Genomic DNA, 56,414 nt, shown 5'->3' with positions numbered 1-56,414 from the left:
TCTGGAAACGCCTGCCGGGCAATCGCGAAATCTCGATCTTCGACCGCAGCTGGTATGGCCGCGTCCTCGTCGAGCGCGTCGAAGGCTTCGCGACCGAAGCCGAATGGCGCAAGGGCTATGACGAGATCAACGAGTTCGAGGCGCAGTTGACCGGCAGCCGCACCAATCTCGTCAAATTGTTCGTCCACGTCACGCAGGAGGAACAGGACAAGCGCTTTGCCGACCGGCTCGACGATCCGTGGAAGCGGTGGAAGACCGGCAGCGAGGATTACCGCAACCGTGCGAAGCGCAAGGAGTATCTGGCGGCGCTCGACGAGATGTTCGCGCAGACCGATACGCGCTGGGCGCCGTGGAAGGTGATCGACGGCAACAACAAAAAGGCGGCGCGCATCGCGGCGCTGACGCATATCGCCGATGCGCTGGAAGCGATGGTGCCGATGACGCCCCCCGATCTCGATCCGGCAGTCGCCAAACTGGCGGGCAAGGCGTTCGGCTACAAGCCCAAGGGCTAGGTTTTTCGGCCCGCTCGGGTAGCAATCACCGCCCCTTGCCGCTACATGGGGTTGATGAGCCGCGCCAAACGATCCGACGACTGGGGTTTCCCGCGCTGGCGCCCCTATGGTGCGTCGCGCGAGGCGCAGAAGGTGCGGCTCTGCGACCGCCATGGCTGCACCGAACCGGGCAACTGCCCGGCGCCAAAATCGCCGAACAGCCCCGAACGCTGGTATTTTTGCGAAACGCACGCTGCCGAATATAACCGCGGCTGGGATTATTTCGCCGGACTTACCGCCGAGGATGCGGCCGAACGCGCCGCCGAAGAAGCGCGCGGCGCCCGCAGCTACGCGCGCGCGCAGCATTATGCGTGGGGCGGATCGGGCGACGGCAGCCGCAGCGCCGACGAAATGCGCGCGCTGGAACTGCTCGGGCTGGAACCCGATGCCGATTTCGAGGCGACAAAGAAAGCGTGGCGCAGCTACGCCAAGGAATGCCACCCCGACGTAAAACCCGGCGACGCCGACGCCGCCAAACGCTTCGCCGCGGGTCAGGCGGCGTTCGAGGTGCTGAAACAGGCGGAAGACCGGAGAAGCTGGAAACCGGCTTGAGGGGAATGGCAGGTAACGACCGGTTACGGACATGGGTCGGTCGAACAGCGATTAGTTTCCGGTCTGATAAAGGGCGGTCGCCAGCACTTGGACCCTGTCTAGCCGCTGCCCTTCTCCGGTCGCACGGCTGATCGTGATGGACAAAGCAGAGTCTTCTTGGCTGCGGAAAACAGTCGTCTCCATGTCGCCATTTGTAAAAGACTTATCGGACTGCCAACGTCGGTTGAATTCAGGCGATGAAAGAACGCGCTCGACGCTCGGCTGGAGATCTGCGTTCCCTCCGCCCGTGATGTGGCACATCGGAAGCTGCTCAGACACGACAAGCACGTAGCCAGCGGTCGGAGTGGAATTGATACGCCAGTAGCGGTTCGCCCGTCGCAGTTGCTTCGACGGAAGATTTACCTCCTCCACCCTTTCAACGAGACCCATCTGCTCGCCGAGGCCCACCGCTTTGATAAATGGGCCAGTGCCCTCCGCCCAACTCCCCGGATCTAGCAACCATAGCTCGCAACCACGCAGGGCACCGTCGAAGCCCTTGTCGAGGTTCGGTTCCGCAGAAACGGGAGAGGGGAACAAGACCGAGGCCAGAAAGGCAGGAAGTAAGTATCGCATCGGGCTGAGGCTACATGCTCAGTTGGCAGCTTGCCACCCCAAACCGGCCTTAGCGTCTACCGATACACACACCCGTCCAGTCCGTCGCGCCGGACCTGTCCGATCCGCGCGGTGATCATATTGCCATAGCGGCGGGTGAAGCCCGACGGGCTCACCGCCTCGCGCTTCTTGGGGAGCGGCAGGATCGCGGCGATGCGCGCGGCTTCCGCCGGCGTCAGCTTGTTCGCGCCATGCTTGAAATAACGCTGGGCACCCGCCTCGACGCCATAGGTGCCGATGCCGGTCTCCGCGACGTTCAGATACACTTCCATGATCCGCCGCTTGCCCCAGATCGTCTCGATCAGGAAAGTGAACCACACCTCGGGCACCTTGCGGACGTAGCGTGTCCAGCCGCTGCCTTGCCAAAGAAAGACATTCTTGGCGGTCTGCTGGCTGATCGTCGATCCGCCGCGCATCCGTCTGCCCTGCGCATTGCGCTCGATCGCCTGTTCGATTGCCTCGCGGTCGAACCCGTTGTGGGTACAGAATTTGCCGTCCTCGGCCGCGATCACGGCGCGAACCATGTTGCGGTCGATGTTCGCCAGTCCCGTCCAGTCCTTGGTGATGCCGTTACGGTCGGCGAGCATGGTGAATGTCACCGGCGGCGGCACGACGGCGTAAACGAGCACCCAGACCACCGACAAAACGGCGAACCACAACAGCCATTTGAACGGCCGCAGATACCAGGGAAGCTTGCGCCGTTTCGCGCGGCTTTTCGACGGCATATAATTTCCATCCGCTTGCCCCGACGGACGGCCAGCGGCATTTCATTGAGTCAGAAGGGTCAGAACAAAGGCAACTCTACCGCTGCCTTGCTCCCGTTGTCGAGCCGTGCCGTGCCGGTCAGGCGAAGTTGAGCATCGGGTTTCAGGTCGACCGTCATCAGCTGACGGTTTTGTTCGGGCAGATCAATGTAAAGTTGCAGGACGGTGCCTTGGCGGCTCACCGTGCCATCGGATTCGAAGCCGTCACCTACCAAGCGCAAAGCACCACTGTCGACATCGACCCGCCTGACGACGAAGTTGAACGACAATAGCCGCCGCGACAGTGCATCGGTCGCGTCACGGCTCACCGGCGCCAGCACCAGTCGGTCCCGTTCGCGTTCCGACAGCCGGATCAGCGTCGCGGTTTGTTGAAGCGCTGCGTTGCCGCTGGCCATCATCGCCTCGATCATCCCGCGCCGAAGCGCTTTGTCTTCGGTGGCCAAATAAAGCTCGCGGGCATCGGCGACGCGTTCGTTGTCGGTGCCCGACGCGATCGCATCCTGGAAACGCATCAACGTCTTGCGGTCGGATGGGAGCGGCAGAATTTTTGTCTGCACCGGTGCAAGCACCGGAGCGAACGTGACCAGCGCGCCGCGCTCGCTCGCTTCGCCGTTCAGCGTGGCGCCAAAGGTTTGCGTGGCCCAGATCACCGCCATCAGTGCCGTCGCAAACCCGCTGTGGAACATGGCGACGCGGGCCTTGGGAAAACGTCGTAGGGTGAACAGCACACCGGTCAGCACGGCTGCCGCGAGCAACAGCCACAGCGAATAATTTCCGATGGGTTTCGCTATATCGCCGGCAAGCCCGAGAAGCAGCGCCAGCCCTTCCCACATACCGAAGCTGTAACCCCGTTTCTCGGTTACGACTTTTGTTTCCGCTGTTCCCGGACCCGGTTGCACCGTTTTGGTATTGCTCATGCCTGCCCCCATCGCATGTCGGACATGCAATGTGGCGCCAAGGCGTCAATTCGTCAATCGGTTCAGGCGCTGACCAGTCGCCGGTCGCTCGCGAGCTTGAGCATCGCCTTTTGCAGTTTTTCGAACGCGCGGACCTCGATCTGGCGGACGCGTTCGCGGCTGACGTCGTAAATCTGGCTCAGATCCTCGAGCGTCTTGGGATCGTCGGTCAGGCGGCGTTCGGTCAGGATGTGACGCTCGCGCTCGTTCAGCGTGGCGAGCGCTTCGGTCAAAAGCTCGTGACGCACATCGCGTTCTTGCGCCTCGGCGACGCGCTCGTCCTGTAACGGACCTTCGTCGCCGAGCAGATCCTGCCACTGGCTGTCGCCGTCCTCGCCCATGGGGACGTTCAGCGAGGTGTCGCCGCCCATCGCCATGCGGCGGTTCATGCTGACGACCTCGTCCTCGGTGACGCCAAGGTCGGTCGCGATCTTCGCGACATGTTCGGGGCTGAGGTCGCCATCCTCGAACGCTTCCAGATTATTCTTCATCCGGCGCAGGTTGAAGAACAGCTTTTTCTGCGCCGCGGTGGTGCCCATCTTCACAAGGCTCCACGAGCGCAGGATGAATTCCTGAATCGACGCGCGGATCCACCACATTGCATAGGTGGCGAGGCGGAAGCCGCGTTCGGGGTCGAATTTCTTCACCCCCTGCATCAATCCGATATTGCCTTCGCTGATCAGCTCGCTGACCGGCAGGCCATAGCCGCGATAGCCCATCGCGATCTTGGCGACGAGCCGCAGGTGCGAGGTGACGAGCTGCGCCGCCGCCTCATTGTCACCATGCTCCTGAAAACGCTTGGCGAGCATATATTCCTGCTCGGGCGTGAGCAGCGGGAATTTGCGGATTTCCGACAGATAACGGTTCAGGCTGGCTTCGCCGCCAAGCGCAGGCACCGTCGCCGGAACATTGCTATTGTTAGCCATAGGAGAGCGTCTTCCCTTTGAAATCTGAAGTCGGAATATGCCGCGGTTGGTTCGTGCGGTCGAGATAGATTTTCATTCGAAACTTAAACGCGCAATTGGTCGATCAGTTCCCGCATATCGGGCGGTATTTCGCTGTCGAGCGCGACTTTGTTACCGGTCACCGGATGAATAAAGCCCAAATGGGCGGCGTGCAATGCCTGCCGCGCGAAACCCAGCGTTTTCAGAACATCCGACAGCGGCTTGCGGGCGCGGCCATAGACCGGGTCGCCGACCAGTGGATGCCCGATATGCGCCATATGGACGCGCACCTGATGCGTGCGGCCGGTTTCCAGCCGACATTCGACCAAAGTTGCGCCTTGGAGGGGTTCGATCGTGCGATAATGGGTGATCGCGTGTTTGCCGCGGCCTTCGGCGACGATGGCCATCTTCTTGCGATTGCTGCTCGACCGGCCGAGCGCGGCATCGACGGTGCCAGCGGCAGGCATCGGGCGCCCGGTCGCGACCGCCAGATAGCGGCGATCGATGCTGTGCGCGGCGAACTGTTTGGCCAGCCCCTCATGCGCCTTGTCATGCTTCGCGGCGACGATCAGCCCGCTGGTATCCTTGTCGATGCGGTGGACGATGCCCGGCCGCGCGACGCCGCCGATCCCCGACAGCTGCCCCGCGCAATGATGCAGCAGCGCGTTGACCATCGTGCCGTCAAGATTGCCCGCCGCGGGATGGACGACCATGCCCGCAGGCTTGTCGACCACGATCAGATGTTCGTCCTCATAGGCGATGACGAGCGCCAGATCCTGCGCGACATTATGCGCCGGGGCGGCGGCCGGAACGCGCACTTCGAGCGTCGCGGGCGGCGTCGTCTTGGCGGCGGGATCCCACAGGACGGCGCCGTCGGCACGGGCAACGCGTCCGCCTTTGATCAGGCTCTTGACCCGCTCGCGCGACAGGCTGGGCAGCGCCTCGGCCAGCGCGCGGTCGAGGCGCAGTCCGGCCGCGCTGCTGTCGAGCGCCACGGTCAAAATATCGTCATCCCCCTGCATTGACGATGATGTGGAAACCCACCGCAAATTTTCAAGGGGACCGACGGTCTTGCCGGGACGACGGGCCGGGGATCGCCCTTGCCCTGGACGGGCTCGCTGTCCTAGGAGGCATCCGCGCCGGTCACGTCCGGCTTGCGGGGAGTTAACCAATCCATGTCCGACGACCGCGTCGATTTCGCCTCCATGCTGGCCTCGCGCCTGTGTCACGACCTGCTGAGCCCGGTGGGGGCGTTCGCCAACGGGCTGGAACTGCTCGCCGATGAAAAAGACCCCGAAATGCGCGCGCGCTGCGTCGAATTGCTCGAACAGAGCGCGCGGACGTCGGCGAACAAGCTGAAATTCTTTCGCCTCGCCTTCGGGTCGGCGGGCGGATTTGGCGAGATGGTGCCGGCCGACGAAGCGAAATCGGCGATCCAGGGGATCATCGGCGACCGCGCGATCGAATTGAACTGGATGATCGGCGCCGAACCGCTGCCCAAACCGGCGGTCAAGATCATCCTGAACCTCGCGCTGCTGCTGGTCGATGCGCTGGTGCGCGGCGGGCGGCTCGACATCGGCTGCGAGAATCAGAGCGCCGATCAGGGCGGCGGGATCGAAATCGCGCTGCATGTCGAGGCCGAGCGCATCTTCCTTGACGCCGATGTCGAGACAATCCTGCGCGATGGCGAAGGTGCGACCGCGATGACCTCGCGCACCGCGCCCGCGGTGCTGGTGCAGGCGGTCGCGGCGCAGAATGGCGGGACCGTGATGCTGGCGCGCGAGACGCCGACATCGCTGCTGGTCGGGGCGGTGCTGCGCGGGCGCTGATCCACCCCACGGGGTGGTTGCCTGTTTTACGAAACAAACCGTCCGTTAACCATTGTCCGCCATGGTGCAGCCTCGATTTTCTGGGGCGCACCGGTACCGCGATGGACGATCTGCTGAACGACTTTCTGGCCGAAACGGCAGAGATCCTGGCCGAAGCGGGCGGGGCGCTGGTTGCGTGGGAGGCGGATCCCGCCGACCGGGCGCAGCTCGACGCGATTTTCCGCCTGGTTCATACCATAAAAGGCAGCTCGGGATTCCTGGCGCTGCCGCGCGTTACCGCGCTGGCCCATGCCGCCGAAGACGCACTCGATCAGGTGCGGCGCGGGCAGCGCGCTGCCGATGCGGCGCTGGTCACCGGGGTGCTGGGTATCGTCGACCGGCTCAATATGCTCTGCACGGCGCTGGGTCAGGACGGCACCGAGCCGGCGGGCGACGACCGGGCGGTCATCGCCGCACTTGCCGATCGGGAGACAGGTCAAGCGGCGGAACGCCCGCCCGAGGCGGCCGGGGTCCAGCTTCGCCGCGAAGATGATTTACAGGGCGACCTGCAAAGCTGGCGGTCGATCCGGGTGCCGTTGCCGCTGCTCGACAGCGTGATGACCGCGGTCACCGACATTGTGCTGGTCCGCAACGAGTTCGCGCGGATGCTGCGCGAGTCGGGGGCGAGCCCGGCGGTCATCGCCTCGTTCGACCGGCTGTCGGACTCGATCGCGGGGATGCGCCAGTCGGTGAGCCAGATGCGGATGCAGCGAATCGACAAATTGTTCGCGCCTTTGCCGCGCATCGTGCGCGACCTGGCGCAGGATATGGGCAAAAAAATCGCGTTCCAGACCAGCGGCGGCGAGGTCGAGCTGGACCGCGAGATGATGGAGAATATCCGCGATCCGTTGATCCACATCGTGCGCAACGCGATCGACCATGGCATCGAGACGCTGGAAGACCGCGTCGCGGCGGGCAAGGATATCACCGCGACGATTTCGGTCGCCGCGCGGCAATCGGGCAACCAGATCGAGATCGAGGTGCGCGACGACGGCCGCGGCCTGTCGCCCGAAGCGATCACGGCGAAAGCGGTCGCATCGCGCGCGATCACCGCCGCCGAAGCGCGGACGATGTCGCCGAAGGAAAAGCTCGAGCTGATTTTCCGGCCCGGCTTTTCGACCGCCGCCAAGATTACCGCGGTGTCGGGCCGCGGCGTCGGCATGGACATCGTCAAAGCCAATATCGAAAAGATCGGCGGCATCGTCGAACTGCGCAACGACGAGGGCAGGGGACTGACGATCCTGCTGCGCGTACCGATGACGCTGACGATCATTTCGGGGCTGATGGTGCGCGCTGCCGGGCAGTATTTTGCCATCCCGCGCGGCGCGGTGCGCGAGATTCTGCTCGAAAATGGCGACACGGTGCGGATCGACCGCGTCGGCGGCGGTGAACTGGCGACGGTGCGCGGCGAACAATATCCGCTGCTGCGGCTGGAAGATGTCATCGGCCGCGAACATGACGCGGCGGACGATGCCGACGACCGCGCGCTGGTTATCATCCGGCCGGGGCAGGGGCAAAGCTATGCGCTGAGCGTCGCGGCGATCCACGATCATGAGGAACTAGTCATCAAGCCCGCGGCGCCGATGATCATGGCAACGGGGCTCTATGCCGGGACGACCTTGCCCGACAATGGTCGGCCGGTGTTGTTGCTCGACGTGCAGGGCTTGCTGGCGGTCGCGCGCATCGACGCCGCCGAAGCCGGACGCCGGCGCGATGGCGCGGCCGAAGCCGAAGCACAGGCATCGGCCGCGCGCGGTGCGGCGCAGCTGCTCCTTTTCCGCGAGGCGGCCGGCCGCATGCGCGGTATCCGCCTGTCGGTGATCGAGCGGGTCGAGGAAGTCCCGGCGGCGGCGCTGTTCGAAAGCGCGGGCCGCATCCAGGTCCGCATCGGCGACGACATCTATCCGGTCCATGCGGCCAAACTGCCCGCGGCGCCCGACGGGCAATCGACCCAAAAGCTCATGCGACTCCACGATGGCCAGGCGATGCTCTGTTATCCGATCGCGGAGGTGGTCGATATCGTCCGCCTGCCTGACGCGGTGCAGCCGGCGGCGGCGCCCGGGCTGATTGCCGGGGTCGTGCTGGTCGGCGGCGAGCCGGTCGAACTGATCGATCCGTTCTGGCTGATGGAACAATATGCGCGGCGCGATACGGCGCCGGTCGCGGGTCATGCGCCGCTTTGCCGCCTGGCCGCCGACGACGACGGCTGGGGCGAAAATTTCCTCGCGCCGCTGCTGCGCAGCGCCGGTTACCGGGTCGCCGCGACCGCTGCCGAAGACGACGAAACGCCCGACGTGCTGCTGTGTCTGGCCGACGACGGCGGCGATATCGCCCCGGTCGTCGATGCGGTGCCGGTCATTCGCCTGCGCACCGCCGTGGCCGCGACGGGGCCGGACGACGACACCGTCTATCGCTACGACCGGCAGGCGTTGCTCGACGCGCTGGCGCAGCGCGTGGGAGGACGCGGGGTATGATGGACAAGCTGTATCTGGTCGCGCGGATCGCCGACACGCGCGTTGCGTTGCGCAGCCGCGCGATTCATTCGGTGGTCACCGTGGGGACGCCGGTTGAAGTGCCCGGCGCCCCGCCGCATGTCGCGGGGCTGTTCGCGCTGCGCAGCCGCGTCTTCACCCTGATCGACCCGCATGTCGTCATCGGCCTGCCGCCGGTGCCCGTCGCGGAAGGCCAGCGGGTGATCGTCGTCGATGTAGCCGATCACGGCTATGCGCTGCTCGCCGATGCGATCGAGGATGTGTGTTTCATCGACGCCCCCGAAACGCGGGTGGCGGGCAAGCTGCTTCCAGGCTGGGCGCGGGTCGCCGATGCGATGATCGAACATGAAGGCGCGTCGCTGCTGGTCGTCGATCCGTCGCATTTCATCACCTTGCCGGTCCTAAATGCAGAGTGATTCCTGCCGTCTATTAACGTGCTGAATACCCCTTCAGCTTAACATGCGCCTATTACCGGGGCTGGAGTAAATTAGATGTCGAAATCCTGTCTGGTCGTTGACGACAGCAAAGTCATTCGCAAGGTCGCGCGCCACATCCTTGAAAGCATGTCGTTTGCGGTCGAGGAAGCCGCCGACGGGCAGGAGGCGCTGACCTTTTGCCGCGCCAACCGGCCCGACGTCATCCTGCTCGACTGGAACATGCCGGTGATGAGCGGGATGGAGTTTCTGGGCGCGTTCAACGATCTCGATTACGGGCATGAAGAACGCCCGCGGGTCGTGTTCTGCACGACCGAGAACAGCATCGACCATATTCGCGCCGCGATCGAGGCGGGGGCCGACGAATATGTCATGAAGCCGTTCGACCGCGAAACGCTGGAAGGAAAATTGCAACTCGTCGGCGTTGCCTGAGCCGCTGGCGATGGCGCGGCCACAACCCCTCGATCCCGACCCCGAACCAACGGCGCGCACCGTCCGGGTGATGCTGGTCGACGACAGTCTGGTCGTCCGCAGCATATTGGAGCGCATCGTCGACCAGCAGCCCGGCCTGCAAGTCTGCGCCTCGGTCGCTTCCGCGCACGACGCGCTCGCCTTTCTGGCACGCGAACCCGTCGATGTGGTGGTGCTCGACATCGAAATGCCGGGGATGAACGGCATCGACGCGCTGCCGCACATTTTGGAACGCGCCGCGCGCGCGCGGGTGCTGATCCTGTCATCGAACTGCGTCGAGGGCGGCCCGGCCGCGATCGAGGCGCTGGCGCTGGGCGCGAGCGACACGCTCGCCAAACCGGGTCGCGGCAGCTTTTCGGGGCGCTTTGCCGAAGTGCTGACCGAGCGGATATTGTCGCTTGGCCAGCAGCAGGATTATCCGGCGCCGGTTCCCGTTGCCGAACGCCGCGCGGCGCCGCCGGTCGCGCTGGCGGTCGAAGGCGACCAGCCGCTCGAATGTATCGCGGTCGCCGCATCGACCGGCGGCATTCCGGCCTTTGCCAATTTTCTGGCGCATCTCGACCCGCGGATCACCGCGCCGATCCTGCTGACCCAGCATCTGCCCGACGCCTTTATGGAATTTTACGCCAAACAGATCGCGACGATGACCGACCGGCGGGCGCTCGTCGCGGCGGACGGCATGGTGATCGAGCCCGGCCATATCTATCTGGCGCCAGGCGACGCGCATATTGTGGTGGTCGCGCACGGCCGCCGCAAGACCATCGCGCTTGACCACCGCCCGGTCGACAATGGCTGCTGCCCCTCGGCCGACCCGATGTTCGGTTCGGTGGCGGAGGTTTATGGCAACAGCGGGGTCGGCGTCGTGCTGAGCGGCATGGGCCGCGACGGCGCCGCGGGCGCGGCGCGGCTGAAACAGGCGGGCGGCACGGTGTTCGCGCAGGCGCCCGAAAGCTGCGTGATCTGGGGCATGCCCGGCGCCGTCGCCAAGGCAGGCATTGCCGCCGCGACGCTCAACCCCGATGCAATCGCGCTGATGCTGGGCAGCTTCCTGCCCGGGCGACGGCCCGCATGATGGGCAGCAGCGCCAGCGAGTCGGCCTATCGCGTGCTGATGGGGGTGCTCGAATCGCGGACCGGCCAGACGCTGTCGCCGAATCGCATCTGGCGCATCGAAATGTCGCTGAAACCGGTGATGCAGCGCCATGGTATCGACGACCTCGACGCGCTGGTCGCGGCGCTGGTCACGTCGAACAGCCGCCAGCTGCTCGACGACACGGTCGATGCGATGTTGAACAACGAAACCTATTTCTACCGTGAACACAGCGTGTTCGACGACATTGCAAGCACCGCACTTGAACATTTGCGACAGGTCAATTTGCGCCAGCGGCGGCTGACGATCTGGCATTGCGGGGTGTCGACGGGGCAGGAGGCCTATTCGCTGGCGATGCTGATCGCCGAACAGGGCGAGGCGTGGGCGGGGTGGCAGATCGACATCGTCGGGACCGACGTCAGTTATCACGCGATCAGCCGCGCCCGCATCGGTCTGTACAGCCAGTTCGAGATCCAGCGCGGGCTGCCGGTGCAGCGTATGGTGCGCTGGTTTGACCAGACCGAAGCCGGCTGGCTCGCCAAGGCCGACCTCAGGCGGCGGATCGATTTTTCGGTGCAGAATATGCTCATCGACCGGCCGCCGCTCGCCAGCGCGGCCGACCTGATCTTTTGCCGCAACCTGCTGCTCTATTTTTCCGGACCGATGCGGCAAAAGGCGTTCGCCCGGCTGCGCGCGATGGCGGCGCCGCAAAGCTTTCTGGTGCTGGGCGCCGGGGAAACCGTGCTCGGCCAGACCGACCAGTTCGTCGCCAGTCCGAGGCTGCGCGGGCTCTACGAACCCGCCGACCAGCAGGTGCGCCGCGCCGCCGCCGCCTGACCTTGCAATTTGCGCCGCGCTGGCGCAGGTGGATCGGCATCCCGTCCCGGGACTAACAATGGGCCGCGAACCGCATGAGCGACTTTATCGAACGCTGGTCACCCAATTTCGACGAGCGCGCGCTGCCCATCTCGATGATCGTGCTGCACTACACCGGGATGCCGAGCGGCGCGGCGGCGATCGACTGGCTCGCCAACCCCGAATCAAAGGTTTCGGCGCATTATGTCGTCAGCGAGGACGGCCAGATCACCCGGATGGTGCCCGAGGACAAGCGCGCCTGGCACGCGGGCCGGTCGCACTGGCGCGGGGTCAGCGACATCAATTCGGCGAGCGTCGGGATCGAGATCGTCAACCCGGGCCACGAATTCGGCTATGTCCCCTTTCCCGACCCGCAGGTCGCGTCGGTGGTGCGGCTCGTCCATATGATCAAGGATCGCTATGCGATCACCCGCGGCAATGTCGTGGGGCATTCGGACATTGCGCCGACACGCAAGCAGGATCCGGGCGAACTGTTCCCATGGGAGGAACTGGCGCGCCGCCGCCTCGCGCTGCCGCGGCCGCGCAAGAAACTGACCGATCCCTTGTGGACCGACGCCGGCTTTCTGCTGGCGCTCGAACGCTTTGGCTATGATGTGACCGACGGTTTTGCGGCGACGGTCGCGTTCCAGCGCCGCTTTCGCCCCGAGCTGATCGACGGCACGATCGACGGCGAATGCCGCGCGATATTGCTCGCGCTGCTGCTGCCGCAGCCCGAGGGCAATTGAGCGACCGGCGAGGGTCGGTCGCCGCGCCGGCTATCGCATCAGGACGAGATATACAGCGGCGAGCAGCGCGACGAGAATCGCGCGCAGGATCAGCCCGTTGCGCAGCGAATGACCGGCCAGATAGGGTTGGAGGTCGGCGGGGATCGGCATCGGCCGCGTCGCCGAAACGTCGGCGCCGCCGGTGTTGCCGATCGGAACCCAGCCTGCCAGATGAAAGGGTCCGGCGCCGAACAGGCGGACGAGCTGGCCGCGCGCTTCCTTGCGGTCGGCCTGTTTGCGCGCGAGCCGCCACATGTGGAAATGTGTCTGGACGTGCGTCCAATAGCGGCGCTGGCCCAGAATATGCGCGCGTTCCAGATGATGTTTGGCGCGCGCCATGTCACCCGCCGCCTCGGCGGCGCGCGATGCCGCCATTTCGTTCGCAAAGGCTGTTTTCAGGGCGGGTTTCATCAAGGGCGTCTCCAGAATGTCGGGGCGACGCTATCATGGGAATCGGGATTGGGACGAGCGCCGAAAAGAACCGGTATATTGTTGGTGAGGGGCGGATGGGGCCGGATGTGGCCAGCGAAATCCTCCCCACTTGCGGGTAGGGGGACCGCCGCCGCGCAGGCGGTGGTGGAGGGGGCTATCGGCCTGACGCGCCGCTGAAGGACGCCACCCCCCTCCGTCAGCGCTTCGCGCTGCCACCTCCCCGCAAGCGGGGAGGATCGTCTTGTTTCCGCTCCAAACCAACTTCCAACACCCCCTCGTCTTCCGCATCGCTTCGCGCTATACTCGTGCGGCCAGAGGGTCGGGCGATCGCCGCTTTCGCAAGGAAGGGGAGGAAAGTCCGGGCTCCACGGAAACCACGGTGCCGGATAACGTCCGGCGGCCCCCCGAAAGGGGGTCAGGGAAAGTGCCACAGAGAGCAGACCGCCAACGGCTTCGGCCCGGCGAAAGGTGAAAGGGTGCGGTAAGAGCGCACCGCGCGGCTGGTAACAGGCGCGGCACGGCAAACCCCACCGGGAGCAAGGTCGAATAGGGATGGCGCGGGAAACCAGGGCTGGTTCCGGCCCCGCCGTCCGGGTTGACTGCTTGAGCATATGGGTAACCATGTGCCTAGAGGAATGATCGCCCATCCCCGGCAACGGGGTGGACAGAACCCGGCTTACAGACCCTCTGGCATTCTCTCCCCGAAACATGGCGCGGGAACCGCGTCGCGCGGGGCCGCGTTTGAAGCGGACCAGTTGGAAGGGAAACACAGCATGAAAATCGTCGACGACCATGTCGAAGTGGACGAAACCGAAGCGAGCGGCGGGGTCAAAGGACATAACGTCCGCTATGTGCTTGCCTTTTCGCTGATCGCGGTGGTGATCGTGATGTCGGCGATCTGGATCATCCCGGCGCTGCTCCAGCCCTGATCGCGCTCATTTCGCTTGGGTTAGGCGGACGAGTTCCTCTTCGGCGCCGGGGGTGTCCTCCATATAGATGGTCCGCACCGGTTGCCGGAATTTGCGCGTATGGAGCTTGTCATAGCCGTGGTTGCCCGTGGTCGCGACCTTGAGCTGCGTGGTGATCGTATCACCCGTCGCGACATTCCAGCTCATTTCATTGCCGTCATGGGCATAGGTCCGGCTGTACACTGTTGCATCGAGGCCGATCAGCCGCATCCGGGGACGCTCCGCCGTGCGGACCGCGCGATATCGATAGGTCGCGGACAAGGCCGTGGTGCCGCCGGTCAGGTCGCGCATCGTCAGCACGCCCTTGTCGATCGTTAGCCCCGCGGCGCCGAGCGGATCGGGTCCGAGCTTGAGTTCGCCCGCAGGCTCGTGCCCGATATCGACTTCGCTGCGATAGCTGAGCATGACGCGAAGCGTTCGCGCGTCGGGACTCGCGACGACATAAACGGTGTCGGTATCGCCATCGCCGTTGAGGTCGCCGTCGGCGCGCGTCTCGATCTCTTCGCCGAGTTCGAGCCAGTCGTTCAACATCGCATCGGTGATGGGCGGCATTACCGGCCGGTCGGCCGCATGCACCATCCCGCCCAGCGAAATCGCGGCGATGAACCCCAGACTGCGCATAAAATCATCTCCCCCGGTCATCGGCAGATTATCAGCTGCTAGCAAATCGTCCAGCCGCCGCCAGTGATCGGGCGCACAGGCCAATTTCCGCTTTCCTACATTTTCTTGCTGACCTACCGTCTGTTTCGGGGCCGTCGGAAGTCGCCGATATGTGATTTCCGAGTGAAGTTGCGCAGACTTCCGCCATTATTTGCATGGAGCTGAAAATGCGTCGAGGGGGCTGGCAGTTGAGAAAATCATGGCGGATCGGCGCGCTTGGCGCTGCCTTTCTGGGGCTAGTGCAGCTGACGCCGCTCGCCGCTGCGCAACCGGCGGCAAGTTGCGGCACCGCCCCGCTTGAGGGCGAGCGCGTGGCGCTGCTGATCGGGAACAGCGCCTATAATGACTGGGAATGGCCGTCGCTGAAGAATGCGGTCAACGACATCGACTATGTCTGCGTCGCCTTTGCCAAGGCCGGAATTTCGCCGCGGATCGTCCGCAACGCCGACATGCCGACGCTCGACGCGGCGCTGACGCGCTTTGCCGCGGAGGCGGCGGGGGCGAAATCGGTGATCATCTATTACGCCGGGCATGGCTTTGAATATGGCGGGCGCAACTGGCTGGTGCCGATGGAGGCGCCGCCGGCGACGCGGCGAGCCGATGTCGAGAAACGCTATTTATCGATCGAGGCCGCGGTGAAGCGGGTGGTGCCGGCGGGTGCCTTTACGCTGCTGTTCGTCGATGCCTGCCGCACCGCCGAGCCGGTGGTACGGATCGAGGATGTCAATGTCGCTGCGGGCGACGCGGCATCGGCGCCGCTGGGGCTGCTCGACATCGGGCAGGGGGCGGTGTTCTATTCGACCGCAAAGGGGCGGCCCGCGCTCGACTTCGCGCCGGTGGGGTCGCCAGTCAGCCCGTTTGCCGCCGCCGTGGTCAAGGAGCTGGCGATCCCCGGCCTCGAGATATCGGACTATTTCAAGGTCGTATCGCGCGAGGTTTACAAGCGGACGCACGGCATGGAATTGGGGCCGCAGCAACCCTTCCACTATGGCAGCTGGTTCGACGATTATTATCTGGTGGCGCCGCCCGACATTCCGGCCGCGGTCCCTGCGCTAGCCTCCGCGGCGGAACCCGCGACGACGCCCGCGCCGACGCGTGGCGCCGCGCGCCCGGCCGCCGACCCGCTCGCCGACATCTCGCTCGACCGGCTGGCGATCGAGGACGAGCCGGTGCTGATCGCCGATGTGCTGTCGCGCCATCCGGCGGCGACGCTGGTGGGGCTCGCCGACGGCGGTCATCCGCTCGCGCAGCAGTTGGTCGGCTATATGTTTTCGTTCGGGGTCGGGTTGAAAAAGGACATGGACCGCGCCCGCGCCTATCTGGAGGCTTCGGCGGCGCAGGGTTTTCCGGCGGGGCAGCAGGAACTGGCCTATCATCTGCTCGACAACGATCCGTCACCCGCCGATGTCCGGCGCGCCTATGACCTCTATGTCGCGGCGTCCGACGCGGGCTTTTCCAAGGCCAAGACACATCTCGCCTATCGGCTTGCGGCCGGAACCTTCGGCGCGCCGGACTTTGCCCGGTCGCAGGCGCTGTATCGCGAAGCTGCGGCGAAAGGGCATCCGGCGGCCATCTTTGCCTTGACCTATTTTGCCGATACGCGCGCCGCGAACCTGGCGCGGCTGCGCGCCATCGCCGAAGCGGGCAACCCCGAAGGCAATCACTGGCTGTGCGAGGCGCATTTCGCCGACAAGACGCTGGCCCGCGCCATCGACGATTGCGGCACCGCGGCGCGTGCCGGATTTGCCGGTTCGCGCGCGATCCTGGCCGATGCCTATGCCAAGGGCATCGGGGTTGCCGTCGATGCGAACGAGGCGGCGCATTGGGCGAAACTGGCGCGCGACCTGCCGGAGCTGCGCAAGGATCAGCGCGAGTGGATTGCGGGGATCGGGGAGTGACAACAAACCCTCTCTCCTTGCGGCGGTGCGGGGTATGCGGTCCAACGGACCGCGCGAGCCTTTGGCTCGCAGCCCCCTCATCCAAGTTCGCCTAGGCGCTTCGCGCCAAGGCTCCCTATCCTTCTCCCGCAAGGGGAGAAGGTTCTTCGGTGGGATAGCTGACCGCTATCACCTCCCACTCCTTTGGCCCCGACGGCAGCTGAACCACGCGCAAATCGCCGACTGCGGCGCCGCGCAGCGCGCGGGCGAGCGGGCTGTTCCAGCCGATCCGGCCGTCGCCCGCTTCGGCTTCGTCGTCGCCGACCAGCGTGACGCTGCGGCGATTGTCATCGTCGTCGGCGAGTTCGACGGTCGCCCCGAACCAGATGCGATCCTTGTCGGGCTGCGCGGCGGGATCGACGACGCGCGCCGCCTTCATCCGCCGCGCAAGGAATCCCAGCCGCTGGTCGATTTCGCGCAGCCGCTTGCGGCCATAGATATAGTCGCCATTCTCGCTGCGGTCGCCATTGCCCGCCGCCCAGCTGATCACCTCGACGAGCTTTGGCCGTTCGTTGCCCAGCAGCGCGTCATATTCGGCGCGCAGCGCGGCGAAGCCCGCCGGACTGATGATGTTCGACCTCTCCCCCGCCACGCGGCCTTATCCCGGCGTGCGCTTGCCGAGATAGAAGCTGAGCGGCGCCTGCGGCAACGTCCGGCCTTCGCGCAGCGTGTCGTACACGACCGCGTTTTCGAGCACGCGCTGCACGTAATTCTTGGTCTCGAAAATCGGGATGGCTTCGATCCAGTCGAGGATGTCGATCGACCCGGTGCGCGGGTCGCCGTTGGTGCGCAGCCATCGGTTCACATTGCCCGGACCGGCGTTATAGGCCGCGACCGCGAGCGGATAGCTGCCGCCATAATAGCGCAGCATCTGCTGGAAATAGGTCGACCCCAGCGTCATGTTGTAATTGGTGTCGGTGGTCAGCAGGTCGCGGTTGTACGACAGGCCGAGTTTTCCGGCGACCTCGTTCGCGGTGGCGGGCATCAGCTGCATCATGCCGCGCGCGCCGGCGTGGCTGACGGCCTCGCGGTCGAACTGGCTTTCCTGCCGCGTGATCGCGTGGATGAAGGTCCAATTGTCCTCATGCCCCGCGGGGACGCGCACCGTCGGGAACCCGGCGACTTCGACCGCGTCGAGGCTGTTCGCCTGCGCGCTGCGGCCGATCATGACGCCCAGGTCGGGGCGGCCGATCTGCGACGCCAGCTGGCCGGCGAGCACATGGTCGGCGGGCGAAGTGGCCTTTTGCGACAGTGCGCGCAGGAACAAGGTCTGTTCGCGCCACGCGCCGATTTCGCCCAGCGCGCGCGCGGCGCGGACCAGCCGGTCGTCGTTGAAGGCGCGCTTTTCGTCGTTGCTGACCTGGATCGTCGGATTGGGGGTTGGCTTGGGCTGCGGACGGCCGAGCCGTTCCAGCGACAATTGCCCGTAAAACTGGTCATAATGCTGCGCCGCGTCGGCAAAATGGGCGTTGGCGCTGCCGGCGTCGCCGGCGGCCAGTGCCGCCCGCCCGGCCCAATAGAAGCCCTTGGTGCGCGTCTGTGCCGATCGCGCCGCTTCGCCATAGGCGCGATACAGTCGCGCCGCTTCGGCGGGGCGGCGCAGATCCTTGTGCGCGATCTGTGCCGCCAGCCACGCCAGCGAGGTATAATCGTCGCGGACGTTCAGCGGGGTTTCGCGGATCACCGTACCGGGCGGAAAGGCGTCGTCGAGCTGCCGCGCGATATGATAGGCGGTGGTCTTGTCGCCGCCGCTATCGGCTTGCCGCGCGTTGGTCAGCAACGTCGCGAGCCATTCCTTGGCATCGGTTGGCGCGGCGGCAAGCGAACGCGGCGCGGCGAGCAGTGCGCGCGCTTCGCCGACGCGTCCGGCCTTGCGCAGCCAGGTGGCCTTGTCGGTAATATAGCCGGGGTCGGTGCGGACGATCGACGGATTGGCGCCCTCGACCGCGGCAGCCTGCATCGCGGCGTCGACCGCCGAACTGCGCATGGCAAGGCGCGCCGCAAAAATGCTCCGCCGTTCGGGGGAGGTAAAGGCGAGCTGGCGGCCGGCAGCGGCGGTGGCGTTCGACCACAGCAGCCGGTCCATCCGCGCGTCATGGTCGGCGAGCGAAATCGCGCCCGGGAACAGGCTGAGTACGCGGCTCGTTTCCGCCTCGTCCAGCGTTCCGCCGGTCCAGGCGCGGCGCACCGCGGCATGGGCTTCGTCGCGTCTGCCCGCTGCGTTGAGCGCGAGCGCGTGGCGCAAATGGCCGCTCGCGGTCTGCGGCGGATAGGCCTGAAAATAGGCGAGGGTGCGCGGCGGATCATAGCTGTCGAGCGCGATCGCCTTTTCGGCGCGGACGCGCATCTTGTCGGCGTCGGGCCAGCCCGGATTGGCGACGAGGAAACGCGACAATTGATCGAAGGAGGCGCCGCTGTTCGCGGTCAGCCGCCGCCATTCCATCACCGCGTCGCCGACCGGACTGGTCGATGGGGGCGGACCAGACGCCGATGCCAACCCCATCTGGGCGCGGTACCAGGCCATTTGTTCGGGAGTCAGCTCGCGGGCCTGCGCTGCAGCGGGGAAAAGCAGCGCTGCCGCGAGCGCCAGACGGGAAATTCGGGTCAGCGTCATCATGCCGGACATATTAGTGGCAAACTCCTTGCGGGGCGCTGAATAGACGTTCATTACGCGGCGCGCCGCCAGGACTCTACCGACGGCGAGCGGTTATTGTAAAGGATCGGGCATGTTTTCGGGATCGATTCCCGCCTTGGTGACACCGTTTCGCGACGGGGCTTTCGACGCCGACGGCTTTGCGCGGCTGGTCGACTGGCAGGTGCGCGAAGGGTCGAGCGCGCTGGTGCCGTGCGGCACGACGGGGGAAAGCCCGACCCTGGGTTTCGACGAACATTATCAGGTGATCGACACCTGTCTGGAGGCGGCTGCGGGCCGCGTGCCGGTGATCGCCGGATGCGGATCGAACGACACCGCGACCGCGGTGCGTCACATGCGCCACGCGCAGGCGGCCGGCGCGGCGGCGGCGCTGATCGTCGCGCCCTATTACAACCGGCCCAGCCAGGCGGGCATGATCGCCCATTTCAAGGCGCTGGCCGACGCCAGCGACCTGCCCATCGTCGTCTATAATGTCCCCGGCCGCACCGTCGCCGACATCAGCGCCGAAACGCTGTGCGAGCTGGCCAAAATACCTTCGGTGGTCGCGATCAAGGACGCCAGCGGCGATCTGGCGCGCGTCACGACGCACCGCGCCGGAGCGGGTAGGGATTTCTGCCAGCTGAGCGGCAACGACGATTTGTGGCTCGCGCACGCCGTCATGGGCGGCACCGGCTGCATTTCGGTCACCGCCAATGTCGCCCCGCGACAGTGCGCGGATTTTGCCGCGGCCTGCGCGGCGGGCGACTGGACGCGCGCGCTGGCGCTGCACGACCGCCTGTTCGATCTGCACAAGGCGATGTTCGCCGACACGTCGCCGGGGCCGGTGAAATATGCGCTGTCGCGCGTGCATGACTGGTTTTCGCCCGAAGTGCGCCTACCTATCATTCCGGCGGACGCAGATGCGCGTGCCGCCGTCGACGCCGCATTGTCCGCGGCAGGAGTGATTTAGGTTTCGTCATGGCCCGTCCGCAGTCCGCCGCCGAGTTCGACAAGAAAAAGGTCGTCGCCGAAAACCGGCGCGCGCGGTTCGACTTTGCCATCGAACAGGTGTTCGAGGCGGGGATCGCGCTGCAGGGCACCGAGGTCAAATCGCTGCGGTTCGGTGAAGGCACGATTGCGGAAAGCTATGCCGAGGTGAAGGGCAACGAGGTGTGGCTGATCAACAGCAACATCCCCGAATTCAGCCACGGCAACCGCCACAATCACGAACCCAAGCGCCCGCGCAAGCTGCTGCTGAACGGGCGCGAGATCAACAAGGTCCACGCCGGGGTCGCGCGACAGGGGATGACGCTGGTACCGCTGAGCGTCTATTTCAACAGCCGCGGCCGGGCCAAGGTCGAACTGGCGCTGGCCAAGGGCAAGAAGGCGCACGACAAGCGCGAGTCGATCAAGGAACGCGACTGGAAGCGCGACAAGCAGCGCCTGATGAAAGAGCGCGGATGAGCGGCTCGCGCGACAAGGCGACGGTGATGAACTGGATCCGCCGCAACTCGCCGACGCGCGAGGAGCTGCTGGAAAGCCGCTTCATCAAACCGTTCGCGCACCGGGTGGCACATAGCCATTTGTGGCGTTTTACCCGCACCTCGGTCCGCCGCGGCACCGCGCTGGGGCTGTTCATCGGCATTTTCTTTCTGATCCCCGGGGTGCAGATTCTGGGCGTGGCGTTGCTGGCGCTGCCGTTCCGCGCCAATATCCCGATTGGCGCGGCGATGACTTTCTTGTCCAATCCCGTGACCACGCCGCTCATCATCGCTGCGTCGGTATGGCTTGGCAGCACCTTGTTCGGCTTGCACACCAATATCTCCAATCTTTATATTCTGTACGACGAGGGCGCTTCGATCGTCGAATGGTGGCACTGGTTTACCGCCAATGCCGGAACCGCGCTGCTCGGCGGCCTTGCCGGCCTGTTCGTGATTTCGGTGGTGAGCGCGCTGGTCGGTTATGTCCTCGCCTCGGTCATCTGGGACAACTGGATTCGCCTGCGCTGGCGGCGCAAATTGCGGCGTGTTCGCGACCAACGACATGAGGCATCGACCAGCGACACGGCGGCTGGTTGAACCCGATTTTTGCAGGCGTATAGCTGGCCGATCACCGGTCCTCTTCGCACGACCCGCGGGCGGAACGGCGCAATCTGGACGAACTGGGGACTATCATGAACCGCACACTCACTTCTTCGCGCCTGATGGCGACCGCTGCGCTGGGCGCACTGATGCTGGTGGCGATACCGGCAACCGCGCGGGAAAAGGCCGCGACCGCCCCCGCCGCGCATGCGGCCGAAAAGCCCGAACTCGGCACCTTCGGTTTCGATACCGCGGGCATGGACAAGAGCGTCGCGCCGGGCGACGATTTCTATGCCTATGCCAACGGCACCTGGGCCAAGAACACGCCGATCCCCGCCGACAAGTCGAATTACGGCATGTTCACGGTGCTGGGCGACCTGTCGCAGCAGCGGACACGCGAGATACTGGAAGCGGCGAAGGCCGATCCGAACAGCATGATCGGGCGCAACTATGCCGCCTATCTGGACAGTGCAGCGGTCGAGGCCAAGGGACTGGCACCGATCGAGCCGTGGCTGAACAAGATTCGCGCCACCGACAAGGTGGGCCTCGCCGCGCTGCTGGCAGAGGCTGACCGCAACGGCGTCCAGCATTTCTTTGGCGGCTATGTCGGGCAGGACGACAAAAATCCCGAAACCTATATCTACACGATGTTCCAGGGCGGCATCGGGATGCCCGACCGCGATTTCTATCTGAAGGACAGCGAGCGCAACACCAAGTTGCAGGCGGCGTATCTGAAGCATCTGGAAAATGTGCTGACGCTGGCCGGCGAGGCCAACGCCGCGGCGCGGGCCAAGGCAATCTTTGATTTCGAAAAACAGATTGCGACGGTCCACTGGGACAAGAACGACAGCAGCGATGCGGTCAAAGTCTATAACAAGATGACAATTGCCGAGCTGGCCGCCGCGGCGCCCGGTTTTGACTGGGCCACGTTTATCCGCGGCATCGGCGTGAACGAGGATGTGCTGCTCGTGTCGCAGCCGAGCGCGTTCACCGGTCAGGCCAAACTGCTCGCCGATGCGCCGATCGCGGTGCTGCGCGACATGCTGATGATCCGCAGCCTCGACGGTTTTTCGGGCGTGCTGCCCGACCGGTTCGCGCAGGAAGCCTTTTCCTTCTATGGCACCGCGCTGTCGGGAACGCCGCAGATGCAGGAGCGCTGGAAACGCGCCGTCGACTTCACCACCGGCAACCTCGGCGAAGCGGTCGGCCAGGATTATGTCGCGAAATATTTCCCGCCCGAAACCAAGGCGGAAATGGACAAGCTGGTCAAGAATGTGCTCGCCGCGATGGGCCGCCGGATCGACGGGCTGGCGTGGATGCAGCCGCAGACCAAGGTGAAGGCCAAGCAGAAGCTCGCGAATTTCACCACCAAGATCGGTTATCCCGACCGCTGGAAGGACTATAGCAAGCTCGAGATCAAAGCCGACGACCTGTTCGGCAACGCGCTGCGTTCGAACCAGTTCGCGCACGACGACAATGTCAGCCGCCTAGGCGGGCCGATCCGCCGCTGGGAATGGGGGATGACCCCGATGACGGTCAATGCCTATGCCAATTTCAGCATGAACGAGATCGTCTTTCCGGCCGCGATCCTGCAACCGCCCTTCTTTGATCCGCACGCCGACCCGGCGATCAACTATGGCGGCATCGGCGCGGTGATCGGTCATGAAGTGAGCCATCATTTCGACGACCAGGGCGCGAAATATGACGAGACCGGCAAGCTCGCCGACTGGTGGACTCCCGAAGACGTCGCGGCGTTCGAGGCCGCAGGCGAAGCGCTGATCGCCCAATATAACGCCTATGAGGTGTTGCCGGGCGAACATCTCGACGGCAAGTTCACGCTGGGCGAAAATATCGGCGATCTGGCCGGCCTGACCGTCGCCTATGACGCGTACAAGGCGTCGCTGGGCGGCAAGGAAGCCCCGGTGATCGACGGGCTGACCGGCGACCAGCGCTTCTTCCTCGGCTGGGCACAGGTGTGGCGGCGGAACTATCGCGAGCAGAATCTATCGCAGCGCATCACGACCGATCCGCATTCGCCCTCGATCCAGCGGACTTGGGTCTCGCGCAACCTTGACCCTTGGTATAAAGCCTATCACATCAAGGAAGGCCAGAAGCTGTATCTGGCGCCCAAGGATCGCGTCCGCATCTGGTGACGCCGTAAACTAAAGGACTGTCTTTGACCGCGACGAGCCTGCCCTCGACTGATGGTGATGGCATCAGGAGGGCGGGCGACCCCGGCCCGCTTGCGGTGCCGGCCGGGCTGTCGCGCGTTGACATGGGACTGCTTGGCGGACTTGCGCTGCTGTCGGTCGGGCTGCTGTTCTGGGCGACGCGCGACATGGTGATCGCGGCAGGCTTCCTTGCCGGACTGGCCGTCGCGGTCGGCGGGGTGCTGCTGGCGCGGCGCCTGTTCTCGGCCAGCGTCGCGGGCGAGGCGGCGCTGCCCGACTGGACGATGCTGCGCCAGGCGGTGAATCATGACGATGTCGCGATCGCGGTCACCGACCGCGCGGGACGGATGGTCTGTGCGAACGACCTGTTTGCGACGTGGATGGGCGGCTTTGTCACGCCGCCCGGCCTGCCGCTGGAAGGCCGCGGCGCCGAAACGCTGAAAAACGCCGGCCGCGCGGCGTGGCGTGACGGCGAAGGGCGCGCCGACGGCTTGGTGGTCGGGCCCCTGCACCTGAACGCGCAGGTAACGCGCACCGGCCAGGCCGAAGATTATCTGGTCTGGCGATTCGCGGCGGTCGAACGGCTCGACCTGGTATCCGAAATCCTGCGGCATCTGGGCGGTCCCGCCGGACGAACGCTGGGGCAGGCGGGCGTGATGGTGGCGCTGGTCAGTGCCGAGGGGCGGCTGCGCGCCGCCAATCAGGCGTTTTTGCTCCGCGCGCTCGGCGAAGACGATGCGCGCCACTATAATGGGCGCGATGTCGCGCCGATGCTGCGCATCGACGATGGCGGCGCGCTCTATTTCGCCCGCGAGGGCGAGCGCGCGACTCCGCTGCGCATGTTGCAGATCCCGCTCGCCCCCGCCGACAGCAACACGCCGGTGCTGCTGGCGATGCTCGACGAGGAAATCGGCCCCGCCGATCGCGGCACCGCGCAGGCCTATGTCGAAACGCTGCTGTCGTTGCTGCCGTTCGGGCTAGCGCTGGTCGATCGCGACGGGCGCTTTCTTTACATGAACCGCGCGTTCGTGCGCGCCGCGAGCCTCGGCGACGGCAAGATGCCGCGCTATCCGGGCGACATCGTCGTCGGCGAGGACAAGGGGCCGCTGGCGGACATGATCCGCCGCCACAGCAGCGGGCAACAGGTCGGCGGCGACCTGTCGATCCGGCTGGCGGGGCAAAGCGGCGAACCGGTGTCGATGCGCGTCGTCGGGGTGCGCGGGCTGGGCGAGGCGGCGGTGCTGCTCAGCCTCAAGGATTCGAGCGAGGAATCGCGGCTCAAGCGCCAGGTCGCGCAGGCGTCGAAGATGCAGGCGGTCGGCCAGCTGGCGGGCGGCGTCGCGCATGATTTCAACAATATCCTGACCGCCATTCTGGGCGCGTGCGACCTGATGCTGATGCGCCACACGCCGGGCGACAGCGATTATGACGACATCCAGCAGATCCGCAGCAACGCCAATCGCGCCGCCAGCCTGACGCGGCAATTGCTCGCCTTTTCGCGGCAGCAGACGCTGCGTCCACAGATCCTGCAATTGCCCGACGTGATTTCGGAGGTCTCGCATCTGCTCAAGCGGCTGATCGGCGAAACCGTCACGCTGTCGGTGCATCACGGCCGCGGCCTCGGCGCGGTGCGCGCCGACCCCGGCCAGCTCGAGCAGGTCATCATGAACCTGGCGGTCAATGCGCGCGACGCGATGCCGGGCGGCGGGACGCTGACGATCGAAACCTATCCGGTGTCGGCCGCCGACGTGCGCCAGATGGGCAATGAGTTCATGCCGGCCGCCGATTATTGCGCGCTGAAGGTCAGCGACACCGGCACCGGCATCGCCCCCGACGTCCTGCCCAAGATTTTCGAGCCCTTCTTTACGACCAAGGACGTCGGCAAGGGGACGGGGTTGGGCCTGTCGACGGTTTACGGCATCATCAAGCAATCGGCGGGCTTCATCTTTGCCGACAGCCAGCCGGGGCAGGGGACCAGCTTTACCATCTATCTGCCGGTGCATCGCAGCGGCAGCGACACACCCGTCGTCGCGGCGCCGCCGCCGAAGCCGAAGAAAAGCCAGTGGGGCAGCGGCACGATCCTGCTGGTCGAGGACGAGGACATGGTGCGCGCGGTCGCCGAGCGCGCGCTGACCCGCGCCGGCTATACCGTCGTTACCGCGTCGCAGGGCGAGGAAGGACTCGAACGCTTTGCCCAGATGGACAAGGTCGACCTGATCATCAGCGACGTCGTGATGCCGACGATGGACGGCCCCGCGATGGTGCGCGCGTTGCGCGCGAAGCGGCCGGACCTGCCGGTCCTCTTCATGTCGGGTTATGCCGAGGAGCAATTGCGCCAGTCGATCAATATCGACGACGTCGCCTTTCTGCCCAAACCCTTTTCTGTCGCGCAGCTGGCCGAGGCGACGTCGGCGGCGCTCGACGATGCCGTACACAGGGCGAAAAATGGCTGACCCGCCGCGAATCCTGCTCGTCGAGGACGATGTGCTGATCGGCATGATGCTTGCCGACATGTTCGACGCGCTCGGCCTGCCCGAGCCCGCGCAGGCGGCGAGCCTGAACGAGGCGCTGGCGATCATCGCCGCCGAACCGCTGGGCGGCGCGCTTGTCGACATCAATCTGGGCGAGGACAAAGGCTGGCCGGTCGCCGACGCCCTGGCGGAACGCGGCGTTCCTTTTGCCTTTACCTCGGGTGGCGGTGACATCTTGCCGCCCGCCCACGCGCACCGCCGGCTGGTGGGCAAACCGTTCCGGATCAGCGATATCGAGGCGGCGCTGGCCGAGTTTGGGGCCTAGGGTCGGGACCCCCGCGACGACCGTGCAAATAAAGTTTGTTCCCCTCTTGTTCCAGTAGAACAAATGTCGTACATAGTTCCGGCGTTGCGGTGGTTCAGCCTTCGCTTTAGAGCAGGAAAGGACGGCACATGGCCGGTCAATTGTCACTCGTCGAATCGGGGAAATCAGTGAACAACACGGACAGGCAAAAGGCGCTGGACGCCGCGCTCGCGCAGATCGACCGCGCCTTTGGTAAAGGCTCGGTGATGAAACTGGGCTCGAAAGAGGCGATGCAGGTCGAGGCGATCTCGACCGGTTCGCTTGGCCTCGACATCGCGCTCGGCGTCGGCGGCCTGCCGCGCGGTCGCGTCATCGAAATCTATGGTCCCGAAAGCTCGGGCAAGACCACGCTGGCGCTGCACACGCTCGCCGAGGCGCAAAAGACCGGCGGCACCGTCGCCTTCGTCGATGCCGAACATGCGCTCGACCCCGTCTATGCGCGCAAGCTGGGGGTCAATATCGACGAGCTGATCGTGTCGCAGCCCGACACCGGCGAACAGGCGCTCGAAATCGTCGATACGCTGGTGCGCTCGAACGCGATCGACGTGCTGGTGGTCGATTCGGTCGCGGCGCTCGTCCCGCGCGCCGAAATCGAGGGCGAGATGGGCGACAGCCATGTCGGCCTGCAAGCGCGTTTGATGTCGCAGTCGCTGCGCAAGCTCACCGGCTCGATCAGCCGCTCGCGCTGCATGGTGATCTTCATCAACCAGCTGCGGATGAAAATCGGCGTGATGTACGGCAACCCCGAAACCACGACGGGCGGCAACGCGCTGAAATTCTATGCCTCGGTCCGCCTCGACATCCGCCGCACCGGCCAGATCAAGAATGGCGACGAAATCGTCGGCAATACGACGCGAGTGAAGGTGGTAAAGAACAAGGTCGCGCCGCCGTTCAAGCAAGTCGAATTCGACATCATGTACGGGCAGGGCATTTCCAAGATCGGCGAGATTCTCGACATCGGCGTCAAGGCCGGACTGGTCGAAAAATCGGGCGCCTGGTTCAGCTATGATTCGATCCGCATCGGGCAGGGCCGCGAAAATGCGAAGAATTTCCTGACCGAGAATCCCGAACTGCGCGAACGGCTCGAAGCCGCAATCCGCGGCCGCACCGACGCGGTGGCCGAGGAAATGATGGCCGGCCCCGACGACGAGGGCGACGATATCAACTGATCCCGATCCGGTCGGTTCGCATGGGCGGACCGACCGGGAAACGGCGGCGGGTCTCCAGCCCCTTGCACCTGCACTCCCCTCTCCCCGCAGGTGGACCCGCCGGCCGTTGACCTTTTGGGCGGCCGCGACTTTTCGGTGTTGCCAGAGATGTCGGCTTTCGGGTGGAAAGCGGACGTTTCGGAGCAACTTCGTTCTGACTGGCTTGAACTACCAAATCCTCTTGGCGACCATGCCGCCAAAGATTGATACGGACAGGCCCAGCGCACCGAGCACAAGCCAAAGCATGTTGAAATTCGAATAGGAATCTTGGCGAGCCTCTTGCGGGTTTGATCGCAAGTAATAGACCTTTTCATGATCGCCCACTTCGAACAGACCGATTCCATAAATGGAATTCACGCGATAAACGACGCCATCAACCTCATATTGAAGGACACCCATTTCAGTCTGGTGATCGAGAGCTTGATTCGGATTTACGTAGGTCGCCATGGTCGCAATTCCATCTCGCCGGAATCGCTGATCATCCTGAAAGCCGGAAACTGCCGCAAACAAAGCACCAGCTCCCCAAATTGCGAAGAAAGTACGAGCGAGCAAGAAGGTGCGGTTTTTTCGTCGGCCCGGATCTTCTTTGAGCTCGCGATCGCCTGGCACCGTAACGCGAGGGCTGATCGCTCGCTCGAACCCTCTCTCGTCATTCAGCACGACCTCCACCGGCGCGGGGCCGCCGCGAGTGAATTCGATTCGTAGCGCCTTCTGGAATAGCGACGACACTGGTTTTACAGAGGCAATGGTGTGAACCGGCACTTTGATATCTAGCCCGTAAATCTCAGGCAGAAACATGAGGTTGAATGGAAACTGAGGCGTTATGGTCAACTTTCCTTCTCGCACCGTCACGAGAAGACATCGGTTAGCACCGCCAATCTTGGACAACGGGCTCTTGAGCGATCGTCCAGAGCATCCCTTCTCACCAAAATCGGCGTCGTCGGGCAATCGTGGGAAAATGGGTTCGTCCTTCGAGCGGCGATACCATATGGAAGCTGCCACAAAACCGAAAATCCACAGAAAGGGGATGAAGAAAATCCATTTTGGCATAGTCACATCATACCTATCCTCGTCGCGACGCTCCCTTCGTTAGCTTAGCGTCTGTTGTGGCTACTTCCCCAGATTGCACGAGGTCCGCAACTGGTCGTTAACGAATGCCGTTACATTTCCGTTCGTGTCGAGCGAAGTCGAGACACCCATCGACCATGCTCGAAGTCGAGTGAAATCTCGACTTCGCCCGGTGCGAACGGGGGGTAGCAAGGGTGCTGTCGAGCGGGCCTCCTTCTCGTCGTCGCCGTTCCCCTGTCTCAACATCGCGATCCCTTTCGCCGCGCCTTGCGCGCGGCTTGCCAACAGCTACAAGCAAGCCATGCCCGCAATCCGCCTGTTCGGCCTGCCGACCGACATCAACAGCAGCTTCGAGCGCGGCGCTGCCGCCGGTCCCGCGGCGATCCGGGCGGCGCTGTTCAGCGACCGCGGCAATATGGCGAGCGAACTCGGCCCCGAGATCGGCGCCGACATCGCGTTCACCGATGATGGCGATCTGCCGCTGACCGAAAACACCGCGCAGGATGATGCCGCGATCCGGCGGCATATCGTGATGCTGCAAGAGGATGGCGAGGTGCCGCTGGCGCTCGGGGGCGATCATGCGGTGACCTTTCCGCTCGTCGAGGCGGCGGCGACCTGCTTCGGGCCGTTGAACATCCTTCATTTTGACGCGCACCCCGATCTTTACGACGATTTTGCCGGCAACCCGCGCAGCCATGCCTCGCCCTTTGCCCGCATCTGCGAGGCCGGTCACGCGGCACGGCTGGTGCAGGTCGGCATCCGCACCCTTAACGGCCATTGCCGCGAGCAGGCGGCGCGCTTTGGGGTCGAGGTCATTTCGATGGCCGATTTCAGCCCCGATCGCGTCCCCGTCCTTGACGGCCCGCTCTATATCTCGATCGACCTCGACGGGATCGATCCGTCGGCGGCGCCCGGCGTTGCGCATCCCGAACCCGGCGGGCTGACGGTGCGCGAAGTGCTGGCGGTGTTGCACAAACAGACCGCGCCGATCGTCGGCGCCGACATCGTGGAGCATCATCCCGGCCGCGACATTGGCGATGTCACCGCGATCCTCGGCGCCAAGCTGGTTCGCGAGCTCGCGGCGCTGATCGATCGCAACGGCACATACAAGGCCTGACCCTTTGAGGAGAGTGAAATGACCCTGATCGTCCACCATCTGAACAACAGCCGCTCGCAGCGCATATTGTGGCTGCTCGAGGAAATCGGTGCGCCGTACGAGATCAAATATTACGACCGCGACACGACCACCAACCTCGCGCCGCCCGAGCTGATCGCGGTGCACCCGCTCGGCAAATCGCCGGTGATCGAGGACGATGGCCGCGTCATCATCGAGTCGGGGGCGATCACCGAATATCTGTGCGACCGCCACGGCGGCGGGCACCTAGTCCCCGAGCGCGGCACCGACGACCATGTCAGCCATCTCGAATGGCTGCATTTTGCCGAAGGATCGGCGATGACCCCGATCCTGTTGCGCATCTATACCGCGCGGCTCGGCGAAGCCGCGGCGCCGCTCGAACCGCGGATCAATCAACAGCTCGACGCGCATTTTGCCTATATGGAAAGCCGCGTCGGCGACAGCGGGCACTTCATCGGCGACAGCCTGTCGGCGGCGGACATCATGCTGAGCTTTCCGGCCGAAATCGCGATCATGCAGGGCATGGCGCCGCGCTATCCCAAGCTCGCGGCGTTCGTGAACGCCTGTCACGCACGCCCCGCCTGGCAGCGCGCGCGCGAAAAGGGCGGCGCTTATTATGGCTATTGACCGGCGCCGCTGGCTGCCGCTCGCCGCGCTGGGGTTGCTGAGCGGCGCGGCGGCGGCGCAGGTGCCGCTGCTCGGTCCCGAGGTGGAGCGCGTCGCGGCCGGCCCCGACGGCGCGGCGTTCAACGTCGCGGCGGCGGATGAAAGTGCCGCGATGAACCGCTTCGCCGCTTACACGATGGCACTGGCGAAACGCGATTATGCCAGCGCCTATGCGATGCTGCGCCTGTCGTTCCAGGCGGCGAACCCGCGGCTCGAATGGGAAATGAACCTGCGCAAACGCGCGGTGCTGTGGGCCGACGGCACGCTCCGCGTGTTGCGCGTCAGCTGGTACGCCGATCCCGCGGGCCAGCCGCCGGGGCTTTACGCCGCGTTCGACTTCCGCGGCGACCGTCCCGACCGGACGATGGACTGCGGCTATGTCGTCGTCCACCGCACTGCGCCTGGCGCCGAATGGACCGTCGTGCGCACCGACACGTCGGAGGTGCCGCCCGAACTGATCGAGGAGGGCGTTCCCAAGGCCGACGTGATGCGCCAGTTGCCCTGTTATCTCGGCAAGGGAATCGCGACGGCCTTTTGACAAGCCACGAAATCTTTCTTGAACGCCGGGTGCTTGCTGCGCACCGTCGTTGCGGGTCGCATCGTGCCGAATCGCGGCAGGGACCGGTTTGCCGGTGCCGCGTCGGGGGTGTTGGGGGATAAAATGGGAATGATGATCATCGCGGCGATGCTGGCGGCAGCGCAGGCCGCGCCGGAGATCAAGATCGTCGAAGTCCCCGGTCGCGGGTATCAGGCGCAGGTCAAATCCTTCGACGCGACCGAGTATGACGCGATCGTCGCGCGCATTTCGACGCTGGCGAAACGGCGCTGCGGCGCGCTTAGCGTCCGTTTCGGGCGGTTCCGCTTCGACAACCGCGTCGACACCGCGCGCAGCATCACGGTCATCGAAAATTACACCCAAAGCATTTCTTGTTACGATCCCGCGACCGATCCCTATCAGCCGGTTCCAGCCGACTGGAAGGCCAGTGCCGCTGATACGCAGGGGGCGAACAGCTTCATCAACCGCTTCCTGGCGCATATGGATGGCGGCAACAGCGCCGCGGCGGCCGAAATGATGGACCCGGCGACCGAGGCGACCAAGGAGGATATGGAACGCCTGATCCGTGACATGAAAATGCATTGGACGGGGAAGGGCAAGCTGCTGCCCCGCCTCGAAACCTGGTTGAACAATCCGAAAAATGCCGCATATCCGGGCGCCTACGCTTTCTTCACGGTGGTCATGGATCACCCGGGCGTCGCCGGGACCTGCGGCGGGATCACCGTCCACCGGGTGCGCGCCGGCGAATTTCGTATCGCGCAATATGACCTGCGGTCGATATCGCAGGCGCTGGTCGACCGCGGCAATCTGTCCAATGACGACCTCAATGCGATCTGTGGCCGGTGATCGAGTGTCCGGCGCGCGCGTTCCGCTTGAGAAACGCGCCGCGCCGCACTAGATCGCGCGCATGACATCGACCAACGACATTCGCCGCTCGTTCCTCGACTATTTCGGGGGCACCGGGCATCATATCGAGCCGTCGGCGCCGCTGGTGCCGTACAACGACCCGACCTTGATGTTCGTCAACGCGGGCATGGTGCCGTTCAAGAATGTCTTCACGGGGCTTGAGAAGCGCCCCTACAGCACCGCGGCCTCGTCGCAGAAATGCGTGCGCGCGGGCGGCAAGCACAACGACCTCGACAATGTCGGCTATACCGCGCGGCACCATACATTCTTTGAAATGCTGGGCAATTTTTCGTTCGGTGACTATTTCAAGGAACAGGCGATCCATCATGCCTGGACGCTGATTACCAAGACCTGGGGGCTGGCGCCGGAGAAGCTGACCGCGACCGTCTATCACACCGACGACGAGGCGTTCGATCTGTGGAAAAAGATCGCGGGCCTGCCCGAAGAACGCATCATCCGCATTCCGACGAGCGACAATTTCTGGTCGATGGGCGACACCGGGCCGTGCGGGCCGTGCAGCGAAATCTTCTATGACCATGGCGACCATATCTGGGGCGGCCCGCCGGGATCGCCCGAGGAGGACGGCGACCGCTTCGTCGAAATCTGGAACCTGGTGTTCATGCAATATGAGCAGCTGCCGGGCGGCGAGCGCGTCGATCTGCCGCGGCCGAGCATCGACACCGGCATGGGGCTGGAGCGCGTCGCCGCGGTGTTGCAGGGCGTCCACGACAATTATGACACCGACACGTTCAAGGCGCTGATCGCGGCGTCGGTCGAGCTGACGCATGTGCCCGCCGACGAAGCGCATAAGGCCAGCCACCGCGTCATCGCCGATCACCTCCGCGCATCGAGCTTCCTCGTCGCCGACGGCGTGCTGCCCTCGAACGAAGGCCGCGGCTATGTGCTGCGCCGGATCATGCGCCGCGCGATGCGCCACGCGCATCTGCTCGGCGCGAAAGACCCGCTGATGCACCGGCTGCTGCCGTCGCTGACGGCCGAGATGGGCGCCGCTTACCCCGAGTTGATCCGCGCGCAACCGCTGATCGCCGAGACGCTGGAGCGCGAGGAGGTCAAGTTCCGCCAGACGCTCGACAAGGGGCTGAAGCTGCTCGACGAGGCGACCGTCGGCATGGGCAAGGGCGACACGCTGGCGGGCGACGTCGCGTTCAAACTCTACGACACTTACGGCTTCCCCTATGACCTGACCGAAGACGCGCTGCGCGCGCAGGATATCGCGGTCGATCGCGCGGGTTTCGACGCCGCCATGGCGCAGCAGAAGGCGGCGGCGCGCGCGGCGTGGAAGGGCAGCGGCGAAAAGGCGTCGGACGACATCTGGTTCGACCTGGCCGAAGCCAATGGCAGCACCGAATTCACCGGCTATACCTCGACCGCGGGCGAGGCGACGGTCATCGGGCTGGTCAAGGACGGCCAGCCGGTCGAGGAAGCCAAGGCGGGCGACGCGGTCGTCGTGCTGACCAACCAGACGCCTTTCTACGGCGAAAGCGGCGGCCAGATGGGCGACGCGGGGACGATCGCGACGCTGGAGGGCGCGAAGGCGGTGGTGAGCGACACCGGCAAGCCGCTCGGCCGTTTGCACACGCATCAGGCCAAGCTCGAAGCCGGGACGCTGAAGGTCGGCGACACGGTGCAACTGACCGTCGACGCCGAGCGCCGCGACCGCATTCGCGCCAATCACAGCGCGACGCACCTGCTGCACGCGGCGCTGCGGGGCCGGCTCGGGGGGCATGTGACGCAGAAGGGCAGTCTGGTCGCCGCCGAGCGCTTCCGGTTCGACTTTTCGCACCCCAAGGCGCTGACGGCAGAGGAAATCGCCGACATCGAAGCGGACGTGAATGCACAGATCCGCGGCAACGAGCCGGTGACGACGCGGCTGATGACCCCCGACGATGCCGTCGCAGCGGGCGCGCTCGCGCTGTTCGGCGAGAAATATGGCGACGAGGTGCGCGTGCTCAGCATGGGCAAGGCAACCGACAATCATTATTCGGTCGAGCTGTGCGGCGGGACGCACGTCCGCGCGCTGGGCGACATCGCCTTGTTCAAGATCGTCGGCGAAAGCGCGGTTTCGTCGGGGGTGCGCCGCATCGAGGCGCTGACCGGCGAAGCGGCGCGGCAATGGCTGAACAGCCGCGACGAGGCGCTGAAGGCCGCGGCGGCGGCGCTCAAGTCGTCGCCCGACGAGGTGCCGGCGCGTGTCGCGCAGCTCACCGAGCAGCTCAAGAAGGCCGAGCGCGACCTCGCCGATGCGAAGAAGGCGCTGGCGATGGGCGGCGGCGTTGGCGCTGCGAGCGGCCCGGCGGTTGAACAGGTCGGCGATGTCGCGTTCCTCGCGCAAGTCGTCGACGGGCTCGACCCCAAGGAATTGCGCGGCACGGTCGACGGGCTCAAGAAGCAGGTCGGCAGCGGCGTCGCGATGCTCGTCGCGGTCAACGATGGCCGCGCCTCGGTCGCGGTCGGCGTGACCGACGACCGGACGGGCAATCATAGCGCGGTCGACCTCGTCAAGGCCGCGGTTGCGGCGCTGGGCGGGCAGGGCGGCGGCGGGCGGCCCGACATGGCGCAGGGCGGCGGCCCGAACGGCGGCGCCGCGAACGATGCGGTGGCGGCGGTGAAGGCCGCGCTCGCTTGAAGCCGACGAAAAAGACGCGGCGCACCGATCATGCCGAACGCCTGATCGCCGCACCGCTGGTTGATGTGTTCGCCGCCTTCACCAGCGAGGCGAAGCTCGCGAGGTGGCTGCCGCCCGCGGGAGCAACGGGCACATTCGAGCAGGTCGATCTGCGTGCGGGCGGCGGCTTTCTGATGCGGCTGACCTTCGACGATGCCGACGCCGAGACCAAGAGTGACGACGACAGCGATGTCGTCGAGGTCTATATCCCGACCCTCGACGACGGACGCCTGATCATATGGGAGGTCGAATTTGCCTCTGACGACCCGCGCTTTTCCGGCACGATGGCGATGCACTGGTATCTGTCGCGGCAGGGCGGCGGCACGCTGGTGACGGTTGACGCGCACCATGTGCCGCCGGGGATTGCGGCGAAGGATCATATCGAGGGGTTGAACAGCTCGCTGGCGAATTTGGCGGCGGTGGTGGAAGGCTAGCTCCGTCTTTCGAGGCGTGTGTCCCCGCGAAGGCGGGGACCCATCTTCTGCCGGTTCAAAATCGCGCCGATCGGTGATGGGCCCCTGCCTTCGCAGGGGCACAAGTTGCGCGCTAACTTTCCACCCCCTTCGCCTTCCCCCACGCCCGCGCCGCCGTATATCCCAGATACCCCGTCGCAAACAGCGCGTAGAGCGGCTCGGGAATGCCCGCCAGGTAGGCGTTCATGCCCCGCGCGATACCCTCCGCCATCTCGGGCCGCACCGCGGCGATCAGGCCCATCGGGATGGCCCAGAGCAGCAGCGCGTACATGACGTAGAGGAAGCTGGGCCGTGCGCGGCTGGTCCACGGGTCGGCGCTGTTCGCTTCGGCGACGATCGCGGTCATCCGCGTGCGGATCGCCTCCATTTCCTGTGTCCCTTCGAGCTTGAGCAGTTCCAGCTTGGCGCGGTCGCGCGCTTCGGGGTCGGGGATGATCTTGTCGATCAGCTTGGCGATGGGGCCAATCAGCCCTTCGATGATGCTCATATCCATGTCCTTCCGCCGGAAGTTGCCAAAGTTTACGGTCTTTCGAGGCTCGAAAAATCTATCCGTGTTGACCGATACGGTTCGCCAGCCAGCCATAGAGGAATGCCTCCTGGCTCGGGCGGCGCTCGGCGAGCGCGATATAGCGTTCGCCCTGCAACGCCTCCATCGCGCGCAGCAGCACCGTTTCCCCCGCCTTGCCGCGGGCGCGCAGAAATCCGTCGAGCGCCGCCAGGGTGCGCGGCCCGATCGCCCGGTCGACCGCAATGTCGGGATAGTCGCGCGCCGCGCGGTTCAGTGCATTGAGCGCGCGCTGTAAAAAGCCGACCGCGGTGCCGGTGCCCATGTTCACGCCGGTGTCGAACAGCTCGGCGGCGATCTGCGGGGCGCGCTGCGCGATGCGGTCAAAGCCGGGGCGCAGCCAATAGATACGGCGATAGATGGCGGCGGCCACGCTGCGCGACAGGCTGCGCATCGGTCCGGTATAGCCCTGCGCGCGCGCCACAGCCTCGGTAATTCCCCAACAGGTCGGCCCGCCGCGGTCGGCGGGGTGGTTTACATATCGTCCTTCGCGGTCGATGACGGCATCGATCAGCGCATCGGCATCCAGGCGAGGGGTCGGGGTGTTGGACATGATTCGCTCCATTGGTTCGTACAGTTCTGTTAATGAACCATATTGGAAAAATGTAGGAAAGGGGTTTTTATGCGGGCCTTGCAAATCAGCGACTTGCAGCCCGATTATCGCGGCGCGGCACTCGTCGATCTGCCGGTTCCCGAACCGGCGGCAGGCGAAGTGCGCGTCCGCGTCCGCGCCGCGGCGGTGAATTTTCCCGACCTGCTGATGACCCGCGGCGAATATCAGCTGAAACCCGATCTGCCTTTCGTCGCCGGGCTCGAATTCGCGGGCGAGGTCGATGCGCTCGGCCCCGGCGTCGACGACTGGCAGGTCGGCGACGCGGTCGTCGGCGGCAACCGCTTCGGCGCGATGGCCGAATTTTGTACCGTCCCCGCCGCGGCATTGCGGCGCAAGCCCGAACGCCTGGACTGGGACGAGGCCGCCGCCTATCCGGTCGCCTATCTTACCGCCTATGTCGCGCTGGTCCGCTGCGCGCAGGTCGCGCCCGGCGAAACCTTGCTCGTCCACGGCGCGGCGGGCGGGGTGGGGCTGGCGACGGTCGATCTGGCGATGGCGCTCGGCGTCCGGGTGATCGCCGCGGCGGGCAGCGCCGCAAAGCGCGACGCCGTCGCCCGCCTCTATCGCCCCGACGCCGTCATCGACGGCGGGCCGGGCTTTCGCGATCGGGTGAAGGAATTGACCGATGGTCGCGGCGCCGATGTGATCTTCGACCCGGTCGGCGGCGATGTGTTCGACGAATCGACCCGCTGCATCGCCTTTGGCGGCCGCCTGCTCGTCGTCGGCTTTGCCTCGGGCCGCATCCCGCAGCTGTCGGTCAACATGCCGCTGATCAAGGGTTTTTCGGTCGTCGGCGTCCGCGCCGGCGAATATGGCCGCCGCTTCCCCGATCGCGGCGCCGAAAATCTGGCGGCGATCGACTCGCTGGCGGCGGCGGGCCGGATCAACCCGCAGGTCCATGCCGCGCTCGACCTTGCCGACTGGCGCAAGGGTTTCACCCTGCTCGAACGGCGCGCGGTGGTGGGGAAGGTGGTGCTGCGCCCCTGACCGCCGATATGATCCCGCACGTCATTGCCATGTCGCGCCGCGCTGTGCCAGAAGCGCCGCCGGTCATCTTGCCGGGAGTTGTCATGCGTTTCCTGTCGTTTGCACTTGCCCTGTCGGCGTTGGGGCTCGCGCCCGCCGCCCCGGCCGCCGAGCCGGTGGTCGATATCCACGTCCATCTGTGGAAGGGCGAGGAATCGCTCGCCGCCTATCGCGAAGCGGCAAAGGCCTCCGGCCAGCTGGTGTCGGGCATCGGTGCGATGTGGTTCGGCGGTCCCAATCAGGCGCGCGCCGGCGACCCCGACCGCATCCGCGCGGGCAACGACGGCATCATCGCGCTGGCGGCGGCGCACAAGGACGTCATCCCGATCGCCACCGTCCACCCCTATGACGGGGACGCCGCGCTGGCCGAGGTCGAACGCGTCGCGGCACGCGGCGTCCGGCTGCTCAAGATCCACCCGCATACCCAGCAATTCGACGCCGCCGACCCGCGCGTGCTCGCGCTCGTCCGCCGCGCCGGCGAGGTCGGGCTGATCGTGCTGATGGACAATGCCAGCATCGTCCCCGGCGATAATGAAAAGCTGTTCAACCTGGCGCTCGCGGCGCCGAAGACGCGGTTCATCTTTGCCCATATGGGGGCGTTGCAGTTCCGCTTCTGGAACACGCTCGCGCTGGCGCGCACCGCCGAAAGCCTGTTTGGCGACAATGTCTATTTCGACATCAGCGCCAGCGTCGTCATCGCCGCCGATTCGCCGATCGAGGAAGAATTCATCTGGACGATGCGCAACGTCGGCACCGACAAGCTGCTGCTCGGTTCGGACTATCCGCAATTCTCGCTCGCCAAAACGCTCGACGCGTTCGCAAAGCTCGACCTCACCGATGCCGAACGCGCACAGATCCGCGACGGTAATGCCAAGAAATTGCTGGGGCTGGACTGATCGCGTCGCCGGTCAGTCGCCGATAAAGCCGTTCAACCGTTCGCAGGCGGCGATCCAGTCGGCCTTGAACTCCTGCACGACCTGCCCGGCACCCATCGCCTCGTTCATCAGCCCGACGCCCTGACCGACCCAATAGGTCGCGAGCGCCTTGGCGCCTTCGTGACCGCCCTCGGACAATTTATCGACCTTGCGCAGCGCGGGTTCGCTGACCAGCGATTGCAGCGGCATCGGCAGTGGTTTCGGCGCACCCTCGGCCTCCCACGCGTCGGTCCATGGCGAGCGCAGCTGGCGCGACGGTTTGCCGGTACGGCTTTTCGACCGCACCGTGTCGCGCGAACTGGCGAGCAGCATCTTTTCCTTCACCACCGGATTGGTTTCGGCTTCGGCGGTGGTCAGCCACACCGATCCGGTCCAGGCGCCGTGCGCGCCCATCGCCATTGCCGCCGCCATCTGCCGCCCGGTGACGATGCCGCCCGCGGCCAGGATCGGGGTGGTCGCGCCGATCGCCTCGACCGCTGCCGCCACTTCGGGGACGAGCACCATCGTCGCCACCTCGCCGCAGTGGCCGCCCGCTTCGCCGCCCGCGACCACCAGGATATCGACCCCGGCGCGGACCTGCGCCAGCGCATGGTCGCGGGTGCCGACCAGCGCCGCGACCGGCACCTTGTGTCGCTTGCCCAGTTCGAGCATCAGCGGCGGCGGTACGCCCAGCGCATTGGCGATCAGCCCGATCGGGTGGCGGAAGGCGACCTCGAGCAGCGCCGCAGCGCCCGCGTCGGTCATGTTGTCGCCCAGTCCGCCGCCAACGGCGGGGAGCGCGAGGTTACCGTCATCGACCCCGTGTTTTTCCAGCAGCCCCGCGACGAACGCCTTGTGCTCCGCGGGGATCGGCGGCAGTTCGCGGCGATCCTCGCCCTTGCCGGCAAAGCTGTTCGGCACGATCAGGTCGACGCCATAGGGCTTGCCGCCGATATGCGCGTCGATCCACGCAAGTTCCTCCTCCAGCCGTTCGGGCGGGAGCGAGGCGGCGCCGAACACCCCCATGCCGCCTGCCTTCGACACAGCCACGACGACATCGCGGCAGTGCGAGAAGGCGAGGAGGGGGAATTCGATGTCGAGCATCGCGCAGATGGGTGATTGCATGGTGTCTCTCCTGTCTGTTCTGGTTTTTCGTCATTGCGAGCGAAGCGAAGCAATCCAGAGCGGGTTCGTGCCGTCCCTGGATTGCCGCGTCGCCTTCGGCGCCTCGCAATGACGGACGCCCATAGGCCTCATGTCAGCGTTAGTTGACGTAAACGTCAAGTTGATTTGCTGCCGCTGCCCATTATCGCGGACGCCATGACCGATTTTTCCCTGCCCGATTTCGACCTCGACGCCTTCGTTCGCGCCACTCTGGCCGAAGATCTGGGGGAGCGCGGCGACATCACGTCGCTCGCCACGATCCCCGCCGACGCCCGCTTCGGCGGGGTTATGGACAGCCGTGATGCGATCACCGTCGCCGGGCTGCCAATCGCCGAAGCATTCTTCCGCGCCCTCGACCCCGCGATGGACATCGAGATTCTGGTCGGCGAGGGCGAACAGGTTGCGGCGGGCAGTGACCTGATGCGCCTGTCGGGCAATGCGCGCGCAATGCTGACCGCCGAGCGCTCGGCGCTGAACACCGTTCAGCATCTGTCGGGCATCGCGACGATGACGCGCCAATATGTCGATGCGCTGGCCGGAACCGACGCTACGCTGCTCGACACACGCAAGACGATCCCTGGCCTGCGCGTGCTGGAGAAATATGCGACGCGGACGGGCGGCGCGCAGAATCACCGCATGGGGCTGTGGGACGCGGCGATGATCAAGGACAATCATGTCGCGGTTGCCGGATCGGTCGAAGAAGCGGTGCGCCGCGCCGTCGCCGCCGGAATCACCAGCATCATCGTCGAGGTCGACCGTGTCGAACAGGTCGAACCGGCCCTGAACGCTGGCGCGACGCACCTGCTGCTCGACAATATGACGCTCGACCAGTTGCGTGAATCGGTGCGATTGGTGAGGGGGCGCGTGCCGACCGAGGCGTCGGGCGGGGTACGACTCGACACGATTGGCGAAATCGGCGCGACCGGAGTGACCTATGTGTCGGTCGGGCGCCTGACCCAATCGGCCCCCGCGGCGGACATCGGGCTTGATTTTGCGCTGGTCTAGTTTTCCGGGATTTGCGGCGACGTTGACGCTGCTCCTCACCCCCGCCGCCGCGCACGCCCAGGCGCTCGCGTGCAAACTCCCCGACCGCATCCCCGTGCCGCGGCTCGACCAGCCAAAGCGCGGCGAGCCGGTGCGCAATCCGCCGGTCACCGGCTATCTGCTCAGCCTCAGCTGGTCGCCGCAGCATTGCGCCGGGGTGCGCAATCCAAAGGATGCGCGCGACGGCTTTCAATGTTCGGGCAACAACGGCCGCTTCGGCTGGGTGCTCCACGGGCTGTGGCCCGAAACCGACAGCCGCGACTATCCGCAATGGTGCCGACCGGCGAAGATTGTGCCGCAGCCGGTGCTGCGCGAGCATCTGTGCATGACGCCGTCGGTGCAGCTGCTCCAGCACGAATGGGCCAAGCATGGCACCTGCATGAGCCCGCATCCCGCCGCCTATTTCTTCTCCGCCGCGATCCTGTTCCGCGCCGTGCGTTTTCCCGACATGGCGGCGCTGGCGGCGCGGCCGCAGACCGCGGGTAGCGTCCGCCGGGCCTTTGCCGCGGTCAATCCGGGGGTGAGCGCCCCGATGATCGCGGTGACCACCGACCGGCAGGGGTGGCTCAAAGAGGTGCGGCTGTGCCTTGGCCCCCGGATGCGGCCGCAACGGTGCAAGCCGTTTCAGGTCGGCGCGCGCGACACCGCGAGCGTTCGTATCCGACCCCTCCCAAAAGCATAGCGACGACTGTCGGGGCTGTACCGCTTTGACACGCGGGGCGCGTTAACGATCTTTTAACCTTACCGATTCGTTAACGCCGTCCTAGCGTGGCGGCATGGAATCGGATCATATCGATATTCGCGGTCGCATCCGGGCGCATACGGCGCGGCAACTGACCATCGCGCGGCTCGGCGCGCCCGACGACTGGCAGGCCGAACTCCGCCACGCGCTCGCCGCGCACCGCGAACCTGCGACAATCTTCGCCGGCAGCGACCTGCGGCTGTTCCTGCAAAGCTTTGCAGTGTTCTTCACCGCGACGATGATGTTCCTGATTTAGGGCGAGCTGACGAGTAGTTACGGCCTCAAACGATCCTTCCCGTTCCGAGGAGGACCGGCAACGTCCGCTCTTCACCGTATATCGGACGTACCCGCTTAGCTTGGCGGAAAAGCTATCACATACATTGCGTTGACTTGGATCAAGCTGGCAATGACCGACTGATCGGCCGGAACCAAACGCCCACGGAACTGCGCTCGCGCCGGGACGTTGCTTGACGACATCCCGACAGGAGCGAACCCGATGAACCGACTGCGCCGCCTTGAAACCTTTGCCCGCGCGGGCTGGTGCGCACGGGGCTTTGTTTATTGCTTGCTGGCCGTTTTTGCGCTGACCAGCGCCAATGCGTCCGACGCCAGCCCGCAAGGCGTGTTCCGGGCGGTAAAGGAGATGTCGGGTGGCCCCTATCTTCTCGTTCTGCTGGCGATCGGGCTTGTGCTTTACGGTGCCTATCGCCTGTATGGCGCTGCGCTCGATAGCGAGGGCAAGGGCGACGATGCCAAGGGTATTGCGATCCGCATCGGCTATGCCGCCAGCGGCATCGCGCATTTCATTCTAGCATGGGCGGCGGTGCGGCTCGCATCGGGCGACACGGCGGGCGGGAATGGCGAGCAGGAGCAGGCGGCGGCGGGCATGCTGCTGGACATGCCGATGGGCGGCACCTTGCTCGGCGCGATCGGACTATGTTTCCTCGCCGCCGCCGCGCATCAGGCGACGAAAGCGTGGACGACCGAATTTATGGATGGCGTCGCCGCCGATGCCCCCGCTTGGGTCGTGCCGGTCGGCCGCGCCGGGCTGTCGGCGCGCGCGGTCGTGTTCGCCGTGATCGGTGTCTCGCTGGTCCGCGCGGGCTGGTTCGGATCGGCGGGCGAGGTCAAGGGGCTGGGCGATGCGCTGTCGGCGCTCACCGAACATGCCGGACTCTACCTGCTCGTCGCCGCCGGACTGTTCCTGTTCGGCATCCACAGCTTTGTAGAGGCGAAATGGCGCCGCATCAGAGACGAGGATGTTATCGCGCGGCTCAAGGCCGCTGCCCGCTAAGCCATCTTGATCCCAGCGACGCCATTCTCGACCACCGCGGTCGCGCGTTTCGACAGCGTGTTCACTGGCGTCGTCACCTTGTCGACGACCATGAAATGCGTCTGCCATTCTTCGCGGCCCACTTCGCACACCAGATAGCCGCGCTGGTCATTGGCAAATTTCAGTTCGGGGTTGCGCGCCAGCCACTCGTCGGTGCCACTCCGCTTGTCGCTGCCGTCGCCGCCGCTGCTGATCGAGGTGGCGACAAATTCGGCGCCGACCACCTTGTCGCGCTGGACCAGGTCGCCGCAGAAATTCTGATGCTCGTCGCCGGTCAGCACGATGCAGTTTTTCAACCCGGCAAAGCGCGACAATATGCGCTGGCGCGGTTCTTCATAGCCTGCCCAGCTGTCGATATTGACGATCTTCTGCGGCTCGTCGGCCCGCCGCCGCCGGTCGAGCGACATCATCGTCACCTGCTGCGCCAGCGTATTCCACGTCGCCCCGCCGCGCGACAGGTTGCGCGCGAGCCACTCCTCCTGCGCCTTGCCCAGCACCTGCCGATCTTTGGCGAACACATCGGGACAGGCAGGCTTGAAGCCGTCGCCGCATGGCTGGTCGTCGCGATATTGCCGCGTGTCGAGCAACTGCATCGCCATCAGGTCGCCATAGCGAAACTCGCGGTGGGCATTCACTACGCCGCCGCGCGGCAGCAGCGCCTTGCGCACCGGCATATGTTCGTACCACGCCTGCAACGCCGCCTGCTTTTTCAGCAGGAAGACCTCGGGCGGCGCGGCATCGGGATCATTCTCGTCGAGGTTCAGTTTCCAGTTGTCATATTGCGACACCCAATTGTTGTTGATCTCGTGATCGTCGAAACTGGACAGAAAGGCGTGGGTGGCGCGTACCGCCTGCTGGTCGATGTCAGTCAGCGTCTGGGCATAGGCATTGCGGAAATCATTGACGTCGAACAACGCGCGATGCGCATATTGGCGCACCGGGCGGATCGGCAGCCCGTCGTCGAACAGATAATCCTGCCGATATTCATAGATGAAATCGCCATAATGATAGACGAAGGCCAGGTCTTCGCGCGCCATGTGGCGATAGGCGCCGTAGAAGCCGGACTCGAAATGCTGGCACCCGGCAACCCCGAATTTCAGCGCCTCGACCCTGGCACCGGGCGCGGGCAGGGTGCGCGCGCGGCCGCGCAGGCTGCGTTCGCCGCCTGCGGTAAAACGGTAATAATAGGGTCGGTCGGGCGCCAGTCCCGCGACCTCGACATGGACGCTGTGCGCCAGATGCGGGCGCGCCAGTTCGGTGCCCTTGGCGACGATCTGGCGAAAGCCGCTGTCGCTTGCGACCTCCCATTCGACCGGCACATTGACCTGCGGCATGCCGCCGTGCCGTTCCATCGGCTGCGGCGCCAGCCGCGTCCAGATGACAAAGCCGTCGCTCGCCGGATCGCCTGCGGCGACCCCAAGGCTGAACGGAAAATCGCCGAACATACCCTGCGCGCGGACGATGGCGGGGGCGGCGAGGCCGGCGAGGGTCGCCCCGGCAAGGAAGTGGCGGCGGTTGTACATGGCTGGGCTCCGTTGGGGCGCGAATCGCTGCCCCTCGATAGCCCAGCCATAGGTTACATCAATGACCGATGCTCAATCGGGCAAAGAGTGTCGCACCGATCGGGTTCCTGCCATAGGCGGCATCGAGCGCGCGTGGCTTGTCGAACGCGGCGATGCTGCCACCGACTGCCAGATTGAGCGGGCCACTGATCGGCAGCCGATAGGCATAGCCCGCCTGGAATTTCGACACGCGGAACGGCACGTCGTGCAGCGGGTCGTCATGATCGGGGAACAGTTCGTCATTCTTCACATTTTCGATTCGCCCGAACAGCGTGTGATGATCGTCAATGTTCCAGTTCACCTCGGCCAGCCAGGCGGTCAGCGTCGCGCCGGGGTCGCGGTTCTTGGCACTGAACGCGCCCGTCGCCGACAGGCCGCGCCCGTTGTTCCAGTGGACGCTGGCGGTGGTGCGATGCTCGTTCTCGCCGGGATGGAACGCCTCGGGCTCTTTCAGGAAACCGTGGCTGACCTGCATTGCCAGCGATGGAGAAGGGTTCCAGGTCCCGCGCAACGACCAGCTGTCGAAGCGCGGGGTTTCGATCCCCCACCGCTCTTCATTGGGCTCACGCCCGGTGAAGATCGATCCCTCGACCTGGATGGCGCGCGTTGCATAGCCCAGCGTCGCGACGCCATAGGTGATGTGCGTCGAATCGAACCAGTGATGGGTGATCGGCGCCTCGGGATTATAGCGCGCGCTGCTGCGGTGCATGAAAGCGCTCGGCCCGATCGCGGGCTCGCCGACCGGACCGCCATAGACGAACAGGCGGGCGTTATCGCCGACATTGACGTCGATCCGCGCCGCCAGTTCCATGAACAGGTCGTGCGGATGCTGGCGATCGACCAAGGGTTCGCCGCCTGCCGTTTCGCCGGTCGCGAACAGATTGGGATAGCCACGGTTCGACATCAGCGGCTCGAGGCTCAGCATCGATTTCAGCTGGATACGGCCCCAGTCGGTCTGCTTTTCGCCCGACAGCATCAGCATCGACTGGACATAGGCCTTGTCATCGCCGCGCGGTCCCGACTGGTCGGTATAGACGCCCCAGGCAAAGCCGTGCGCCATGACCATCCAGTCATCGCCGGCATCGATGTGCAGGCCGGTGTGGCCGCCTTCGTTGGCGGGCGGGCGCGCGGTGCCCGATCCTTCGGCGGGGGAGGCTGCGGGCCCGTGGTCCATCGCCTCATGGTCCATGGTGCCATGGTCGACCGGTTCGGCTGGTTCGGGTTTGGAGGCGGGCATCACATGCCCCGCGTGGGGATCGTGCCCGCTATGATCTTGCGCTGCAGCGGACAGCGGGAGGAGAGCGAGCGCGGCAGCGCCCGCCAACAAAGGCGTTTTCAACATATTATCGTCCTGACAGGATCGGAAAATCGAGGTTCGGTTTTACGATCGGTCAGAGCCGGGGAGGGGGAATGCTGGGCGGTACGTCGGCGCCCGCGAGCGCCGCCATTGGCTGCACCGGCGGTACCAGCGGCGGCAGCGCGACCGGCGCGGTTACGGTCGCGGCCGGCGCGTTGGCGACGCACCCGATGCACATATGGCCGGCAGTCTTGCCGCCGTCCCGTTCGTCTTGATGATGCGGCGGCAACGCGGGCGCCGCACCATGACAATCGGCGGCCACCGTTTCAGCCTGCACCGGCACGGCCACCGACGGCAGCGACAGGCCGATCAGGAACAAAAACAGAAGCAGATGTCGCAGCATCCCCAAGTCTTTAGCATGCGCCCATGCTGTGCAGAAAGAGCATTCGGCTTCTACCTTCGACGTTGCTGCGCTGAAAAACATTCTCTGTGCGCCTGATACTGCCGAATTGTGGAAAAGCCGCCGCGGCACAATCCGCGCATCCGATTCTCTACTCCAAGACACTCAACATGACGTCGACCTTCCGGAATAGGGGATCTTTGACACCATCGCCTTTGTGATTCGTCACCGCGATCTCGTACGAGCCACCGGCAATCGACCGGATGCGACTGGCGGGAATGCCACGGACGACGAGTGCATTCCGGACTGCCTCAATCCGCTGTACGCTGATCGCAAGGCTTTCGGCATCTCCGGTACTCGAGTCGTTGTACCCGGTGAGAAGCAGTTCAAACGGCCATGACCTTTTGCGCAGTTGACCAGCCAAGGCATCCAATGTTTGTAGACCGCTGGTCGAGATCGTGTGGGAACCAAGTTCAAAATAGATGCTGGCCTGCGTTTCCGGCTCGGAAAGGAACAGTTCAGGCTGGGCGGCGCTTGCAGTGGTGCTCGGGGCAGCGATCGCGAGCGTCGCAAGCGCGATTACCAAGTAATTGAAGCCGAAATGAACATGCATCCAAGGCTCTCCCGAATTATATCGTTTAATCGAAGCGTATTAATGGATTTTCCTAAGGTCAATCAATAAACTTGGGCGCTGTATGTGCCTGTCTCATATCACGTTATCATAGCTTTTGCGGCGCCACTCGCCGACATGGCATGCACTCTTCCGTGCTTCTAGGCGCGCCTGGGGTGGCATGAACAAGCCGAGATCAACTATGCAGAAAATGCATCACGTCGCCATCATGCACAACATAGGCCTTGCCCTCGGCGCGCAGTTTGCCCGCTTCGCGCGCCTTGGCTTCGCCGCCCAGCGCGACATAATCGTCATAGGCGATCGTTTCGGCGCGGATGAACCCTTTCTGGAAATCGCTGTGAATCTCGCCCGCGGCTTCGGGCGCGGTCGCGCCCTGATGCACGGTCCACGCGCGCGCTTCCTGCGGGCCGACGGTGAAGAAGGTGATCAGGTGGAGCAGTTCATATCCGGCGCGGATGACGCGCGCCAGGCCGGTTTCGGTCAGCCCCATTTCGGCCAGGAATTCCATCCGGTCGGCCATCTCCATCGTGACGAGTTCGCTTTCGATCGCCGCTGACACGACTACCGCCTGCGCGCTTTCGGCGGCCGCCTTGGCGAACACTTTTTCGGAGAAGGCATTGCCGTTCGCGGCGCTGCCTTCATCGACGTTGCAGACATAGAGGACGGGTTTCGACGTCAGCAGCTGCGCGGTGCGCAGTACCCGGGCTTCCTCGTCATCCCTGGGATCGGTCAGCCGCGCGGGCTTGCCCTCGCGCAGCAGGTCGAGCGCCTGGCCCAGCACCGATGCCGCGATCTTGGCTTCCTTGTCGCCCTGCGCCGCCTTTTTGGCAAAGGCGGGGACGCGCTTTTCCAGGCTTTCGAGGTCGGCGAGCAGCAATTCGGTTTCGACCGTCTCGGCATCGGCGACCGGATCGACCTTGTTTTCGACATGCTGGATGTCGTCATCCTCGAAACAGCGCAGGACGTGGACGATCGCGTCGACTTCGCGAATGTTGCCAAGGAACTGGTTGCCCAGACCTTCGCCCTTCGACGCGCCGCGGACCAGCCCCGCGATGTCGACGAAGGCGAGCTGCGTCGCGATAATCTTTTTGCTGTTCGCGATCTCCGCCAGCTTTTCCAGCCGGTCATCGGGCACCGCGACATTGCCGATATTCGGCTCGATCGTGCAGAACGGATAATTCGCCGCCTGCGCCGCCGCGGTTTCGGTCAGCGCGTTGAACAGGGTGGACTTGCCGACGTTGGGCAGTCCGACGATCCCGCATTTGAAACCCATAAGAACTCCGTGTGACCGGCAGGACGCCGGCGTTGCAGCGCCCCTAGCGCCAAGTCGCCCCCGACGCCAGCATTGCTAAGCGGGGGCGCTGCATCGGTGTCCGTCAGTCGTGGACTGCCTTGACGAGCGGCCCCAGCGGACCGCCGCCCAGCCATGCCAGCTGCACCTCCGCCGACACGCGGTTGATCGCCTCTTGCGGTTTGTTGCCGGGATGCACCGCGCGGCGGAGCGGCCGCTTGCCCGCGGGCATCGCCATGATCTCGGCGATCGCGCGCGGCACGTCGAGCGGATCGGCGCTGCGCCCGCTGCCATCCTCGGTCCCCATGCCGCGCGTGAACGGCTCGTAGGCGGCGAGCAGTGCGGGATTGCTGCGCTCTTTCAGAGCGCCGGTATAGGCATTGCGGTTGACCCAGACGTTGGTCGGATAGCCGCCCGGCTGGATCACCGTCACCTCGATACCGTGCGGTACCAGTTCATAAGCGAGCTGTTCGGACATCGCCTCGACTGCAAATTTCGTCGCCGAATAATGGCCGCCGCCGGGGACGATGACGCGCCCGAGCTGCGACGAAATATTGAAGATCTGCCCGCTTTTCGCGGCGCGCATCTGCGGCAGCAACGCCAGCTGCATCCGCTGGATGCCCAGGACATTGGTGTCGAAGATAAGCTGCGTCGCTGCCATATCCTGCACCTCGACGGGCCCGGTGATGCCGATCCCGGCGTTGTTGACCAGCGTGTCGATGCGTCCGCCCGCGATCTCCAGCGCTTTAGCGGTACCCGCGGCGACCGAGGCATCACTGGTCACGTCGATCTCGACGATATGCAGGTCGAGTTTGTCCTTCGCCGCCTCGGCGGCGAGTGTGTCGGCCTCGGGTCGCGGGATATTGCGCATCGTCGCAATGACCTTGGCGCCCAGCCCGGCATAATAAAGCGCACCAACCCGGCCAAAGCCGCTCGACGCGCCGGTGATGAGGATGGTGCGGCCTTTGAGTGATGGCGCTGCGGCCGGGGTCGCGGCGTGCAGCAGGGCAGGGGCGGTGGCGGTCAGCGCGGCGGCTCCGGCAATGAGCTCGCGGCGGCTGGGGCTATGGCGGTTGGTCATGGTTGGCTCCTCTCGGAACCATAATGCCCTAGTTGGCGTCGGACGCCAAATCAGCGGCTTTTGGGTGGAGAGCGGACGGTAGCGTAGAACTACGCCCTCCCCTTCAGGGGAGGGCAGCGAGACTTACGAACTTGTTCGTTAGTCGCAGCGGGTGGGGTCCATCGGCCTTGCGCAAGGCCGATGGACCCCACCCCAACCCCTCCCCTGAAGGGGAGGGGCTAGATGCCCGCAACCGGTCGTTTCCAGCTTCTGCCTATCCCTGCAAACGCAGCGCGAGATCGCTCTGGAAGCGCACATCGTCTCCGTCGGCCAGCCACCTTGCTTCGGCGGCAATCGCGCCGAGCAGATCGACCAGCGGCTCCAACTCGCTCTTGTGATAATTGCCCAGCACATGGCCGGTGACGCGGTCCTTGTGACCCGGGTGGCCGATGCCGATGCGGACGCGGCGGAAATCTTCGCCGATATGCTGGATCATGCTGCGGATGCCGTTGTGGCCCGCGGCGCCGCCGCCGCGTTTCACCTTGACCTGCATCGGCACCAGATCGAGCTCGTCGTAAAAAACGGTGACGTCCTGCGCCGTCAATTTGTAGAAATCGAGCGCCGCGCGCGCGCTGCGGCCGCTTTCGTTCATGAAGGTGCCGGGTTTGAGCAGCAGGATGCGCTGCGATCCGATGCGTCCGTCTTGGATCCAGCCTTGGAATTTCTTCGCGGGCGCCGGGAAATCATGGACGTTGGCGATGACATCGGCGGCCATGAAGCCGACATTATGGCGGTGCATCGCATATTGCGGACCGGGATTGCCGAGGCCGACCCAGAGCTGCATCGAAAAATCCCCTCCACTTTAGGGGAGGGGCAGCGAGACTTGGCAGCTGGCTGCCTAGTCGCAGCGGGGTGGGCCATCGGCCTCGCGCTGCCCCGCAAAACCCCACCCCAACCCCTCCCCTGAAGGGGAGGGGTTAAGATGGTTAGTGTTTAGGCTTCGCCGCCTTCGGCAGCATCTTCGCCGCTGTCGACGGTCGTATCGCCTTCGCTCGACTTCATCGCCGAGGGGGCGACGATCGTCGCGATGGTGAAGTCGCGGTCGGTGATCGCGCTTTCGACGCCCTTGGGCAGCGTCACATTGCTGATGTGGATCGAATCGCCGACGTCATAACCGGTGACATCGATCTGGATGTCGTCGGGCATCTTGTCCGCGTCGCAAACCAGTTCGAGCTCGTGGCGAACGACGTTCAGCACGCCGCCGCGCTTCAGGCCCGGCGAGGCTTCTTCGTTGATGAACACCACGGGCACCGCGACCTGAACCTTCGAATCCTTCGAAATGCGCAGGAAGTCGGCGTGGATCGGACGATCTTTGACCGGGTGGAACGCGACGTCCTTGGGCAGCGTGCGGATCTGCTTGCCGCCGACGTCGATCATGACGACCGAGTTCATGAAGTGACCCGTCATCAGCTGCTTCATCAGCAGCTTTTCTTCGACGTGGATCATCAGGGGTTCTTCTTTACCGCCATAGACAACGGCGGGGACGCGGCCTTCGCGACGCAGTTCACGCGAGGCTCCCTTGCCTCCCCGTTCACGCGTCTCGGCCGACAGCACCAGCTGGTCGCTCATCATTTTTCTCCGAAACAGATTACACAGTCCGCCACGCCTCCAGGGATGACCATGGACGGAAGCGGCGGCGCTTAGCGGGGAAGCGCGCGAAATGCAAGTGCGGGCAGGGAAGTCGCGTCCGCGATGGCGGCTAACGCCCCATTTCGGCCATTCGGCCCCGATCTGGGCGGAAGGACCGTTGACGACCAATTGCGGACGTTTCTTCTCCCCTCCCGCAAGCGGGAGGGGTCGGGGGTGGGCGACGACGGTGAGAAGGCCCACCCCGCTGCGACTATCGAACAAGTTCGTAAGTCTCGCTGCCCCTCCCGCTTGCGGGAGGGGAAATCAGTTAGCGACGGGAAAGCCCGTTCACCACCCCTAAGCCGCCACCGGCCCTATTGCACCCGCCGCACCTCGAACCCTTTCGCCGCCAGCAGAGCGGGGACGCCGTCGTCGCCGACCATATGCCCCGCGCCCACCGCCATCAGCACCGTTCCGGGCCGGTCCATCCGCCGCGCCGCCCATGCGCTCCAGCGGCGGTTGCGATCGGTGATCAGCGCCGCGCGCGCGGCGGGCACGGTATCGACATCTTCGTTGACCATCTGTTCCAGCGCAGCGATGTCGCCGCGACGCCATGCCGCGGTCATGGTGGCGACCTCCGTCGGCGCCTTGGCGGCCCCGGTTGCCGCGCGGACCAGCAGCGCGCGCTGGGTCGCGGCGTCGAGCGTTTCGAACAGCATCAGTTGCCCGTGGGCGGTTTCCAATCCGGTGACGGGCTTGCCCGCGGCCTTGAACTTGCGGGTCAGCCCGGTCTCGACGCCGTCGGCGGTCGACAATTCGGCCTTTCGCGCGGCATGTTGTCCGATCAGGATGACCAGCGCCCAATCATCGAGCTTGTCGCCGTTCAGCCGCGCGCCAGCATTCTCCAGTTCGCGGTACCCGGCCAGCGCGCGGCCCGACAGTCGGTCGGTGATCGCCAGCGGCGTGCTGCGCTGTGCCAGCCGCTGAAATTCGCCTCCGGCCTTTTCGACCTCGGCGGGCGACAATTCCATCACCAGTTCGTCGGCGGCGGCGATGGCGTGCGCAACCGGTCCCGTCGCCCATTCGGTGCGCGGCGGCAGCGCGTGCATCGTCCCCAATATATAGATGCGTGTATCGGCATCCTGCACCAGCCACATCGCGGGCCGCGCCTGCGGCGGCGGCTCGGCGGGTTTGCAGGCGACCAGCCACAACGGCAACAGGGCCGCCGCAAGGCGGCGACCCCATCGACCGGCGGGATACGGCGGCGTCGTCAATAGTCGATGCGCGCCGCGGTCAGCCCGCGTTCGGCCAGATAATCCTGCAGGCTCTTTTCGCCCGCGAGATGCCCGGCGCCGACCGCGACAAAGACCGTGCCGGGCTGTTCCATGCGCGCCTGGATCTGCTCGGCCCAGCGCGCGTTGCGGTCGTAGAGCAGGGTTTGCGCCAGTTCGGGCGTCGCCGCCATGCTCTCGTTCATCGCGGCGGCCAGTCCGTCGGGATCGCCCTTGGCCCACAGCACGACCATCTTGTCGAGCACCGGCCCCAGCTTGTCCAAATCCTTGACCACCGAATTCAGAAAGGCGACCTGCTGGGTTTCGGGCAGGCTGTCGAAAAAGCCGAGCTGCTGTTCCAGCGTTTCCAGCCCGGCAACCGGCTTGCCGCTGTCCTTGGCAAATTTTGTCAGCTGCTTTTCGACACCCTGTTCGGGATCATAGCCGTGCTTGCTCAGCGGCAGCGCCGACAGCGTCATGGCGGGAAGCCAGGGCTTGAACATGTCAAAGGTGTTGGCCGGCAGGCCGACACTGGTCATCGCCGCCTGATAGGCCTTGAGCTCTTCGGCGGTCAGGCGCGAGGGCAGCGTCTTGCCCGATTTGTCCATCGCCAGCGGCATCATCGTGTTGGCGACCGCGGCCTGGTCTTCGGGCAGCACCAGTTCGAGCATCATTTCGTCCGACTTGTCGAAGGCGTCCTTGACCGCCGCGTCAAACCAGCTGAGGCCGGGTTTCAGCACATGGACGGTTCCGAACAGATAGACGGTGGTGTCCTCGTCCTTGACCACCCACAGCGCCGGATTGGCCTCGGTCAGCGCGGTTGCCGTCGCGGCGGTGACGGGCTCGGCAGCGACGGCGATATTGCCGCCGGGCAGCACCGCGCACTGGGCAAAGGGGATGGCCGCACAGGTCGTGGCGAGGATTTTGAACCATTTTTTCACGGGAGAATATCCTTTCATTATTGGCCTTTATGGCCGGTACTTACAGGGAAGGGGAGAGCAAATCCGATCAGCGGAACTTGAACCAGAAATAGACGATCATGTTGGCGACCAGCGACAGCCCGAACAGCGGCATCGCCTCTACCGGCGGCGCCAGATCGGCGCGCCACAACACCCACCAGACGGGGCACGGAAAGACAAAGGCATAAAAGCCGGCGAGCGCGCCAAGATGATAGGCGTGGCGTTCATGATCGTCGACGGTGCGATGGTAGAGGACCAGCGCGATCGCCAGCCCGATGACCGACATCGCCGACAAGGCGATTGCGACGGTAGGCGTCATCGCCGCATTGCTGAACAGGCCGTCGGACCCCTGCGGTCCCGACTGCATGACCATGGCGGCGACGAAGCCGAGTGCGCCGGACAGCGTCAGGCTGATCCAGTACAGCCGCTTGCGCGGCGACCAGCTGCGGAACCAGTCGGCGTGCCGCCGGACATAGAGCGCCAGCGCGATGCCGCCGATGGCGATCGCCACCAGCGGGCCGACCCACGGCGCGAGCGCGGCATCTCCATGTTCGACCGCCGCCTGGTTGTAGCCTGCGAAGCCGCCGGCCAGTGCGGCGGTACCCAGCCCGATCAGGACCGGCGCCCACATCGACGGCCTGCGCTGCGACTTGGGATCAATGTTCATCATGGCGTCCTTCGTGACCATCGTCGAAGATTTCCTCGATCCGCATGCCGAACAGCCGCGCCAGCTTGAACGCGAGCGGCAGCGACGGGTCGTATTTGCCCGTCTCGATCGCGTTCACGGCCTGCCGCGACACGTCGAGCCGGTCGGCCAGTTCGGCCTGGCTCCAGTTCCGCATCGCGCGCAGCACTTTCAGCTGGTTGTTCATCGGTGTTCCGTCATGCGTACCTGACCGAATGTCAGGTGTTATTGACTAAATGACATGATTCGCTGACCATGTCAACAACGCCTTACATTTTGCAATGCGACGGTGACATCGGGGGCGAATATGGACGTGCCGATCCCTTGACCCTGCGGCCCTGCTGGGCCAAGGGCGGCGAACATTGTTGCACCTGCGAAAGACGGGAAAAAGGTGGCCGACGCGGCGGATAAGAAAGCCCTGAGCTTTCAGGACATGATCCTGACGCTCCACAATTATTGGAGCGCGCGCGGCTGCGCGATCCTGCAACCCTATGACATGCGCGTCGGGGCGGGGACCTTTCACCCCGCGACCACCTTGCGTTCGCTCGGACCTGAGCCGTGGAACGTCGCCTATGTCCAGCCGAGCCGCCGCCCCACCGACGGCCGCTATGGCGAGAACCCGAACCGCCTCCAGCATTATTACCAGTATCAGGTGATCCTGAAACCGTCGCCCGCCGACCTGCAGGAGCAATATCTGGGCAGCCTCGCCGCGATCGGCATCGACCCGCTGCTCCACGACATCCGTTTCGTCGAGGATGACTGGGAAAGCCCGACGCTCGGCGCGTGGGGGCTGGGCTGGGAAGTCTGGTGCGACGGCATGGAGGTCACCCAGTTCACATACTTCCAGCAAATGGGCGGCTTCGACTGCAAGCCCGTCGCAGGCGAGCTGACCTACGGGCTCGAACGCCTCGCCATGTATATCCAGAATGTCGACAATGTGTACGACCTGCGCTTTTCGGACGCGGTCGGCGATGTTGCGGCGGTCAGCTACGGCGACGTGTTCCTTGAAAATGAACGCCAATTCTCGAAGTGGAATTTCGAGGTTGCCGACACCGACAGCCTGTTCGCGGGGTTCAAGGCGGCCGAGGCCGAGTGCCAGCGCGCGATCGAGGCCGGGGTGCCGCTCGCGGCCTATGACCAGGCGATCGAGGCCAGCCACCTGTTCAACCTGCTCCAGGCGCGCGGCGTTATCAGCGTCCAGGAACGCGCCAACTACATGGCGCGCGTCCGCGACCTTGCAAAAGGCAGCTGCAAGGCGTGGATCGACAGTCAGTCGGCGGCGTGGACTGCAAAATATCCGGGCTGGACGCTGTGACCGATTTTCTTCTCGAACTGCGCAGCGAGGAAATCCCGGCGCGGATGCAGGCCGGCGCGCGCGCCGAACTCGAAAAATTGTTCCGCGCCCAGATGGCGACCGCGGGCATCGATGTCGGCGACCTCAGCATCTGGTCAACCCCGCGCCGCCTCGCGCTGATCGCCAAGAATTTGCCCGACGCGACCGCCGCGCTCAGCGAAGAACTCAAAGGGCCGCGCAGCAGCGCGCCGCCGCAGGCGCTCGAAGGCTTCCTGCGCAAGACTGGCCTGACGCAGGATCAGCTCGAAGACCGCGACGGCGTGTATTTCGCGGTGATCGACAAACCCGGCCGCGCGACCGCCGAGGTGCTGGCCGAGGCGATCCCCGCGATCGTCCGCGCCTTCGCCTGGCCCAAATCGATGCGCTGGGGCAAGGACAGCGCGAGCAGCGAAAGCCTGCGTTGGGTCCGCCCGCTCTCCGGCATCGTCGCGATCTTTGGCGAGGAATTGATTCCGTGCGAGGTCGGCAGGGTTGCGTCGGGCTATGCGACGCGCGGCCACCGCTTCCACTGCCCCGGCGAAATCACGATCGGCTCGGCATCGGACTATGCCGAAAAGCTGCGCGCTTGCCACGTCATCGTCGACCATGAGGAGCGGCAGGCGATCATCCGCGATGGCGCTGCCAAGGCCGCGGCCGATGCAGGCCTGACGCTGGTCGCGGACGAGGGGCTGGTGATCGAGAATGCCGGGCTGACCGAATGGCCGGTGCCGCTGCTCGGGCGCTTCGACGAAGCGTTTCTGGAGGTGCCGCCCGAGGTCATCCAGTTGACGGCGCGGGTGAACCAGAAGTATTTCGTCGTGAACGACAGCGCGGGTAAGCTGGCGAACGGCTTTGTCTGCACCGCGAATATCGCGGCGCAGGATGGCGGGGCAGAGATTGTTGCGGGGAACCGGAAGGTGCTGGCGGCGCGATTGTCCGATGCGCGCTTCTTCTGGGAGCAGGATCGCAAAACTAAGCTGGAGGACCACGCGAAGAAGCTGGACCGGATCACGTTCCACGAGAAGTTGGGGACGGTTGCCGACAAGGTTGAGCGGATTGCGAAGCTGGCGCGGTGGTTGGTCGAGGAAGGCATCGTCACAGACCGCTCCCCGGCGAACGCCGGGGCCCAGAGCGGCACAGAGCAAACGACAGCGTCAGGCAGCCCTGGGCTCCGGCTTTCGCCGGAGAACAAGCAAGAGCTCGCCGACCAGGCCGAACTCGCCGCGCGCCTGTGCAAAGCCGACCTCGTCACCGAAATGGTTGGCGAATTCCCCGAACTGCAAGGCCTGATGGGCGGCTACTACGCCCGCGCCGAAGGCCTGCCCGATCCCGTCGCCGACGCGATCCGCGACCATTACAAGCCGGTCGGGCAGGGCGATGACGTGCCGACCGCGCCGGTGACGGTGGCTGTGAGCTTGGCGGATAAGTTGGATACGCTGGCTGGATTTTATTTTGAGCAGGAGAAGCCCACCGGCTCGCGCGATCCCTTTGCTCTTCGCCGCGCGTCGCTTGGGGCGATCCAGCTCATCCTGAATGCCGGATTGCGTTTCTCTTTGGCGGATGCGCTGGAGCGGGCGATCAAAGCGGTTGGTTTCCGTCAGTTCGTTTCGCAAATGCAGGCTATCAAGCAAGAACTTACTGAGGTTCTTGGACGAGCTGTAAGTGACGAAGAAGCGAAGCGCATCGTTCGTGATGAATTGCCAGTGTCGTATGACTGGGAGCGCTTTCCGCTTCTGGAACAAAATTTTCAGAAGATTATCATCTCCAAGCAGGACTTGCTCGAATTCTTTGCCGACCGCCTCAAGGTCCAGCAGCGCGAAGCCGGTGTCCGCCACGACCTGATCGATGCGGTGTTCGCGCTCGGCGGCGAGGATGATCTGGTTCGGCTGCTGGCGCGGGTGAAGGCGTTGCAGGCGTTTATGGCGACTGACGACGGCGCGAATTTGCTGGCGGGGTACAAGCGCGCGGCGAATATCCTGAAGCAGGCGGGTCAAGGTTCTCCGGCGAACGCCGGATCGCGGCGCTGCGCGATGCGGCAATGGCGATGGCCTGTCATGTGATATTCGAAG

The 56,414-nt window shown here is 65.0% G+C and carries 57 protein-coding genes and 1 other RNA gene (1 of these 58 running past the window's edge); 33 read left to right on the top strand and 25 right to left on the bottom strand.

Annotated features, from left to right (window positions below):
* Positions 1-512, top strand: partial view of a polyphosphate kinase 2 family protein gene (locus IR187_RS10370; protein WP_194954534.1) — the 3' portion only. 274 nt of this gene lie to the left of the window's left edge; 512 of the gene's 786 nt are visible here — the last part of the coding sequence; its start codon lies beyond the left edge, outside the window; it ends in the stop codon at positions 510-512.
* A 54-nt stretch (positions 513-566) separates the two neighbouring features.
* Positions 567-1,103 carry a J domain-containing protein gene (locus IR187_RS10365; protein WP_194954533.1) on the top strand — a complete coding sequence of 179 codons (537 nt, stop codon included), beginning with the start codon at positions 567-569 and terminating at the stop codon, positions 1,101-1,103.
* Positions 1,104-1,154: 51 nt separating this feature from the next.
* Here IR187_RS10365 and IR187_RS10360 read toward each other — a convergent pair whose 3' ends face one another.
* From IR187_RS10360 to IR187_RS10340, 5 genes are all read right to left on the bottom strand, one after another.
* A complete protein-coding gene (locus IR187_RS10360; RefSeq protein ID WP_194954532.1) occupies positions 1,155-1,715 on the bottom strand; it encodes a hypothetical protein in 561 nt (186 codons plus the stop codon).
* A gap of 56 nt (positions 1,716-1,771) precedes the next feature.
* Positions 1,772-2,479 (bottom strand): monofunctional biosynthetic peptidoglycan transglycosylase, encoded by a 708-nt coding sequence (gene mtgA, locus IR187_RS10355; protein ID WP_194954531.1) that lies wholly within the window; start codon positions 2,477-2,479, stop codon positions 1,772-1,774.
* Between the two features lie 59 nt (positions 2,480-2,538).
* Positions 2,539-3,447 carry a hypothetical protein gene (locus tag IR187_RS10350; RefSeq protein ID WP_194954530.1) on the bottom strand — a complete coding sequence of 303 codons (909 nt, stop codon included), beginning with the start codon at positions 3,445-3,447 and terminating at the stop codon, positions 2,539-2,541.
* Positions 3,448-3,497: 50 nt separating this feature from the next.
* On the bottom strand, positions 3,498-4,400 hold the full coding sequence (gene rpoH, locus IR187_RS10345; RefSeq protein WP_194954529.1) for an RNA polymerase sigma factor RpoH: 903 nt from the start codon (positions 4,398-4,400) through the stop codon (positions 3,498-3,500).
* Between the two features lie 83 nt (positions 4,401-4,483).
* A complete protein-coding gene (locus tag IR187_RS10340; protein WP_194954528.1) occupies positions 4,484-5,440 on the bottom strand; it encodes an RluA family pseudouridine synthase in 957 nt (318 codons plus the stop codon).
* A gap of 153 nt (positions 5,441-5,593) precedes the next feature.
* Between IR187_RS10340 and IR187_RS10335 the strand changes: the two genes are divergently transcribed.
* From IR187_RS10335 to IR187_RS10305, 7 genes are all read left to right on the top strand, one after another.
* Positions 5,594-6,247 (top strand): histidine phosphotransferase family protein, encoded by a 654-nt coding sequence (locus IR187_RS10335; protein ID WP_194954527.1) that lies wholly within the window; start codon positions 5,594-5,596, stop codon positions 6,245-6,247.
* A gap of 101 nt (positions 6,248-6,348) precedes the next feature.
* Positions 6,349-8,760: a chemotaxis protein CheA gene (locus IR187_RS10330; protein ID WP_194954526.1), complete on the top strand. Its 2,412-nt coding sequence runs from the start codon at positions 6,349-6,351 to the stop codon at positions 8,758-8,760.
* Positions 8,757-9,194, top strand: a complete 438-nt coding sequence (locus tag IR187_RS10325) for a chemotaxis protein CheW (RefSeq protein ID WP_194954525.1) — start codon at positions 8,757-8,759, stop codon at positions 9,192-9,194. The genes IR187_RS10330 and IR187_RS10325 overlap by 4 nt, the downstream gene beginning before the upstream one ends.
* Positions 9,195-9,269: 75 nt before the next feature.
* Positions 9,270-9,644, top strand: a complete 375-nt coding sequence (locus tag IR187_RS10320; protein WP_194954524.1) for a response regulator — start codon at positions 9,270-9,272, stop codon at positions 9,642-9,644.
* Between the two features lie 10 nt (positions 9,645-9,654).
* On the top strand, positions 9,655-10,755 hold the full coding sequence (gene cheB / locus IR187_RS10315) for a chemotaxis-specific protein-glutamate methyltransferase CheB (RefSeq protein WP_194954523.1): 1,101 nt from the start codon (positions 9,655-9,657) through the stop codon (positions 10,753-10,755).
* Positions 10,752-11,609, top strand: coding sequence for a CheR family methyltransferase (locus tag IR187_RS10310; protein WP_194954522.1), 858 nt, complete (start codon positions 10,752-10,754; stop codon positions 11,607-11,609). The genes cheB and IR187_RS10310 overlap by 4 nt, the downstream gene beginning before the upstream one ends.
* Before the next feature lie 74 nt (positions 11,610-11,683).
* Complete coding sequence (locus IR187_RS10305; RefSeq protein WP_194954521.1) at positions 11,684-12,373, top strand: N-acetylmuramoyl-L-alanine amidase; 690 nt, start codon at positions 11,684-11,686, stop codon at positions 12,371-12,373.
* 30 nt (positions 12,374-12,403) lie between these two features.
* Here IR187_RS10305 and IR187_RS10300 read toward each other — a convergent pair whose 3' ends face one another.
* Positions 12,404-12,823, bottom strand: a complete 420-nt coding sequence (locus IR187_RS10300; protein ID WP_194954573.1) for a DUF3703 domain-containing protein — start codon at positions 12,821-12,823, stop codon at positions 12,404-12,406.
* A gap of 332 nt (positions 12,824-13,155) precedes the next feature.
* Here IR187_RS10300 and rnpB point away from each other — a divergent pair.
* Positions 13,156-13,539: RNase P RNA component class A (rnpB, locus tag IR187_RS10295), an RNA gene on the top strand.
* A gap of 78 nt (positions 13,540-13,617) precedes the next feature.
* On the top strand, positions 13,618-13,773 hold the full coding sequence (locus IR187_RS10290; RefSeq protein ID WP_194954520.1) for a hypothetical protein: 156 nt from the start codon (positions 13,618-13,620) through the stop codon (positions 13,771-13,773).
* Between the two features lie 6 nt (positions 13,774-13,779).
* On the opposite strand, the gene IR187_RS10285 is transcribed toward IR187_RS10290, so the two are convergent.
* On the bottom strand, positions 13,780-14,433 hold the full coding sequence (locus tag IR187_RS10285) for a hypothetical protein (RefSeq protein WP_194954519.1): 654 nt from the start codon (positions 14,431-14,433) through the stop codon (positions 13,780-13,782).
* A 227-nt stretch (positions 14,434-14,660) separates the two neighbouring features.
* On the opposite strand from IR187_RS10285, the gene IR187_RS10280 reads away from it, so the two are divergent.
* On the top strand, positions 14,661-16,370 hold the full coding sequence (locus IR187_RS10280; protein ID WP_194954518.1) for a caspase family protein: 1,710 nt from the start codon (positions 14,661-14,663) through the stop codon (positions 16,368-16,370).
* Between the two features lie 115 nt (positions 16,371-16,485).
* Here the strand turns inward: IR187_RS10280 and greB are convergent, their stop codons facing one another.
* Positions 16,486-17,001, bottom strand: a complete 516-nt coding sequence (gene greB / locus IR187_RS10275; protein ID WP_194954517.1) for a transcription elongation factor GreB — start codon at positions 16,999-17,001, stop codon at positions 16,486-16,488.
* A 6-nt stretch (positions 17,002-17,007) separates the two neighbouring features.
* Positions 17,008-19,035, bottom strand: coding sequence for a lytic transglycosylase domain-containing protein (locus IR187_RS10270; protein WP_194954516.1), 2,028 nt, complete (start codon positions 19,033-19,035; stop codon positions 17,008-17,010).
* Between the two features lie 100 nt (positions 19,036-19,135).
* Here IR187_RS10270 and dapA point away from each other — a divergent pair, with 100 nt between their 5' ends.
* The 7 genes from dapA to recA all read left to right on the top strand — a co-directional run bounded on the left by dapA (position 19,136) and on the right by recA (position 27,297).
* Positions 19,136-20,011: a 4-hydroxy-tetrahydrodipicolinate synthase gene (gene dapA, locus IR187_RS10265; protein ID WP_194954515.1), complete on the top strand. Its 876-nt coding sequence runs from the start codon at positions 19,136-19,138 to the stop codon at positions 20,009-20,011.
* An 8-nt stretch (positions 20,012-20,019) separates the two neighbouring features.
* Positions 20,020-20,505, top strand: a complete 486-nt coding sequence (smpB, locus tag IR187_RS10260; RefSeq protein ID WP_194954514.1) for an SsrA-binding protein SmpB — start codon at positions 20,020-20,022, stop codon at positions 20,503-20,505.
* The gene (locus IR187_RS10255) at positions 20,502-21,119 is read left to right on the top strand and encodes a DUF2062 domain-containing protein (protein WP_194954513.1); all 618 of its coding nucleotides are present in this window, start codon (positions 20,502-20,504) and stop codon (positions 21,117-21,119) included. Before smpB ends, IR187_RS10255 begins: the two co-directional genes overlap by 4 nt.
* A 95-nt stretch (positions 21,120-21,214) precedes the next feature.
* Positions 21,215-23,275, top strand: a complete 2,061-nt coding sequence (locus IR187_RS10250) for a M13 family metallopeptidase (protein WP_194954512.1) — start codon at positions 21,215-21,217, stop codon at positions 23,273-23,275.
* A 122-nt stretch (positions 23,276-23,397) separates the two neighbouring features.
* Positions 23,398-25,746 carry a hybrid sensor histidine kinase/response regulator gene (locus tag IR187_RS10245; RefSeq protein WP_194954572.1) on the top strand — a complete coding sequence of 783 codons (2,349 nt, stop codon included), beginning with the start codon at positions 23,398-23,400 and terminating at the stop codon, positions 25,744-25,746.
* Positions 25,739-26,089, top strand: coding sequence for a response regulator (locus IR187_RS10240; protein WP_194954511.1), 351 nt, complete (start codon positions 25,739-25,741; stop codon positions 26,087-26,089). Before IR187_RS10245 ends, IR187_RS10240 begins: the two co-directional genes overlap by 8 nt.
* Positions 26,090-26,217: 128 nt before the next feature.
* Positions 26,218-27,297, top strand: coding sequence for a recombinase RecA (gene recA / locus IR187_RS10235; RefSeq protein ID WP_194954510.1), 1,080 nt, complete (start codon positions 26,218-26,220; stop codon positions 27,295-27,297).
* Positions 27,298-27,504: 207 nt separating this feature from the next.
* Here the strand turns inward: recA and IR187_RS10230 are convergent, their stop codons facing one another.
* The gene (locus IR187_RS10230) at positions 27,505-28,392 is read right to left on the bottom strand and encodes a DUF3592 domain-containing protein (protein WP_194954509.1); all 888 of its coding nucleotides are present in this window, start codon (positions 28,390-28,392) and stop codon (positions 27,505-27,507) included.
* A gap of 313 nt (positions 28,393-28,705) precedes the next feature.
* Here IR187_RS10230 and speB point away from each other — a divergent pair, with 313 nt between their 5' ends.
* From speB to IR187_RS10200, 6 genes are all read left to right on the top strand, one after another.
* The gene (gene speB / locus IR187_RS10225; protein WP_194954508.1) at positions 28,706-29,521 is read left to right on the top strand and encodes an agmatinase; all 816 of its coding nucleotides are present in this window, start codon (positions 28,706-28,708) and stop codon (positions 29,519-29,521) included.
* 18 nt (positions 29,522-29,539) lie between these two features.
* The gene (locus tag IR187_RS10220; protein WP_194954507.1) at positions 29,540-30,166 is read left to right on the top strand and encodes a glutathione S-transferase family protein; all 627 of its coding nucleotides are present in this window, start codon (positions 29,540-29,542) and stop codon (positions 30,164-30,166) included.
* Positions 30,156-30,743 (top strand): hypothetical protein, encoded by a 588-nt coding sequence (locus IR187_RS10215; protein WP_194954506.1) that lies wholly within the window; start codon positions 30,156-30,158, stop codon positions 30,741-30,743. The genes IR187_RS10220 and IR187_RS10215 overlap by 11 nt, the downstream gene beginning before the upstream one ends.
* A gap of 123 nt (positions 30,744-30,866) precedes the next feature.
* Entirely contained in the window at positions 30,867-31,607 is a 741-nt protein-coding gene (locus IR187_RS10210) for a hypothetical protein (protein ID WP_194954505.1), read from the top strand.
* 61 nt (positions 31,608-31,668) lie between these two features.
* Positions 31,669-34,314: an alanine--tRNA ligase gene (gene alaS, locus IR187_RS10205; protein ID WP_194954504.1), complete on the top strand. Its 2,646-nt coding sequence runs from the start codon at positions 31,669-31,671 to the stop codon at positions 34,312-34,314.
* Entirely contained in the window at positions 34,311-34,787 is a 477-nt protein-coding gene (locus IR187_RS10200) for an SRPBCC family protein (RefSeq protein WP_194954503.1), read from the top strand. The genes alaS and IR187_RS10200 overlap by 4 nt, the downstream gene beginning before the upstream one ends.
* 112 nt (positions 34,788-34,899) lie before the next feature.
* On the opposite strand, the gene IR187_RS10195 is transcribed toward IR187_RS10200, so the two are convergent.
* Positions 34,900-35,313 carry a holin family protein gene (locus IR187_RS10195; protein WP_194954502.1) on the bottom strand — a complete coding sequence of 138 codons (414 nt, stop codon included), beginning with the start codon at positions 35,311-35,313 and terminating at the stop codon, positions 34,900-34,902.
* Between the two features lie 58 nt (positions 35,314-35,371).
* Entirely contained in the window at positions 35,372-35,944 is a 573-nt protein-coding gene (locus tag IR187_RS10190) for a glycoside hydrolase family 108 protein (RefSeq protein WP_407699080.1), read from the bottom strand.
* Positions 35,945-36,013: 69 nt separating this feature from the next.
* Here IR187_RS10190 and IR187_RS10185 point away from each other — a divergent pair, with 69 nt between their 5' ends.
* Both IR187_RS10185 and IR187_RS10180 read left to right on the top strand, forming a co-directional pair.
* Positions 36,014-36,991, top strand: a complete 978-nt coding sequence (locus IR187_RS10185; RefSeq protein ID WP_194954501.1) for an NADPH:quinone oxidoreductase family protein — start codon at positions 36,014-36,016, stop codon at positions 36,989-36,991.
* A gap of 83 nt (positions 36,992-37,074) precedes the next feature.
* Positions 37,075-37,926: an amidohydrolase family protein gene (locus IR187_RS10180; protein ID WP_194954500.1), complete on the top strand. Its 852-nt coding sequence runs from the start codon at positions 37,075-37,077 to the stop codon at positions 37,924-37,926.
* A gap of 12 nt (positions 37,927-37,938) precedes the next feature.
* On the opposite strand, the gene IR187_RS10175 is transcribed toward IR187_RS10180, so the two are convergent.
* The gene (locus IR187_RS10175) at positions 37,939-39,069 is read right to left on the bottom strand and encodes an NAD(P)H-dependent flavin oxidoreductase (RefSeq protein WP_194954499.1); all 1,131 of its coding nucleotides are present in this window, start codon (positions 39,067-39,069) and stop codon (positions 37,939-37,941) included.
* A gap of 195 nt (positions 39,070-39,264) precedes the next feature.
* Here IR187_RS10175 and nadC point away from each other — a divergent pair, with 195 nt between their 5' ends.
* The 4 genes from nadC to IR187_RS10155 all read left to right on the top strand — a co-directional run bounded on the left by nadC (position 39,265) and on the right by IR187_RS10155 (position 42,188).
* Complete coding sequence (gene nadC, locus IR187_RS10170) at positions 39,265-40,113, top strand: carboxylating nicotinate-nucleotide diphosphorylase (RefSeq protein ID WP_194954498.1); 849 nt, start codon at positions 39,265-39,267, stop codon at positions 40,111-40,113.
* Positions 40,114-40,135: 22 nt separating this feature from the next.
* Complete coding sequence (locus IR187_RS10165; protein WP_228765762.1) at positions 40,136-40,834, top strand: ribonuclease T2 family protein; 699 nt, start codon at positions 40,136-40,138, stop codon at positions 40,832-40,834.
* Between the two features lie 94 nt (positions 40,835-40,928).
* Positions 40,929-41,150, top strand: a complete 222-nt coding sequence (locus IR187_RS10160; protein WP_194954497.1) for a hypothetical protein — start codon at positions 40,929-40,931, stop codon at positions 41,148-41,150.
* Positions 41,151-41,390: 240 nt separating this feature from the next.
* Positions 41,391-42,188: a DUF1206 domain-containing protein gene (locus tag IR187_RS10155; protein WP_194954496.1), complete on the top strand. Its 798-nt coding sequence runs from the start codon at positions 41,391-41,393 to the stop codon at positions 42,186-42,188.
* On the opposite strand, the gene IR187_RS10150 is transcribed toward IR187_RS10155, so the two are convergent.
* The 12 genes from IR187_RS10150 to IR187_RS10095 all read right to left on the bottom strand — a co-directional run bounded on the left by IR187_RS10150 (position 42,185) and on the right by IR187_RS10095 (position 53,199).
* A complete protein-coding gene (locus tag IR187_RS10150) occupies positions 42,185-43,750 on the bottom strand; it encodes an alkaline phosphatase D family protein (protein WP_194954495.1) in 1,566 nt (521 codons plus the stop codon). The two genes, IR187_RS10155 and IR187_RS10150, sit on opposite strands and share 4 nt — an antisense overlap.
* Positions 43,751-43,808: 58 nt before the next feature.
* Positions 43,809-45,131, bottom strand: a complete 1,323-nt coding sequence (locus tag IR187_RS10145; RefSeq protein WP_228765759.1) for a hypothetical protein — start codon at positions 45,129-45,131, stop codon at positions 43,809-43,811.
* 49 nt (positions 45,132-45,180) lie between these two features.
* The gene (locus tag IR187_RS10140) at positions 45,181-45,489 is read right to left on the bottom strand and encodes a hypothetical protein (protein ID WP_194954494.1); all 309 of its coding nucleotides are present in this window, start codon (positions 45,487-45,489) and stop codon (positions 45,181-45,183) included.
* A gap of 148 nt (positions 45,490-45,637) precedes the next feature.
* The gene (locus IR187_RS10135; protein ID WP_194954493.1) at positions 45,638-46,099 is read right to left on the bottom strand and encodes an OmpA family protein; all 462 of its coding nucleotides are present in this window, start codon (positions 46,097-46,099) and stop codon (positions 45,638-45,640) included.
* Positions 46,100-46,292: 193 nt separating this feature from the next.
* A complete protein-coding gene (gene ychF / locus IR187_RS10130) occupies positions 46,293-47,390 on the bottom strand; it encodes a redox-regulated ATPase YchF (protein ID WP_194954492.1) in 1,098 nt (365 codons plus the stop codon).
* A gap of 103 nt (positions 47,391-47,493) precedes the next feature.
* Positions 47,494-48,489 (bottom strand): SDR family oxidoreductase, encoded by a 996-nt coding sequence (locus tag IR187_RS10125; RefSeq protein ID WP_194954491.1) that lies wholly within the window; start codon positions 48,487-48,489, stop codon positions 47,494-47,496.
* Between the two features lie 253 nt (positions 48,490-48,742).
* Positions 48,743-49,312 (bottom strand): aminoacyl-tRNA hydrolase, encoded by a 570-nt coding sequence (gene pth, locus IR187_RS10120; RefSeq protein WP_194954490.1) that lies wholly within the window; start codon positions 49,310-49,312, stop codon positions 48,743-48,745.
* 149 nt (positions 49,313-49,461) lie between these two features.
* Complete coding sequence (locus IR187_RS10115) at positions 49,462-50,097, bottom strand: 50S ribosomal protein L25/general stress protein Ctc (protein ID WP_194954489.1); 636 nt, start codon at positions 50,095-50,097, stop codon at positions 49,462-49,464.
* Between the two features lie 374 nt (positions 50,098-50,471).
* On the bottom strand, positions 50,472-51,371 hold the full coding sequence (locus IR187_RS10110; protein WP_228765757.1) for a TraB/GumN family protein: 900 nt from the start codon (positions 51,369-51,371) through the stop codon (positions 50,472-50,474).
* Complete coding sequence (locus tag IR187_RS10105) at positions 51,368-52,309, bottom strand: TraB/GumN family protein (protein ID WP_194954488.1); 942 nt, start codon at positions 52,307-52,309, stop codon at positions 51,368-51,370. The genes IR187_RS10110 and IR187_RS10105 overlap by 4 nt, the downstream gene beginning before the upstream one ends.
* 67 nt (positions 52,310-52,376) lie before the next feature.
* Positions 52,377-52,994, bottom strand: coding sequence for a hypothetical protein (locus tag IR187_RS10100; protein ID WP_228765754.1), 618 nt, complete (start codon positions 52,992-52,994; stop codon positions 52,377-52,379).
* Positions 52,984-53,199 (bottom strand): helix-turn-helix transcriptional regulator, encoded by a 216-nt coding sequence (locus tag IR187_RS10095; protein ID WP_194954487.1) that lies wholly within the window; start codon positions 53,197-53,199, stop codon positions 52,984-52,986. The genes IR187_RS10100 and IR187_RS10095 overlap by 11 nt, the downstream gene beginning before the upstream one ends.
* A 246-nt stretch (positions 53,200-53,445) precedes the next feature.
* On the opposite strand from IR187_RS10095, the gene IR187_RS10090 reads away from it, so the two are divergent.
* Both IR187_RS10090 and glyS read left to right on the top strand, forming a co-directional pair.
* Positions 53,446-54,327 carry a glycine--tRNA ligase subunit alpha gene (locus IR187_RS10090; RefSeq protein ID WP_194954566.1) on the top strand — a complete coding sequence of 294 codons (882 nt, stop codon included), beginning with the start codon at positions 53,446-53,448 and terminating at the stop codon, positions 54,325-54,327.
* The gene (glyS, locus tag IR187_RS10085) at positions 54,324-56,405 is read left to right on the top strand and encodes a glycine--tRNA ligase subunit beta (protein WP_324187680.1); all 2,082 of its coding nucleotides are present in this window, start codon (positions 54,324-54,326) and stop codon (positions 56,403-56,405) included. Before IR187_RS10090 ends, glyS begins: the two co-directional genes overlap by 4 nt.
* Positions 56,406-56,414 lie beyond the last annotated feature (9 nt).

The organism is Sphingopyxis solisilvae, from assembly GCF_015475875.1.
GTDB lineage: Bacteria > Pseudomonadota > Alphaproteobacteria > Sphingomonadales > Sphingomonadaceae > Sphingopyxis > Sphingopyxis solisilvae.
Note: the sequence above shows the minus strand (reverse complement) of the source record. Positions and strands in the feature narration are given on the sequence as shown.

Coding starts and splice junctions, on each gene's coding strand:
- IR187_RS10365 (WP_194954533.1), top strand. CDS start 567: ATGAGCCGCGCCAAACGATCCGACGACTGGGGTTTCCCGCGCTGGCGC.
- IR187_RS10360 (WP_194954532.1), bottom strand. CDS start 1,715: ATGCGATACTTACTTCCTGCCTTTCTGGCCTCGGTCTTGTTCCCCTCT.
- mtgA (WP_194954531.1), bottom strand. CDS start 2,479: ATGCCGTCGAAAAGCCGCGCGAAACGGCGCAAGCTTCCCTGGTATCTG.
- IR187_RS10350 (WP_194954530.1), bottom strand. CDS start 3,447: ATGGGGGCAGGCATGAGCAATACCAAAACGGTGCAACCGGGTCCGGGA.
- rpoH (WP_194954529.1), bottom strand. CDS start 4,400: ATGGCTAACAATAGCAATGTTCCGGCGACGGTGCCTGCGCTTGGCGGC.
- IR187_RS10340 (WP_194954528.1), bottom strand. CDS start 5,440: ATGCAGGGGGATGACGATATTTTGACCGTGGCGCTCGACAGCAGCGCG.
- IR187_RS10335 (WP_194954527.1), top strand. CDS start 5,594: ATGTCCGACGACCGCGTCGATTTCGCCTCCATGCTGGCCTCGCGCCTG.
- IR187_RS10330 (WP_194954526.1), top strand. CDS start 6,349: ATGGACGATCTGCTGAACGACTTTCTGGCCGAAACGGCAGAGATCCTG.
- IR187_RS10325 (WP_194954525.1), top strand. CDS start 8,757: ATGATGGACAAGCTGTATCTGGTCGCGCGGATCGCCGACACGCGCGTT.
- IR187_RS10320 (WP_194954524.1), top strand. CDS start 9,270: ATGTCGAAATCCTGTCTGGTCGTTGACGACAGCAAAGTCATTCGCAAG.
- cheB (WP_194954523.1), top strand. CDS start 9,655: ATGGCGCGGCCACAACCCCTCGATCCCGACCCCGAACCAACGGCGCGC.
- IR187_RS10310 (WP_194954522.1), top strand. CDS start 10,752: ATGATGGGCAGCAGCGCCAGCGAGTCGGCCTATCGCGTGCTGATGGGG.
- IR187_RS10305 (WP_194954521.1), top strand. CDS start 11,684: ATGAGCGACTTTATCGAACGCTGGTCACCCAATTTCGACGAGCGCGCG.
- IR187_RS10300 (WP_194954573.1), bottom strand. CDS start 12,823: ATGAAACCCGCCCTGAAAACAGCCTTTGCGAACGAAATGGCGGCATCG.
- IR187_RS10290 (WP_194954520.1), top strand. CDS start 13,618: ATGAAAATCGTCGACGACCATGTCGAAGTGGACGAAACCGAAGCGAGC.
- IR187_RS10285 (WP_194954519.1), bottom strand. CDS start 14,433: ATGCGCAGTCTGGGGTTCATCGCCGCGATTTCGCTGGGCGGGATGGTG.
- IR187_RS10270 (WP_194954516.1), bottom strand. CDS start 19,035: ATGTCCGGCATGATGACGCTGACCCGAATTTCCCGTCTGGCGCTCGCG.
- dapA (WP_194954515.1), top strand. CDS start 19,136: ATGTTTTCGGGATCGATTCCCGCCTTGGTGACACCGTTTCGCGACGGG.
- smpB (WP_194954514.1), top strand. CDS start 20,020: ATGGCCCGTCCGCAGTCCGCCGCCGAGTTCGACAAGAAAAAGGTCGTC.
- IR187_RS10255 (WP_194954513.1), top strand. CDS start 20,502: ATGAGCGGCTCGCGCGACAAGGCGACGGTGATGAACTGGATCCGCCGC.
- IR187_RS10250 (WP_194954512.1), top strand. CDS start 21,215: ATGAACCGCACACTCACTTCTTCGCGCCTGATGGCGACCGCTGCGCTG.
- IR187_RS10245 (WP_194954572.1), top strand. CDS start 23,398: ATGGGACTGCTTGGCGGACTTGCGCTGCTGTCGGTCGGGCTGCTGTTC.
- IR187_RS10240 (WP_194954511.1), top strand. CDS start 25,739: ATGGCTGACCCGCCGCGAATCCTGCTCGTCGAGGACGATGTGCTGATC.
- recA (WP_194954510.1), top strand. CDS start 26,218: ATGGCCGGTCAATTGTCACTCGTCGAATCGGGGAAATCAGTGAACAAC.
- speB (WP_194954508.1), top strand. CDS start 28,706: ATGCCCGCAATCCGCCTGTTCGGCCTGCCGACCGACATCAACAGCAGC.
- IR187_RS10220 (WP_194954507.1), top strand. CDS start 29,540: ATGACCCTGATCGTCCACCATCTGAACAACAGCCGCTCGCAGCGCATA.
- IR187_RS10215 (WP_194954506.1), top strand. CDS start 30,156: ATGGCTATTGACCGGCGCCGCTGGCTGCCGCTCGCCGCGCTGGGGTTG.
- IR187_RS10210 (WP_194954505.1), top strand. CDS start 30,867: ATGGGAATGATGATCATCGCGGCGATGCTGGCGGCAGCGCAGGCCGCG.
- alaS (WP_194954504.1), top strand. CDS start 31,669: ATGACATCGACCAACGACATTCGCCGCTCGTTCCTCGACTATTTCGGG.
- IR187_RS10195 (WP_194954502.1), bottom strand. CDS start 35,313: ATGAGCATCATCGAAGGGCTGATTGGCCCCATCGCCAAGCTGATCGAC.
- IR187_RS10190 (WP_407699080.1), bottom strand. CDS start 35,944: ATGTCCAACACCCCGACCCCTCGCCTGGATGCCGATGCGCTGATCGAT.
- IR187_RS10185 (WP_194954501.1), top strand. CDS start 36,014: ATGCGGGCCTTGCAAATCAGCGACTTGCAGCCCGATTATCGCGGCGCG.
- IR187_RS10180 (WP_194954500.1), top strand. CDS start 37,075: ATGCGTTTCCTGTCGTTTGCACTTGCCCTGTCGGCGTTGGGGCTCGCG.
- IR187_RS10175 (WP_194954499.1), bottom strand. CDS start 39,069: ATGCAATCACCCATCTGCGCGATGCTCGACATCGAATTCCCCCTCCTC.
- nadC (WP_194954498.1), top strand. CDS start 39,265: ATGACCGATTTTTCCCTGCCCGATTTCGACCTCGACGCCTTCGTTCGC.
- IR187_RS10160 (WP_194954497.1), top strand. CDS start 40,929: ATGGAATCGGATCATATCGATATTCGCGGTCGCATCCGGGCGCATACG.
- IR187_RS10155 (WP_194954496.1), top strand. CDS start 41,391: ATGAACCGACTGCGCCGCCTTGAAACCTTTGCCCGCGCGGGCTGGTGC.
- IR187_RS10150 (WP_194954495.1), bottom strand. CDS start 43,750: ATGTACAACCGCCGCCACTTCCTTGCCGGGGCGACCCTCGCCGGCCTC.
- IR187_RS10145 (WP_228765759.1), bottom strand. CDS start 45,131: ATGTTGAAAACGCCTTTGTTGGCGGGCGCTGCCGCGCTCGCTCTCCTC.
- IR187_RS10140 (WP_194954494.1), bottom strand. CDS start 45,489: ATGCTGCGACATCTGCTTCTGTTTTTGTTCCTGATCGGCCTGTCGCTG.
- IR187_RS10135 (WP_194954493.1), bottom strand. CDS start 46,099: ATGCATGTTCATTTCGGCTTCAATTACTTGGTAATCGCGCTTGCGACG.
- ychF (WP_194954492.1), bottom strand. CDS start 47,390: ATGGGTTTCAAATGCGGGATCGTCGGACTGCCCAACGTCGGCAAGTCC.
- IR187_RS10125 (WP_194954491.1), bottom strand. CDS start 48,489: ATGACCAACCGCCATAGCCCCAGCCGCCGCGAGCTCATTGCCGGAGCC.
- pth (WP_194954490.1), bottom strand. CDS start 49,312: ATGCAGCTCTGGGTCGGCCTCGGCAATCCCGGTCCGCAATATGCGATG.
- IR187_RS10115 (WP_194954489.1), bottom strand. CDS start 50,097: ATGAGCGACCAGCTGGTGCTGTCGGCCGAGACGCGTGAACGGGGAGGC.
- IR187_RS10100 (WP_228765754.1), bottom strand. CDS start 52,994: ATGAACATTGATCCCAAGTCGCAGCGCAGGCCGTCGATGTGGGCGCCG.
- IR187_RS10095 (WP_194954487.1), bottom strand. CDS start 53,199: ATGAACAACCAGCTGAAAGTGCTGCGCGCGATGCGGAACTGGAGCCAG.
- IR187_RS10090 (WP_194954566.1), top strand. CDS start 53,446: ATGATCCTGACGCTCCACAATTATTGGAGCGCGCGCGGCTGCGCGATC.